58 protein-coding genes and 3 pseudogenes (1 of these 61 running past the window's edge) are annotated in these 56,930 nt (G+C 68.8%); 25 read left to right on the plus strand and 36 right to left on the minus strand.

Annotated elements, in window-relative coordinates; all coding sequences use genetic code 11:
* The 21 genes and pseudogenes from AB0D32_RS03465 to AB0D32_RS03565 all read right to left on the minus strand — a co-directional run.
* Positions 1-341: pseudogene (locus AB0D32_RS03465) on the minus strand (M23 family peptidase); the annotation flags it as partial.
* A complete protein-coding gene (locus AB0D32_RS03470) occupies positions 338-877 on the minus strand; it encodes a hypothetical protein (protein WP_357084240.1) in 540 nt (179 codons plus the stop codon). The gene AB0D32_RS03470 and the pseudogene AB0D32_RS03465, both read right to left, overlap by 4 nt.
* A 103-nt stretch (positions 878-980) precedes the next feature.
* Positions 981-1,949, minus strand: coding sequence for a hypothetical protein (locus AB0D32_RS03475; RefSeq protein ID WP_357084243.1), 969 nt, complete (start codon positions 1,947-1,949; stop codon positions 981-983).
* A gap of 56 nt (positions 1,950-2,005) precedes the next feature.
* Positions 2,006-2,416 (minus strand): hypothetical protein, encoded by a 411-nt coding sequence (locus AB0D32_RS03480; RefSeq protein WP_357084247.1) that lies wholly within the window; start codon positions 2,414-2,416, stop codon positions 2,006-2,008.
* Between the two features lie 213 nt (positions 2,417-2,629).
* Positions 2,630-3,202 (minus strand): hypothetical protein, encoded by a 573-nt coding sequence (locus AB0D32_RS03485; RefSeq protein ID WP_357084250.1) that lies wholly within the window; start codon positions 3,200-3,202, stop codon positions 2,630-2,632.
* Positions 3,203-3,311: 109 nt separating this feature from the next.
* Entirely contained in the window at positions 3,312-3,989 is a 678-nt protein-coding gene (locus tag AB0D32_RS03490) for a GGDEF domain-containing protein (protein WP_357084253.1), read from the minus strand.
* An 88-nt stretch (positions 3,990-4,077) separates the two neighbouring features.
* Positions 4,078-4,992 carry a hypothetical protein gene (locus tag AB0D32_RS03495; protein WP_357084256.1) on the minus strand — a complete coding sequence of 305 codons (915 nt, stop codon included), beginning with the start codon at positions 4,990-4,992 and terminating at the stop codon, positions 4,078-4,080.
* 155 nt (positions 4,993-5,147) lie between these two features.
* Complete coding sequence (locus AB0D32_RS03500) at positions 5,148-5,540, minus strand: hypothetical protein (protein ID WP_357084259.1); 393 nt, start codon at positions 5,538-5,540, stop codon at positions 5,148-5,150.
* A gap of 242 nt (positions 5,541-5,782) precedes the next feature.
* On the minus strand, positions 5,783-6,052 hold the full coding sequence (locus tag AB0D32_RS03505; protein WP_357084262.1) for a hypothetical protein: 270 nt from the start codon (positions 6,050-6,052) through the stop codon (positions 5,783-5,785).
* 291 nt (positions 6,053-6,343) lie between these two features.
* On the minus strand, positions 6,344-6,703 hold the full coding sequence (locus tag AB0D32_RS03510; RefSeq protein WP_357084265.1) for a hypothetical protein: 360 nt from the start codon (positions 6,701-6,703) through the stop codon (positions 6,344-6,346).
* A 200-nt stretch (positions 6,704-6,903) separates the two neighbouring features.
* Positions 6,904-7,251 (minus strand): hypothetical protein, encoded by a 348-nt coding sequence (locus AB0D32_RS03515; protein ID WP_357084268.1) that lies wholly within the window; start codon positions 7,249-7,251, stop codon positions 6,904-6,906.
* Positions 7,248-8,444: a hypothetical protein gene (locus AB0D32_RS03520; RefSeq protein WP_357084271.1), complete on the minus strand. Its 1,197-nt coding sequence runs from the start codon at positions 8,442-8,444 to the stop codon at positions 7,248-7,250. Before AB0D32_RS03520 ends, AB0D32_RS03515 begins: the two co-directional genes overlap by 4 nt.
* A 547-nt stretch (positions 8,445-8,991) precedes the next feature.
* Positions 8,992-9,432: a hypothetical protein gene (locus AB0D32_RS03525; RefSeq protein WP_357084274.1), complete on the minus strand. Its 441-nt coding sequence runs from the start codon at positions 9,430-9,432 to the stop codon at positions 8,992-8,994.
* 29 nt (positions 9,433-9,461) lie between these two features.
* Positions 9,462-10,178, minus strand: coding sequence for a hypothetical protein (locus AB0D32_RS03530; RefSeq protein WP_357084277.1), 717 nt, complete (start codon positions 10,176-10,178; stop codon positions 9,462-9,464).
* Between the two features lie 472 nt (positions 10,179-10,650).
* Positions 10,651-11,526, minus strand: a complete 876-nt coding sequence (locus AB0D32_RS03535; protein ID WP_357084280.1) for a replication-relaxation family protein — start codon at positions 11,524-11,526, stop codon at positions 10,651-10,653.
* Positions 11,527-11,736: 210 nt separating this feature from the next.
* A complete protein-coding gene (locus AB0D32_RS03540; protein WP_357084283.1) occupies positions 11,737-14,256 on the minus strand; it encodes a DUF87 domain-containing protein in 2,520 nt (839 codons plus the stop codon).
* Complete coding sequence (locus AB0D32_RS03545) at positions 14,253-16,034, minus strand: DUF87 domain-containing protein (RefSeq protein WP_357084286.1); 1,782 nt, start codon at positions 16,032-16,034, stop codon at positions 14,253-14,255. Before AB0D32_RS03545 ends, AB0D32_RS03540 begins: the two co-directional genes overlap by 4 nt.
* The gene (locus AB0D32_RS03550) at positions 16,031-17,002 is read right to left on the minus strand and encodes a PrgI family protein (RefSeq protein ID WP_357084289.1); all 972 of its coding nucleotides are present in this window, start codon (positions 17,000-17,002) and stop codon (positions 16,031-16,033) included. Before AB0D32_RS03550 ends, AB0D32_RS03545 begins: the two co-directional genes overlap by 4 nt.
* Positions 16,999-17,910, minus strand: a complete 912-nt coding sequence (locus tag AB0D32_RS03555; RefSeq protein ID WP_357084292.1) for a hypothetical protein — start codon at positions 17,908-17,910, stop codon at positions 16,999-17,001. Before AB0D32_RS03555 ends, AB0D32_RS03550 begins: the two co-directional genes overlap by 4 nt.
* A 1-nt stretch (position 17,911) precedes the next feature.
* The gene (locus tag AB0D32_RS03560) at positions 17,912-18,295 is read right to left on the minus strand and encodes a pilin (protein WP_357084295.1); all 384 of its coding nucleotides are present in this window, start codon (positions 18,293-18,295) and stop codon (positions 17,912-17,914) included.
* A gap of 579 nt (positions 18,296-18,874) precedes the next feature.
* Complete coding sequence (locus AB0D32_RS03565; protein ID WP_357084298.1) at positions 18,875-19,753, minus strand: hypothetical protein; 879 nt, start codon at positions 19,751-19,753, stop codon at positions 18,875-18,877.
* A gap of 836 nt (positions 19,754-20,589) precedes the next feature.
* Here AB0D32_RS03565 and AB0D32_RS03570 point away from each other — a divergent pair.
* The 6 genes and pseudogenes from AB0D32_RS03570 to AB0D32_RS03595 all read left to right on the plus strand — a co-directional run bounded on the left by AB0D32_RS03570 (position 20,590) and on the right by AB0D32_RS03595 (position 25,008).
* Complete coding sequence (locus AB0D32_RS03570; RefSeq protein ID WP_357084301.1) at positions 20,590-21,546, plus strand: hypothetical protein; 957 nt, start codon at positions 20,590-20,592, stop codon at positions 21,544-21,546.
* The gene (locus tag AB0D32_RS03575) at positions 21,530-22,510 is read left to right on the plus strand and encodes a DNA methyltransferase (protein WP_357084304.1); all 981 of its coding nucleotides are present in this window, start codon (positions 21,530-21,532) and stop codon (positions 22,508-22,510) included. The genes AB0D32_RS03570 and AB0D32_RS03575 overlap by 17 nt, the downstream gene beginning before the upstream one ends.
* Positions 22,507-22,824 carry a hypothetical protein gene (locus tag AB0D32_RS03580; protein WP_357084307.1) on the plus strand — a complete coding sequence of 106 codons (318 nt, stop codon included), beginning with the start codon at positions 22,507-22,509 and terminating at the stop codon, positions 22,822-22,824. The genes AB0D32_RS03575 and AB0D32_RS03580 overlap by 4 nt, the downstream gene beginning before the upstream one ends.
* Before the next feature lie 27 nt (positions 22,825-22,851).
* The gene (locus AB0D32_RS03585) at positions 22,852-24,084 is read left to right on the plus strand and encodes a site-specific integrase (RefSeq protein ID WP_334609926.1); all 1,233 of its coding nucleotides are present in this window, start codon (positions 22,852-22,854) and stop codon (positions 24,082-24,084) included.
* Between the two features lie 396 nt (positions 24,085-24,480).
* A pseudogene (locus AB0D32_RS03590) lies at positions 24,481-24,528 on the plus strand (hypothetical protein); the annotation flags it as partial.
* 258 nt (positions 24,529-24,786) lie between these two features.
* Entirely contained in the window at positions 24,787-25,008 is a 222-nt protein-coding gene (locus AB0D32_RS03595; RefSeq protein WP_357084312.1) for a recombinase, read from the plus strand.
* Positions 25,009-25,210: 202 nt separating this feature from the next.
* Here the strand turns inward: AB0D32_RS03595 and AB0D32_RS03600 are convergent, their stop codons facing one another.
* Both AB0D32_RS03600 and AB0D32_RS03605 read right to left on the minus strand, forming a co-directional pair.
* Positions 25,211-26,227, minus strand: coding sequence for a hypothetical protein (locus AB0D32_RS03600; RefSeq protein WP_357084315.1), 1,017 nt, complete (start codon positions 26,225-26,227; stop codon positions 25,211-25,213).
* Positions 26,224-26,781: an RNA polymerase sigma factor gene (locus AB0D32_RS03605; protein ID WP_357084318.1), complete on the minus strand. Its 558-nt coding sequence runs from the start codon at positions 26,779-26,781 to the stop codon at positions 26,224-26,226. Before AB0D32_RS03605 ends, AB0D32_RS03600 begins: the two co-directional genes overlap by 4 nt.
* A 463-nt stretch (positions 26,782-27,244) precedes the next feature.
* Between AB0D32_RS03605 and AB0D32_RS03610 the strand changes: the two genes are divergently transcribed.
* The 9 genes from AB0D32_RS03610 to AB0D32_RS03650 all read left to right on the plus strand — a co-directional run bounded on the left by AB0D32_RS03610 (position 27,245) and on the right by AB0D32_RS03650 (position 33,687).
* On the plus strand, positions 27,245-27,808 hold the full coding sequence (locus AB0D32_RS03610) for a hypothetical protein (RefSeq protein WP_357084321.1): 564 nt from the start codon (positions 27,245-27,247) through the stop codon (positions 27,806-27,808).
* Positions 27,805-28,353 carry a DNA (cytosine-5-)-methyltransferase gene (dcm, locus tag AB0D32_RS03615; RefSeq protein ID WP_357084324.1) on the plus strand — a complete coding sequence of 183 codons (549 nt, stop codon included), beginning with the start codon at positions 27,805-27,807 and terminating at the stop codon, positions 28,351-28,353. The genes AB0D32_RS03610 and dcm overlap by 4 nt, the downstream gene beginning before the upstream one ends.
* A complete protein-coding gene (locus AB0D32_RS03620) occupies positions 28,331-29,203 on the plus strand; it encodes a hypothetical protein (protein WP_357084327.1) in 873 nt (290 codons plus the stop codon). Before dcm ends, AB0D32_RS03620 begins: the two co-directional genes overlap by 23 nt.
* A 121-nt stretch (positions 29,204-29,324) precedes the next feature.
* A complete protein-coding gene (locus AB0D32_RS03625; RefSeq protein WP_357084330.1) occupies positions 29,325-29,774 on the plus strand; it encodes an XF1762 family protein in 450 nt (149 codons plus the stop codon).
* Positions 29,775-29,882: 108 nt separating this feature from the next.
* Complete coding sequence (locus tag AB0D32_RS03630; RefSeq protein WP_357084333.1) at positions 29,883-30,458, plus strand: hypothetical protein; 576 nt, start codon at positions 29,883-29,885, stop codon at positions 30,456-30,458.
* 202 nt (positions 30,459-30,660) lie between these two features.
* On the plus strand, positions 30,661-31,068 hold the full coding sequence (locus AB0D32_RS03635) for a hypothetical protein (protein WP_357084336.1): 408 nt from the start codon (positions 30,661-30,663) through the stop codon (positions 31,066-31,068).
* Positions 31,065-32,540, plus strand: a complete 1,476-nt coding sequence (locus AB0D32_RS03640) for a tyrosine-type recombinase/integrase (protein WP_357084339.1) — start codon at positions 31,065-31,067, stop codon at positions 32,538-32,540. Before AB0D32_RS03635 ends, AB0D32_RS03640 begins: the two co-directional genes overlap by 4 nt.
* A 140-nt stretch (positions 32,541-32,680) precedes the next feature.
* Entirely contained in the window at positions 32,681-32,980 is a 300-nt protein-coding gene (locus AB0D32_RS03645) for a transposase (protein WP_357084342.1), read from the plus strand.
* A gap of 2 nt (positions 32,981-32,982) precedes the next feature.
* Positions 32,983-33,687 (plus strand): IS3 family transposase, encoded by a 705-nt coding sequence (locus AB0D32_RS03650; RefSeq protein WP_357084345.1) that lies wholly within the window; start codon positions 32,983-32,985, stop codon positions 33,685-33,687.
* Here AB0D32_RS03650 and AB0D32_RS03655 read toward each other — a convergent pair.
* Positions 33,584-34,417 (minus strand): annotated as a pseudogene (locus AB0D32_RS03655) (IS30 family transposase); the annotation flags it as partial. The gene AB0D32_RS03650 and the pseudogene AB0D32_RS03655 sit on opposite strands and share 104 nt — an antisense overlap.
* Before the next feature lie 319 nt (positions 34,418-34,736).
* Between AB0D32_RS03655 and AB0D32_RS03660 the strand changes: the two are divergent.
* From AB0D32_RS03660 to AB0D32_RS03695, 8 genes are all read left to right on the plus strand, one after another.
* Complete coding sequence (locus AB0D32_RS03660) at positions 34,737-36,536, plus strand: RICIN domain-containing protein (protein WP_357084348.1); 1,800 nt, start codon at positions 34,737-34,739, stop codon at positions 36,534-36,536.
* Positions 36,533-37,822 carry a hypothetical protein gene (locus AB0D32_RS03665; protein ID WP_357084351.1) on the plus strand — a complete coding sequence of 430 codons (1,290 nt, stop codon included), beginning with the start codon at positions 36,533-36,535 and terminating at the stop codon, positions 37,820-37,822. Before AB0D32_RS03660 ends, AB0D32_RS03665 begins: the two co-directional genes overlap by 4 nt.
* Before the next feature lie 70 nt (positions 37,823-37,892).
* Entirely contained in the window at positions 37,893-38,423 is a 531-nt protein-coding gene (locus AB0D32_RS03670; RefSeq protein WP_357084354.1) for a hypothetical protein, read from the plus strand.
* A 688-nt stretch (positions 38,424-39,111) separates the two neighbouring features.
* Positions 39,112-39,873 carry a hypothetical protein gene (locus AB0D32_RS03675; protein ID WP_357084357.1) on the plus strand — a complete coding sequence of 254 codons (762 nt, stop codon included), beginning with the start codon at positions 39,112-39,114 and terminating at the stop codon, positions 39,871-39,873.
* A gap of 10 nt (positions 39,874-39,883) precedes the next feature.
* Positions 39,884-41,137 (plus strand): peptidoglycan-binding protein, encoded by a 1,254-nt coding sequence (locus tag AB0D32_RS03680; RefSeq protein ID WP_357084360.1) that lies wholly within the window; start codon positions 39,884-39,886, stop codon positions 41,135-41,137.
* Positions 41,134-41,793, plus strand: coding sequence for an ABC transporter ATP-binding protein (locus AB0D32_RS03685; protein ID WP_357084363.1), 660 nt, complete (start codon positions 41,134-41,136; stop codon positions 41,791-41,793). Before AB0D32_RS03680 ends, AB0D32_RS03685 begins: the two co-directional genes overlap by 4 nt.
* Positions 41,790-43,007 (plus strand): ABC transporter permease, encoded by a 1,218-nt coding sequence (locus tag AB0D32_RS03690; RefSeq protein WP_357084367.1) that lies wholly within the window; start codon positions 41,790-41,792, stop codon positions 43,005-43,007. Before AB0D32_RS03685 ends, AB0D32_RS03690 begins: the two co-directional genes overlap by 4 nt.
* An 87-nt stretch (positions 43,008-43,094) precedes the next feature.
* On the plus strand, positions 43,095-43,718 hold the full coding sequence (locus tag AB0D32_RS03695) for a hypothetical protein (protein WP_357084370.1): 624 nt from the start codon (positions 43,095-43,097) through the stop codon (positions 43,716-43,718).
* Between the two features lie 76 nt (positions 43,719-43,794).
* Here AB0D32_RS03695 and AB0D32_RS03700 read toward each other — a convergent pair whose 3' ends face one another.
* The 12 genes from AB0D32_RS03700 to AB0D32_RS03755 all read right to left on the minus strand — a co-directional run bounded on the left by AB0D32_RS03700 (position 43,795) and on the right by AB0D32_RS03755 (position 54,987).
* Positions 43,795-44,145: an Lsr2 family protein gene (locus AB0D32_RS03700; RefSeq protein WP_357084373.1), complete on the minus strand. Its 351-nt coding sequence runs from the start codon at positions 44,143-44,145 to the stop codon at positions 43,795-43,797.
* 736 nt (positions 44,146-44,881) lie between these two features.
* Complete coding sequence (locus AB0D32_RS03705) at positions 44,882-45,640, minus strand: transposase family protein (RefSeq protein WP_357084376.1); 759 nt, start codon at positions 45,638-45,640, stop codon at positions 44,882-44,884.
* Between the two features lie 38 nt (positions 45,641-45,678).
* Positions 45,679-45,936: a hypothetical protein gene (locus tag AB0D32_RS03710; protein ID WP_357084379.1), complete on the minus strand. Its 258-nt coding sequence runs from the start codon at positions 45,934-45,936 to the stop codon at positions 45,679-45,681.
* Positions 45,937-46,172: 236 nt separating this feature from the next.
* On the minus strand, positions 46,173-46,895 hold the full coding sequence (locus AB0D32_RS03715) for a GNAT family N-acetyltransferase (RefSeq protein ID WP_357084382.1): 723 nt from the start codon (positions 46,893-46,895) through the stop codon (positions 46,173-46,175).
* Positions 46,896-47,037: 142 nt separating this feature from the next.
* Positions 47,038-47,940 (minus strand): hypothetical protein, encoded by a 903-nt coding sequence (locus tag AB0D32_RS03720; RefSeq protein WP_357084385.1) that lies wholly within the window; start codon positions 47,938-47,940, stop codon positions 47,038-47,040.
* Positions 47,941-47,953: 13 nt separating this feature from the next.
* Positions 47,954-48,709, minus strand: a complete 756-nt coding sequence (locus AB0D32_RS03725; RefSeq protein WP_357084388.1) for a class I SAM-dependent methyltransferase — start codon at positions 48,707-48,709, stop codon at positions 47,954-47,956.
* Positions 48,710-48,790: 81 nt separating this feature from the next.
* Positions 48,791-49,933, minus strand: coding sequence for a class II histone deacetylase (locus AB0D32_RS03730; protein ID WP_357084391.1), 1,143 nt, complete (start codon positions 49,931-49,933; stop codon positions 48,791-48,793).
* Positions 49,934-49,974: 41 nt separating this feature from the next.
* Positions 49,975-51,222: a histidine decarboxylase gene (locus tag AB0D32_RS03735; protein WP_357084394.1), complete on the minus strand. Its 1,248-nt coding sequence runs from the start codon at positions 51,220-51,222 to the stop codon at positions 49,975-49,977.
* A complete protein-coding gene (locus AB0D32_RS03740; RefSeq protein ID WP_357084397.1) occupies positions 51,219-51,851 on the minus strand; it encodes a hypothetical protein in 633 nt (210 codons plus the stop codon). The genes AB0D32_RS03735 and AB0D32_RS03740 overlap by 4 nt, the downstream gene beginning before the upstream one ends.
* 472 nt (positions 51,852-52,323) lie before the next feature.
* Positions 52,324-53,787 carry an APC family permease gene (locus AB0D32_RS03745; RefSeq protein ID WP_357084400.1) on the minus strand — a complete coding sequence of 488 codons (1,464 nt, stop codon included), beginning with the start codon at positions 53,785-53,787 and terminating at the stop codon, positions 52,324-52,326.
* Positions 53,784-54,164 carry a hypothetical protein gene (locus tag AB0D32_RS03750; RefSeq protein WP_357084403.1) on the minus strand — a complete coding sequence of 127 codons (381 nt, stop codon included), beginning with the start codon at positions 54,162-54,164 and terminating at the stop codon, positions 53,784-53,786. The genes AB0D32_RS03745 and AB0D32_RS03750 overlap by 4 nt, the downstream gene beginning before the upstream one ends.
* Positions 54,165-54,225: 61 nt before the next feature.
* Positions 54,226-54,987, minus strand: a complete 762-nt coding sequence (locus AB0D32_RS03755; RefSeq protein ID WP_357084406.1) for a GNAT family N-acetyltransferase — start codon at positions 54,985-54,987, stop codon at positions 54,226-54,228.
* Positions 54,988-55,873: 886 nt separating this feature from the next.
* Between AB0D32_RS03755 and AB0D32_RS03760 the strand changes: the two genes are divergently transcribed.
* Complete coding sequence (locus AB0D32_RS03760) at positions 55,874-56,008, plus strand: FxLD family lanthipeptide (protein WP_357084409.1); 135 nt, start codon at positions 55,874-55,876, stop codon at positions 56,006-56,008.
* A gap of 121 nt (positions 56,009-56,129) precedes the next feature.
* On the plus strand, positions 56,130-56,930 hold the start of the coding sequence (locus AB0D32_RS03765) for a lantibiotic dehydratase (protein WP_357085635.1). 2,226 nt of this gene lie beyond the right edge of the window; the window shows 801 of its 3,027 coding nt (coding positions 1-801); the start codon lies at positions 56,130-56,132; its stop codon lies beyond the right edge, outside the window.

Genomic DNA, 56,930 nt, shown 5'->3' on the forward strand with positions numbered 1-56,930 from the left:
AACAGCCCCACCGAGTCCCGGTCGCCACCGGCCAGGTTCCGCAGGGTGCTCTCCTGCATGGCGGTGGCGACCGCGATCACCCAGCCGCGGGCTGGCAGCCTGAGGCGGGCGCCGGCGGTGACGATCGCGACGGCGTTGCCGACCTGGTCGCTGTCCCAGTCACCGACCGGCGGCCACACGATCGGCGACACCGTCGGGGATCTCGACGTGGCGGGCGAGGCGGCCTGGGGGATGCATCCGGCGGTGGCGTTGCCGCCGAGGAATCCGCCGAGCCCGCCGGCGCAGAGGATGATCACAGCGATGAGCGCCACCGCCAGTGACAGCAGGCTTCGCAGCTTCATGCCGGCCTCTTGGTCTCGGCTGTGGGCGGGTGGGTGTGGCGTGCCCGCCTGGCAGTGGCGGTGGCGTGGGCGGGTGGTTGGCCGCAGTGGGGCGAGGCGGTTTCGTTCTTCTGGTGGTGCGGCCAGTCGAGGGGGTGGACACCGACTGGTTCGCCGTCGCCGCTGTGCACGATGACGGTGTTGTCGGCGGGGTTGATCAGGTAAATCCACGAGGCGGTGAGGTCACCGGCGCGGCTGAGCGGGAAGACGGTGGCCGGTTCGGGGTCGCTGTCGTCGAGCGTCATGCCGACGCCCGCGACCGGATGCTGGTCGGGCATGGAGGGTGTGCTGGTGGTGGTGTCGGGTCCGAGGTGGTCCCAGTCGTGGGCGAGGACCGCGTCGATGAGGAGGCTGGTGTCGCGGCGCGCGGCGTGGGCCCAGATGCCGCGCAGTTGCGGGATGAGCGATGAGGGGTAGCCGTCGAAGTGGACGTAGCGGGCGCGGACGATGCCCGGCTGGGTCGGGTCGGTCGTGCCGACGTAGCAGGGGGTTCCCACGGTCGTGTCTCCTTCGTCATTTCGGTTGATCGAGGTGTGGGGACGCGATGGCCGCGCGGTCGTGGTGGACTGCGCGGCCATCGGTGGTGGTTCGGTGTTGGGGTTAGCGGGTGGGGACGGCGACCTTCTCGCCGTGCAGCAACGGCGCGTCTTCTGGTCCCCCGAGGTGGACAGGGACCCAGTTCCTCTGCGCCTGCCCGTGCTTGTCGATGAGGCGGCGCCAGTGGCGGCGTACGACGAACCGGACGCGGGTGTGATGCACGATGCTGGCGCGTGCGGCGCGGCGACGGGTGGGCCTGTCTACGAATGCTGGGGCGGCGACGCTGATGGGTTGGGCCTGGATGCGCCAGAACCCGTAGGCGATCGCCGCGCAGACGCGGATGCGGGCGGTGGCGTCGGCGATCACGTACCGGCCGTCGGGTGCGGTCTCCCAGTCGCGGTCGGGCTCGTTGATGTCCGGGTGTGCGACGGCAGGCACGGGTGCCGCGATCGGTAGCAAGTTCATGTCCGTCATCACGTATGGGCCGAGGCGCGACAGCAGGATCGGGTCCTGGCGGGCGTAGCCCTGGATGCGGGTGGCGTGGGGATCCTCGGGGTCGTCCCGGTTGGCCCAGCCGCAGATCAGCCATGACCATCCGCGGGGGGAGGCGATGGTGGCCCAGGTGATCGCCGCGATGGCGCTGACCTGTCCGGCCAAGTTGCGGTCGTAGATCGGTTCGGGCAGGAAGAGCACGCCGCCGTCGGTGGGGGCGGCGTCGGCGGTGAGCAGGTCGCCGGTGAGGTCGAGGACTTCGGCAGCTGCGGCGACGACGGCGGTCATGGCGGGGGCGAGGACGTATGCCTCGCCCTGCGCCCACACCGCGCTGCTGGCGCGGTTGATGACGACGGTGAGCTTCTGGTGGGGATGCGCCTCGTCGCTGTGGTCTTCGGGACGGCTGGCGAGGAGGGTCTCGACGAACGCCTGGGTGTACTCGCCGCCTGCGGTGCTCGTGCAGTACTCGTGTATGCGGGTCTTCATCTCGACGACGGCTCGGGCGTAGCCGACGAGAGTGGTTTCGGTGCGGAAGCTCATGCTCTCTCCTGATGGGTCGGATGGCGTGGGATCGTTGTGGCCTGGGATGGGCCGCCCTATGCGGCGTACGCGGCGGTGAGGGTCGCGCCGGGGATCCGGCGGGGCAACCGCTGCGGGATCCGCGATCGCAGGCGCGTGGCGGTGGCGGCGAGACCGGCGGTGAACCAGCCGACGAACCCACCAGCATCGCGCACCGGCCGCTGAGGTACGCGCTCGCGGTTGACCACCTGCTGCGGTCGGTGTGCCGGTGGCGTGGCTCGCGCGGCACGCATCGCCCGCTGTGCCTTTCTGGCGGGCTCGCATGGCCCGGCCTGGTCGGGACACTGCAGGTTGGCGCACCGGTCGCCGGGTCCGGGCTGGTGGGCGGTGAGGACATCGACGGCGAGCCGCCACAGCAGGGGGTCGGTGACATCGCGGGGCAGCAGGGCCCGGTGCGATGGGCGGATTCGGCGGCGCGCAGATGACATCGGGGGTGACCTTTCGTCGGGTTCCGGGCAGGGGTCACTGACCGGCTCGGCGCGGTGATGCCCCTGGTGGCCGGCGCGGACAATGACCGGCTTGATCGACGCTCTTCTCTCGATGAAGGTCAAGTCGTCTGCCACGGGGTGTGGCCGTAAGCACGGGCTCGACCGGCGGGGCGAGGTCAGGTGGGTGCGCTCGGGTCGACGCGAGGTCGACGTTCAGGAGGTCGTTGGTGTGGATTGGTCGGGCCGGTGGGTGGATGCGACGAGGTACGCCAGCCCGGGGCGGGTAGCCTGCGCGTCGTCGGTGTCGTACTGCTCGTCGATGAAGACCACGGGCTGCTGTTCGCCGCGTACTCTTGTGATCTGGTAGCCGCGGCGGTCGACGTCGACCGCGTCGATGCGGCGAATCTCGTACAGTCCGTCGGCCTCGACGAGGACGTCCTCGTAGCAGACGGCCCAGGCCACCAGCCGCAGTCCCGGTGTGGGATCGGCGAGGAGGTCCGCTATCCGGCTGATGTCGACGCAGGCGGCCAGCGTGGGCCTAGCGACCGGCCGGTCGGGTTCCAGCGCGGCGGCGAGGTCCGGCAGGAATTCGGCGAGCCCGGCGCGGTAGCGGCCCATACGGCGGTCGTTGACCGGTAGATGCGTGACGCGCATGTGGCGTCGTGCGCGCTGGGATGCGGTGGGGGCCGGCTGATCCTGCACGAGCAGCAGCAGAGGTGAGCGGCCCCAGTCGGCGAGGCCGACGCTGGCCTCGATGTCCAGCAGGCACCCGGTCAGGGTGCGCATGGCGTTGAACGACATCACGGTGTCGGCTCCTTGGAGGTACGCGAAGCCCCGCAGGCCGGGCGGCCTGCGGGGCTTCAGGTCACGTGTGAAGGGATTAGTGCTGGGCGTGTTACCGCAGGTCCCGGTAGCGGGTGACAGGTCCCGGGGGTGTGGCGTGGCCCGGGTCGTGAGCCCGTACGCCGCAGCGCTTGCGTTTGGCCACGTACATGGCCTGGTCGGCGGCGTGCAGGAGCTCGCGGGCCAGCATGCCCGGTGCGGCGATGGCGTAGCCGACGCTGGCGGTGACGAACACCTGCTGGCCGGCGATCTCGTAGGGCAGCTTCGAGATGCGCCGGTGGGCCGCCTGGGCGGCGGTCTCGACCTCGGTGTCGTCGCCGTGCACGACGAGGGCGAACTCGTCGCCGGCCAGGTGCGCGGCCAGGGCTACCGACGGCCCGAGGGCGCTCAGACGCAGTCCGACCTCGTGCAGCAGGTCGTTGCCGTTCTCGTGGCCGTGGGTGTCATTGACCTGCTTGAACCGGTCGAGGTCGATGAGGACGAGCCCGAGCGGTTCCCCGAGGGAGAACGTGGCCTCGAGATGGGTCCGCAGGGCCCGCCGGTTCGGCAGGCCGGTCGTGTCGTTGTGCGTGGCCAGGTGGTGCCAGTGGGACCGGTCGCGGTCGCGGGCGGCCAGCGCCTGTCGCTGGTGGTAGATGACCTGCCGCTGCCGCACGAGTAGTGCCGCCGCGGCGGCGAGACCGGCGAGGACTCCGCCGGCCGCGGTGAGGTAGGAGTTCAGGTGAGACACTGGATGTCGCTCCTTTGCGTGAAGGAGCACCGGGGTGGGCGTGGTTCCGCCAAGTTCGACGCCCGCCCCGGGCTACCGGATGAACGGGTCAGTTGGTTTCCGGGGCGAGTTGGAAGGCGGCCGGCTTCTCTACGACCTGGACGGCGACACCGTCGGCGATGAGCTTGTGCACGGCGTTGACGACGGCGCCCGCGCTGGCCTTGGCCGAGCCGCTGCCTTCGTTGGCCTGGTCGATGGCCTTGCACAACTGGCTGGTCTTGAACGGCTGCTCGGGGTGGGCTTCGAGGACGTCGCGGATGGCCCCGCGCAGGCTGCCCTTGGGCCGGCGTGGCTTTTCACCACGGGATGCGCTCGGATCCTCGGCGGGGTTGCTGGGCACAGTGGAGTGGTCGCTGCCTGCCGGGTCCGGGCGGAGTGCGGGCGCTGCCTCACCAGTCGTGTCCACGGCGACCGGGGCTTCGGCGTCGGCCGGGGTGGACGCGTCACCCTCGGCTTCGGTGGCGGTCGGTTCGCTGGTGGTGCTCACCGCCTGGGGTGGCGGGTTCTGTGAGGGTGACTCGGCCGCGTCGCTGTCCGGCGTTGGCCGGCGAGCGTCGGGCGGGACGCTGGTTGACTTGTCGTCCGGTCCCGCCGCCACGGCGCCCATCTCCTCTGCGGGTGCGGGTGCCTCGCCCGACCGTTGGGCCTCGTTCGCGTCGGGGGTCGGTGTGGGTGCGGGGGGCGGGTCGCTGCTGGCGTCGGTCGTGGTGGCCGGCGGGTTGTCGCTGTCGGTGCTGGTCGCCGCGTTCGTGAGGTGCCGCCAGAGCGTGCGGCCGTCGTCGGCGCGGAAGGGTTCGGCCTGGCCGGTTTCCTCCAGGGTGCGAAGTCGCTTGGTGGCCGTCGAGTAGCCGACGCCGGCGCGCTGCGCGATGGCGGCGGCCGTTTCCTGGCCGAGTTCCGCCAGAGCGGCGGCGACCTTGTCGAGAGCGCTGGGCGCCGCGGTCTGGTCGGTGGTGTTGTCCATCTGTCCTCCTGTGGCTGCTGTTGGATCTGCCTGGATGTGGCGTGCACTGATGAACGCTTCGACGGCGCCTCGTGATCAAGTGCGGTGACCGGATCTCGCCGACGCCGTCGACGCTCGCGGGGTCTTTCGGACCCCCGTGCTGGTGGGCGGGGCGGCTACGGCCGGCCGAAGACGCGGTCGCAGCGGCTCGGGTCGACCGGTAGCCAGGGCAGGCCCCAGCCGATCCGGTACCGCCCACCGGTGGGCTCTACGAGGTGGACGCCGCCGCCGAGAGACACCGGGCGGGCGACGGTGAGGGTGTGCCCATCGAAGTCGACGGTGCGCCAGTCACCGCCGACGTAGGTGGCCATCGCGGCGAACGTCTGGGCGAGGGCGGTCACGGCCTCGTGGTCGAGGGCGAGCTCGACGCTGCCGTTCCACCAACCGATCACTGTCGCGAGGTAGCCCTCGTAGTAGCGGCGGAAGCCGGGAACAGGTTCGTAGCGCAGCCACCGGCCGGAGAACACGGCCGTGCTGCCCCGAGGCGGCGCGTAGTCAGCAGTGGACATCGACCACCGCCACCGACCACCCGGCCAGGTTGAACCGGACATTCTGCGGTTGGGATCGGCCGGGGTACCGCAGGTCTTCAGCGTCGATTGCCACTGGGATTGTCGTCGTTGCCATCAGGAGGGGTCCCTTCATGAGGTAAGGACGCATGCCCCGACTCGGGCATGGCGCGGGGCAGCGGTGCAGTGCGGCGGGGAGGAAGCGCAGGACCGGAAGCAGCTGTGTGCTGGCGCTCCTGTCGTGGTCAGGGAAAGTCACCGCCGATGACGACTGCGAAGTGCACGCCCTCATCGGGGGCGTCCTCGGGCGGGTCCTCTTGGCCGTAGGCGCAGCGGCAATTCCTCCGCTCGCACTCTTCGGTGATGTCCCACAGGTCGACGAAGTCGATGGGGACACGCTCGCCGCCGATGTCGATCAGGACGCGGTCGTGCACGGCAGGGTTGCCGCTGTGGCGGCGGATGATGTCGCTGAGCAACTCGACGAGCTGTTCGGCGTTGGGTGCGGGGTAGACCATCAGCGGGTCCTTTCGATGATCGCCCCGGGCACGGCCGCTCGGCTGTGCCCGGGTGCGGGGTGGTCACGGGTGTTCGGCCGGGCACACCGGCAGCGGCGGTGGAGCCTCGGTCGTGGCACCCCGGGCAGCGCCTGCGGGATCTGACCGTTCGCTCGTTGCGGCTTGGTCCGCGGCAAGTGGCAGGGTCAGTGCGCCGCAGTGGTGTAGGGAAAGAGGCGGCGCGTGACGCGGCAGGCCCACCCGTCCGGGCTGGCCCACATCGGTGATCCGCAGCAGGACGGTGGCTGCCGGTCAGGTGTGGCGCTCAGCGTCGTCACCGGGTGGTGGTAGTGCCGCCAGGGGCTGAAACCGAGGCTCTCCGCGGCGGTCACGCTGCTGTAGATCTGGGCCGCGCATGTCGCCGCCGGCCATGCGACGACGCAGCTCATCCCACCAGCGGGCCGGGTCGTCGCGCAGTAACGGCGGCCGATCGTCGCGGTAGCGCTGCCCGGACAAGGTCTCGTGGGCCCAGTCGTTGAGTGCCAGACCCATTCGCACCTTCCGCAGTTCCTCACCGCAGCGGCAGGCGTAGCGCTGCTCGCGCCAGGCAGTCAGGTCACCCTCGGGACGGCAGGCGGGCCGGGGCAACGACCGGGTACGGGCTCTGGACATTGATATCGCTCCTCTCTCTGGGACGACCCGGGCACGGCCATACGGCCTTGCCCGGGTGCGCGGTGATCGCGCGTGTTCGGCCGGGCGTCGGCCGGATGGCGTGGTGCGGGATGTCCGCGAGCGGATTGGAGCGCTCAGCGGCACCGATCGACGCGGGAGCGTGGGCGCCTTGGGGCGGGTGCTCCTGCTGTGGGGCCGACCTACTCGGCGTGCAGAATCACGACGGCCCGGTGGAAGAGCCGCTCGGCGAGGCTTTCCAGCGGCGTCGGGGTGGTGCTGCGGGACGGCGTGGCCGGGTGCCAGGTCGAGGCTGGCTCGTCTGCGAGATTCGTCCAGGTCAGCCCGGGGGTGAGCACTTCGACGAGGGCGTAGCTCTGGCGTTGGTAGGAGTCGCGGTGGATGCGTGCCCGCAGTCGGTGGCCGTCGTCGGTTCGGCGGATCTCGCTGAGGTCGTAGCCTGCGTTGTGCGCTGCGAAGCTGCGGTCGACCAGCGTCGTCGCGTGAGGTGTGGCGTCGCCTCCGCCGGGGTGGGCGCTGCCGCTGGTCACTGTTGGTTCTCCTGGTGGTCGGTGCCGGCGGCGGTGTAGGAGACGGCGGCGAGGTGGCTCGCGGCTACGCGCAGGGCGTCGATCGCGTCCCGCAGCGATGACCTCGTCAGGGCCACGTCGATCTCGTCGAGGCCGTCGCTCTCGCTGCCGCGTGGACTGTCGACGAGGTGTCGCAGTCCGCTGATCAGGGTGTGGGTGAGGTACGTCAGGGAGATGGCGAGGTCGGCGAGGTCCTGCGGGGCGGGGATGGCGACGGAGCGGGCCGGGCCGAGGCAGTTCGACAGGTAGGTGGCGAGGGTCGCGGTGATCCGCGCGGCGGTGTGGGTCAGCTCTGGGCTGAAGGCGGCCTCGTCGTCGAAGGCCGACCCGATCAGCTCGGCCAGGTGCGCGGGAGACAGTTCGAGCTGCTCCTGCGTAACGTCCGGGCTCGTCGGCCCGCGACGCTCGGTCTTCGCGGGTATCGCCCACAGCCGCAGCCGGCGGGCAAGGCCGCGCAGTAACGCCACGATTCTGGGCCTGCCGGTGGCGTGGACCTCGGGGGATTCCGCCAGGTCAGTCGGCCCGGTCGACGTGGCTATGGTCAGGGCGGCGACCTTACGGGCGCTGGACCAGGCGGCGCCTGACGCCTGTGCCGACTGGGCAGACCAGTCGGCGGCGTCCTGCAACCAGGTGTGGATGTCGTCGACGGCGTCGATGACCTCGCTGCGCATCTCGCTGTCGTCGAGGCTGGTGAGGTGTGCCTGGCGGGCCTGGTCGAGGAAATGGGACCCGGTCTGTACGTGCACCCGGGCGAGCAGCCGGGTGGTGCGGTGTAAGTGTCCGATCAGGGACGCGGCGTCGGAGGACGTCGGTAGGGCCAGCTGTGCGCTGAACGGCCCGGTGGTCGTGTGCAGCCATCGGCTGAGGTGCTCGGCTGCGGTGATGGCGCTGCCCAGCCGGGCGGGGTCGCAGGGACCGTCGATCGCGAACAGGCGGCTCATCGTGTCGAGCCAGCTGCTGGTCTCGCTATCGACCGGGAGCCAGTCCTCGATGAAGGCGACCTGGGAGCTGCCGTCGGCAGCCGCGCAGATGGGGCTGTTGTCCGCCAGATGCCACCACGGGGCGCCGCCGCTGCGGTAGGCGCTGGTCCAGTCCGTGGCGGGCTGGTCTGCCACCGGCTCGTTGCAGACGGGGCAGATCGGAAGTTGGATCATGGTGCGGGGTCCCTTCAGGCAGGGTGATGACGGCGACCAGGGGTTGGTCGCCGACAGCTTTGTGAGGTGCGACAGGGTTGGGTGATCGGCGCTCGCCGGATTCGGGGCCGTGCTGGTCGCGGAAGAGGGAAAGGGCGGCCGTCTCGCCGGCCGGTAGCGCAGTCGGCGCCCCCGCCTGGGGCGGCCGGCAGGCTGAGGCAAGATGCGGCGCCTCGGCCAGGTGAGTGGCTGGCACATGAGGCGGTCGCGAGGATGATGATCAGGGCGTTGCGGCCAGTGCGCGCTGCGGCGCGGAGCTGCGCGATGAGGTGCGCGCCTGGCCGGGTAACGGGAGAGCGGTCAGCAGGTCGGCGCCGGCTCACTGCGGCCGAGGTGCCCGGCGAGCTGCAGGAGATCGGTGCGCTCGCACCGCAAGACCGAGTTCATGCTGGGCGATCCCTGCCGGGGGTGGGCAGGCGTGGGGTGGTTGGCGGAGCCGACCGGGCAGCAGCGCGCATCCTTCGGGTACAGGGATGGCGGCTGCTGGCCCGATCGATTCCGGAAGGTGTCAGTACGGGGCGTGCAAGCGCCCGCGGCCGACACCGGGGATGACGGTGTCGTCAATGTAGTCGACGACGAAGGTGCTCCAGCCGGCGTCCACGCCGGACTGGATTAGGTGCAGCAGGTTGTGCTCCGGCCCGTGCAGCGGAATGTCGCCGAGACGGCCCGGGCGCAGCCGTCGGTATCGCTTGCCGGTGAGCTCGCCGGCGAGCACCGGTGTCTCCTGCCAACCCAGAAGGCTGGAGGTGACGGGCCGCAGGCGGTGGTTCTCGCCCGCGTAAGTGCTGGTGCCGGTCAGGTAGATCTGGTGGAACTCGTCGTGCATCACCCGCAACGCGGGTGGTGCCGGGTGGGATGCCTCGCGGCTCGCCGCGCTGTGACGCTGGGCGCGGACGCAGGCGTCGGCGAGTTGCTCGACCTCGTCGAGCAGGAACATGACGCGGCCCATCGGGGGTGCCTCCTTCCTGTCCGGCGGGGTCAGAGCGCGACCGCGAGCAGTCGCTGGTCGGGGTCGATGGCGGCGAACAGGCGGTTGGCCTGTTCGAGGTAGGTCACCCGGTCGGCCATGGCGTCGCTGGCCGGGGCCAGCTTCGCCCCCTCGGCGGTGATCAGCGCGTCGCCCGCGACCGCGGTCAGGGCGCTGTGGTGCTGGTAGGCCATGCAGCCGGCCTGGTACATCTCCAGTTCGTTGAGGCCGATCTGCCCGGCGCCGTAGGTGGCGGCGTTGTGCATCCGGATCGCGTTGACCCGGGGCTGGTTGTTGAAGTCCGCGACGGCCTTGTCCCACGGGTACTGTTGCGGGTCCGCCAGGTGGCGGGCCTCGTAGACGTGCCACGCGGTGGCGTTGCGGGTGCCGTGCACGACCCGGCTGAACAGTTGGTGGCGGATGCCCGCCCCCAGGCCAGCGGCGTGGCGCATGCCGTCGAGGTCGAGCAGTTTCGCTGGTCCGCCGGCGCAGGAGGCCGGGCGGCCCTTGCGCAGGCTGATGATCTGCCGGTGCTGCCAGAGGCGCAGGGCGGGCGTGGCCCAGAACTGGGCCGACAGGGTGCCCTGGACACCGAAGTTGCGGTCGAGCTGGTGCGCGGTGAGCGCCTCGCGGGGCAGCTCGTCCGGGATGCAGAGGATCATGGTGCGGATGGTGGCCTTCGGCGTGACGGCCGGAGTGTGGGTGGCCTTGCGGGGGCTCTTGCCCATGGGTGTCCTCCTTCGGGTGGGCGCGTCAGGGCGCGCGGAAATGACCGGCCCACTGAGTGCGTGGGTCGGTTGCGGAAGAGGTGTGGTGCGGGTTGGTGCGGTGCGACCTGGGGCCGCCGCGCGGCGCGGCGCCGACCGGCCCGGGGTGGGGCGGGTGGGCGTGGCGCACCGGGTAGGTGCGGCGGTGGTTCCGAGGTGGGACCAGACCGGGGTGGAGATATATGAGGTGGTGTTAGTGCCGTGAACGGTAGCGACCTGTTCTGTCAGGCCGATCCGACGAGTTGATCGCCGAAAAGTGGGGTTGACCTGCGCTGTGAGACATTCCGGCTCACGGCGGCCCGGCGCCGGCGCCGACGCTGTGAGATTTCACGACTCTCACAGATGATCTTGTTTGCTGACAGACGCCGACAGTGGTCGGCCTGCCGGAGGTGCGCGCTCTGGCAGGTCAGCGCGCTGACCTGCGGTGTGATTTCTACAGGTGGTCGAAGCGCTGCGGGTTGGTCACGGTGTCGGGGCCGTGATCGCAAGGCAGCTCGTGCAGGTACCGCCGGTGGGTGGGATCCGACACGAGAGTCCAGACCCGACCTGCCGGGTCCGGGCCGTGGACCGCAGTCGCGATCGGGCTGGCGCTGCGCAGTCCGGCGAGTACCCCGAGCAGGCTGGCCTCGCGGCGCCGGCTGGGGACCCAGAACAGCACGGGGTAGCGGGGGCCGAAGGTGGTGAGGCGCTCGTAACCGCGCAGCTTGGCCACAACCCGGGCGAGGTTCTCGGTGTCGTTGTCGTGCTCAAGGAAGAAGCCGGTCGAGGTGTCGCCGACGGTCCACACGCCGTGCCCGTCGGGGCGGATGCCCGCCTGGGCGTAGACGGTGGTGGCGTGCTGCTCGGACCACCAGCGCGACAGCAGGGCGTCGGGTGTGTGGCGGGCGGTGGCGATGAGGTCGGTGAAGAACTGGTTGACGCCGAGCAGGTGGTTGACCTGGCCGCTGGCGGCGATCCGCTTGGCCCGCTCCAGCGAGCTGCGCGGCGCCTTGCCGCCGGTGCCGTTCGGGTCGTGGTAGACGGTCGGGTGCAGTTGCAGTCCGACGGGGCCGAGGGTGTAGAGCAGGGACCCGAACCGGCCGTGGGCGCCGCTGCGGCCGAAGCGGTGCAGCACATCGAGGCGGTGCAGGATCGTCAGCCGCCGCTGGGCGGTGCGCCGGGCGTCGAAGAAGGCGTTGGTGATCTGGTCGGTGGACAGCAGGTAGTGCTCGGCGAGCAGGGCGAGCAGGGCGTGGTCGCGGGGGACGATGCGACCGAAGACCGCGAGCGGATCCGCGTTGCTGGAGGCGGGGGGAACACGGGAGTACACGACGTTTGCTCCTGGGCAGGATGGGGTCCCCTCCCGATCGGGAGGGGTGTCTGGGATAGGGGAGGTCGGTGCGGAGGGCCTGTCAGGGGCGTGTGCGGCACTGACAGCCCAGGTCAGCACTGCGCTGCGGATACCCGGCGGTCACCGGTCACGATCCCGGCGACGAGCCGGTGCGCGACCCGGGCGACGCCACCGGCTGACAGAGACTCCTCAGGTCCGGTCGCTCTTCGGACGGGACCGACGTTCGGCGGGCTTGCGGCTGAGCCGTTCGACGAGGTCGTCGACGGCGCTGGTGTTCTGGCTCGGTACCGCTGCGGCGGCGGCCTGGCGGATGGCGATCGCCTCGTCGACGACCGGCTTCGGCGGCCGGGTCTTCATGGTGAACGCGGGCGTCTGCCGTCCGTTGACGACTAGCCGCGCGGCGGCGGTGTACGCGTCGAGGTGGGTGAGATCATGCTCGCCCAGTTCGGGAACCGTGTGCCGGGACAGCACCTTCGCGTCCTCCGGCGCCACGGTGAAGTAGATCTTGTTGCGGGCGTTGGCCGACGCCGCGGCTAGGAGGTCGCGTGGGAACTGGGCCAGGTCCTGGTGGGCGAGCACGAGCGACAGCCGGTACTTGCGCGCCTCGGCGAGCATCGTGTCCAGCGAGTTGGCCAAGGTCAGGAAGTTCTGGGCCTCGTCGATGATCAGGGTCGCGTCGCGGCGCCGGTCGGGCTCGACGCTGGCACGGGCGGTGGCGGCCTGCCACACCTGCGCGAGGACGAGGGAGCCGAGCAGCCGACTGGTGTCCTCGCCGAGCACACCCTTCGGGATCCGGACGAGCAGCACACCGCCGTCGAGCACACGGCCCATGTCGAAGCTCGACTTGGGGTAGCGCATGGTGCGTTTGACGAAGTCGCGCAGCAGGAAGGCCCGCAACCTGGCCAGAACCGGTCCGATGACCTGCGAGCGCAGGCTGTCGTTGAGGCTGTCGTACCACTGCCAGAAGCCGCTGAGCCCGGCTGGGTCGTCCAGGTCCACCGTCATCGCCGACCGGAACTGGGGGCTGTTGAGCAGCGGGGGGATGTGCTGCAGGGTCACGTTGTGGTGGCGCAGCAGGGTCAGGCACGCCACCCGCATGACGTCGTCCATCCGCGGTCCCCACGCCTTGGCGAAGATGTTGCCGAAGATCGACACCAGGTTGTCGACCACCAGGTCGGGGTCGTCGCCTTCGAGAGGGTTCAGCGTCGGCGGGTTTTCCTGGTCCGGGTCGAAGAGCACGACGCGGTCGGCGACGGTGGCGGGGATCCGGTCGAGGATGTCCAGGACGAGGTCGCCGTGCGGGTCGATGACGACCGTTCCCCGGCCGGCCTTGATGTCATCGAGGGCCATGTTGACCAGCAGGGTGGTCTTGCCGGAGCCCGTCGAACCGATCACATGCATGTGATACCTCGCATCGGGCACCGACAGCCCCACGCTGTGCCCGCCGATTTCGGCGTCGCCGAGCATCTTCACCCCACGGCCGCCGCCGGGGACGGCGACCGGTGCCGGCATGGACGCGGCCCGTGCCCGGTCGAGGCCGGGCACGGCGAGGTCGCGCGGCAGGGCCGCGAGGGCGGCGAGTTCCGGGGCGGAGGTGAGGAATCCGGGGCCGAGCCGGCGGGCGGCGAGGACGGCCACCGGGGCGGGCATGCGGGCGCGGTGGGTGAGCCGGTTGCGGCCGGTGTGGATGGCGAACGCCGAGGCGATGGTGTCGGCGATACCGCGTAGCCGGCCCTGCGGGTCGGCGCCGGTCCGCCGGCTGGTGGTGGCGACCGCATACCGGATGCCGGTCTGCCACAGCGGGTGCGCCGTCTTGTCCAGGATCGCCCGCACGTCCCGCTCGACGGTGGGATCCCGACGGGCGGCGGGCGCCGCAGTGCGGCCGGTGCTGCCGCTGCCGGGCAGGAACGCGTCCAGCAGCCACAGCACCGGCGCAACCGGGTTGATCGCCGGTACGGCGCTCTTGCCGGCCCGCAGCCGGCCTGCGGCGCGGCGGGCCTTTGCTACCCGCCGTGGGCCGGCGGGGCGGGCGAGGACCTGCACGCAGGCGTACTCGCCGGGTTTGAGTTGGGCGCCGGCCGCCATCAGCGGGCGCAGCGGGTCGGTGTCGTGGTCGGTGGCCAGTGGCAGCCACTCCGCGTACACGGGCAGCAGGTGCCCACCGGCCGCAGGGTGCGCGTCCAGCGGGATCGGCGGCGGGGGGTTCTCGTCCGTGGTCGTGGCCGAGCTGGGCCACGCCGCCCGCACCGCGGCCTCGACCGCCCCCGGGGGAACGGTGCCGGGCACCCAGATCGAGATGAGCAGCTGCCGGCCGGACCACGTGTACTGCCACACCACGTGCGGGGCACCGTGGAGCAGGCGCCGCCGCCGCGACGGGGTCAGCACGCCGGCCAGGTTCGCCCACAACGCTGCCGCGCTGTGCGGGTCGACCTCCGGCGGCGGCGCGATCGTCACGAGGCGCGCGCCGCGGGCGTGGCGGCGGTGCCGCCAGATCTCGACCAGGTTGTGGGCCGCGATCCACACGATCAGCAGGCCGGCGGCGACAGCCGCCAACCACGGTCGCTGTGACACCCACGCAGCGCCGTCGAGCAGAGCAGCCCCGGGGCCGGTAGGAGGCGCGATGGGACCGGCGCCCGGCCCGAATGTGGGGCTGGGCGCCGGCGACGGTGATACGAGTGCTGGGCTGACGGCTTCGTTCGGTGGTGTCACAGGTCCTCTTCCTCCTCATCGAGGTCGGCCGGGTCAGTGGTGCACAGCGCGTGTTCGGTGTCTGAGGAGATCGATTCGAAGCTGGTCCTGTTCACCCCGGAGATCAACAGGCCCTGGCCGCGGCGGGCCGATAACAGCAGCCGGCGTTCGCCGCCGGTGAGCCCGAACGCCTCGCCGACGGCGTCGATGGCCTGCGGCGCCTGCCGCAGCAGCACCTGGGTGGAGGCGTTGGACACCACGGCCTGGCCGAGGTCGGTGCTCAGCACGTCGGCGGCGTCCTGGGTGACGACGGTCAGTCCGGCGTTGCGTTTGCGTGCCGCCTTGCTCATGCGGAACAGGAAGCGGGCGCCTTCGCCGTCGCGCATCAACAGCCAGGCCTCGTCGACGACCACGAGCCGCCGCCGCGAGGGGTGTTGCGGGGCGTCGACCGTGCGCCAGATCGAGTCGAGCGCGAGCAGGGTGCCGACGGTGCGCAGTTCGTCGGGCAGGTGCCGCAGCGACCACACGACCAGGTGCCCGACCGGGGCCTGGGTGGTGGGTGCGTCGAACAGGTCGGCGAAGCTGCCCCGCACCCATGGTGCGAGCCGGGCGGCCAGGTTCGCGGCGGCGGGGTCGTCGTCGGCGTGCAGCGTTTCGGCCAGGTCGCGTAGCAGCGGCGCGGGGCGGTGGTGCGTGGCCGGGTCGGCGGTGATTCCGGCGGCCCGGTAGACGGCGAGGATCGCCCGGTCGAGGGCGGCCCGCTCCGCCGGTGGTGGTTGCTGTCCGAGCAGCACGCTGACGAGCGTGTGCAGGAACAGGCCGCGGCGGGTGAGGACGTCGGGACGCCGGTCGCCGACCGGCAGGTCCAGGGGGTTGATCTTCACGCCGGGTAGGCCCAACCGGACGATGCTGCCGCCGACAGCGTCGGCCAGGCGCGGGTACTCGTCCTCGGGGTCCACCACCGCGACCCGCACGTCCTGGTAGAGGTTACGCAGGATCTCCAGCTTCACGAAGTACGACTTCCCCGCCCCACTTCGGGCCAGGACGATCGAGTTGTGGTTCTCCTGCGCCCAGCGGTCCCACCAAACGATGCCGGCGCTGGCCGGGTTGACGCCGTAGAGGACACCGCCGGTGGCCGGCGGGTCGCCGGGCAGCGGAGCGGGCAGGTCCGGGCTCGACAGGGGAAAGGCAGCAGCGAGGGCCTGGGTGTCCATGGTGCGCAGCATCCGCAGCCCGTCGGTGGCGAGGGGCAGGGTGGTGGTCCAGCCGGGAAGCTGCCGCCATGTCGCGGGCTGCACCTCCAGCAGGGTGGACGCGGCGGCGGCGCGCACCTGGGCGCACGCCTCCAGTAGTTCGGCTTCGGTGCGGGCGTGCACGGTCAGGTACAGGCCCACGCGGAACAGTTTCGCCGCGCCGCGCGCGAGTCGCTCGGCGAGGTCACCGGCGTCGTGGGCGGCGGCGTCGACGTAGGGGTCGGCCAGCTTGCCGCGCTCGGAGTCGGCCCGCCGGGACGACTCCAGCCGTGCCCGCTGTTTGCGCAGCCGGGCCGCGGCGATCGGCGCTGGCAGCGGCTCGATGTGCAACGCGAGGTCGAGCCGACCTGGCCAGGACAGCAACGGTTCCAGCCACGCCGGGCCGACCTCGGCCGGGTAGCCGGTCACCACGAGGGTGGCGGCGAAGCCGTCGCCGACGCGCAGCCACCGGGGCGTGACCTCGACGGTGGCCGGCGCGACCGCCGACGCCAGCGCCGCCGGCTGCGGCTGCCCGCCGCCACCACCGGACCGCCTTCTCCTGATCATGGTTTTCTCCTCTTCGTTCGGGTACCTGAGGGGGTGACGGCGGTGATGACGGCGTCCGGTGCGGCCAGGCCGCCCGGGCGTGGCGGCCGGTAGGGGTCGGCCGCGCAGGTCAGGGCGGCGGTGACCGCCGAGGCGTCCAGCACGCGTGGGCTGACGCCGAGGCCGGACAGCGCCCGGGCGGTGTCGTCGGCACGACGCAGGGCCGCATGGTGGGTGTGCTCGCCGGTCGCCGTGCGGTTGACGACCAGGACCTGCCGACGCAGCGGATCCCGCCGGGCGGCGAGGTCGCCGAGGAACTCGGCGTGGTCGGCGCACGCCGCCCGCAGCCGCGGATGCGGCTGGGCGTCCGCGGCGTCGGCCAGGGCCCGGCTGTGGGAGGCCAGGTCGACCGGTTGTGCGGAGACGACGATCTGCGTCGGCGTCGACAGGCTGTTGAGCCACCGGCCCCACCCCTCGATGAGGGCCGCCTGCTCGTCGGGGGTACGCAACGCGAGGTTCACCGTGGTGGTGCCGACGATCGCCGCCCGGGCCTCACCGAGGCTGATCTCGCCGTCGTCGTCGATGGCGTCGGCGGGCAGCCGCAACGGCGCCGGCAGCGCCATCCTCGCCGCCTTGGGCGACTCGATCCACTCCGGCAGCGCGGCGTCCGCCGCGACGGTCGCGGCGGACAGCGACCGAGGGGTACGCGTGTGGCGTACGGCGTGCAGCAGCCACACGTCGATGGACAGGCCGTCGCGGCGGCCGAGCGCCAGGCCGATGACCAGCCCGCCGAGCACGACACCAGCCCCGGCGAGGACAGGTGCCGGCACGACGTGGTGCAGGGTGCGCCACGCGCCGTAGAAGACAAGCGCGCCGACGGCGACGATCGCCAGCTGGTGGAACGTCAGGCCGTAGGCGACCTTGTCGGGTGTGTCGACGTCGGAGGGCATCCGCGCTCTGGTCGGCGCCTCGGACTCGGGTCGGGTCATGTGATGGTCCTCCGAAGGGTGCTCAGGCCGGGCACGGTGCGGGTGAGTTGCTGCATCACGACGACGCGCACGGCCGCGCCGAGCATGTTGGTCGTGCCTCGTGCGCCCTGGCCCGCCCAGCGGGCCATCAGGCTGGGGATCTTGACGGTGGTCCACAGCAGCACCACGACGACCAGGAGATTCAGGGTGCCGCCCGGGTCGACGGGCAGGCCGAACACGGGCAGCATGGTCGCCGGGTCGAGCAGCGTCTGCTCCCCCGCGGTGAGGAAGAACGCCTGGGCGACGGGTACCGCCAGGCATCCGGTGTAGGCGCGCCACCACAGCCGGGCAAGGCCGTCGGTCTGCGGCAGGGCGTGGCAGGCCAACGCCAACGGCGCGATGCTTGTCATCACCAGCAGCGCCACGAACCGGCCGATCACCTGGACCGCAGTCATCACGACCAGGACGGTGATGATGAGGATCAGGACCAGGAACAGCAGCGGCACGGTGTGATCTTTTGCCGCCCTGAGGTGGGTCTGGATCGCGGCGAAGGCGCCGTCGTCGTAGCCACCCTCGCTGACCGCCCCGGTCAGGGCGTTGGCGAGATCGATGAGCTGGGCGCAGGCCAACTGGGAGAAGTGCGCGGCGGTGAATCCGACAACCAGCCGCGGCAGGAGGTCCTTGACCGTGTACCGGGACTGCTCGCCGCCGCCAGCGACCATGACAAGCACACCGGCGGCGACGAACGCCAACACGAAGACGGTGTCCACGATCCACACCGACCGGCCGGTGAGTACCCGCACCTGCGGCAGCGCGGTCACGTTCGGTGTAGTGAGCAGGACGCCGGTGATGAGGTCGAAGATCGTGGTGAGACAGGCCAGGATCGCGGTGGTGAGCCAGACGAGGACCTGGTCGAGGAACAAACCCATGTCAGGGAGCCCCGACGATGCCCTGGACGATCGCCAGCAGGATCGGCGCGAGAACAGCCAAGCCGTAGCCGACCAGCGCGTTGCGCAGGGCGAGCTTTGCCTTCTCCACCTGCGACGGGTCACCACCGGCGGTGACCCAGTACACGCCGGCCAAGATCAGGAAGAGGGTGGCGATCGCGGCGAGGATCCCCATGACCCAGGCCCGCAGGTTGGCGATCACCACCGGCAGCGTGTTCGCCGCCAGGTAGGCGGTGCCGCCGGCATCGGCGTGAGCAGCGGCCGGGAACACGAGGGGCAGGCCGACACCGGCCAGCGGCACGGCCACACGGAGTACGAGACGAACGACTCGCGGGATTCGGAAAGTGTGATGTGGGGTGCGGGACATTGCGGTTCACCTCCCGCCGCGCCCCGGCCACCAAGAGGCATGACCGGGGCGCGGCGATTACTCGAAGCGGTCCGATGGGACCGCCGCCGGGCGCAGGTGAAGAAGACACGAACCGCGTGAGCCCCGGGAGGAGCTCGTCCTCCCTCATGGGTGGGTTGCGGTCATCAATGTGGTGTCAGCGCATCAACTGGCGCGGCACCCGAGGCGCGGATCGCGGTCCCTCGTCTCGCCCGGCGGCGGGCGGGACCAGCCAAGCGCTACGGCTTGGAAAGTCCCGCACCCCCAAACCGGGTTTTGTGAGCCCTGGCGAACACTTACGCTGCTCACAACAACCTGACAGGCGAGACCGGAAGGCTGACAGCGCAGGTCAGGGCCTATCTGACCGCCAGCAGTGCACTCACGGACGGCAGCGCGGGAACATCGACCGGACGGTGAGGGCGTGCGAGTGTCGCAGACAGCTCACCGCCCATGACGAAAACCGGGGCAGCGCATCGGTCCGGCAATCCAGAAGCAGGAACGGCTGTGGCCCGACGTGGTGCACGTCGGGCCACAGCCGCTAATCGTCGGGGGCGGAAGGTGTCAGGCAGCCGCCGCGACCGACGCGTGGGTCGCTTCGCGGCGGGCGGCTGCGGCACGGCCTGCCCGGCACCGGGCACGCTGCTGCGCCCGCGCGCGCAGGTGCGCCAGGGTTTCTGGCGACGCGGCGCCGCTGAGCAGGCCGTCGGTGAGGGCCTCGGCGATGCGGTCATCGATGCGTGACAGCCGCATGCGCAGCGCGTCGACACTGATGCCGTTCGCGGCGGCGATGGGCTCGATCGCCCGGTTACCGAGCCGGACGTCGATGTAGGCCTGCTCGTCTTCGGCGTCGAGGATCCCCAGCGTCACCGCACGGCGGACCAGGAGGTCCGGGTGCCCGTAGGGCACCCGGGGAGTGCGGGGCCCGGGGGCGAGGTGCTCGACGTCCTCCACCGGCAGATACTCGTGCTGCTGCAGCCGCAGGTCCCGCCCGGCCCGCCACGCCGCCTTGCACAGGCTCGCGTACGGGGCGTCCTTCGCCAAGTCCACCTGGTCGCGCAGGGCGGTGAGGAAGCCGGTCAGGATCTCGGCGTCCACGTCCGCCGGGTCGCCGTCATATCCCTCGCACAATCGGGCCGCGTGCTGCTGCAGCGCCGGCATCGCCATGCCGACCGCGGCGATAACCCAGTGCGGCCCGTCAAGTCGGGCACGACGGATTAGTTCCCGCCACACCTCGTCACGCGCGGTGTAGGCGCGGGGGCGGCGCAACAGCCAGTCGCGCAGCAAGGGCAGCGACATCACCTGCTGCGGCAGGCCGGTGCCGGCGCCGAGCGCCGCACAGTCGAGAGCCAACGGCGCGGGCTCGCACGTCAGCGCGGCGAAGGCGGTCGCCGCCGCGTCAAGGGCGGAGGATGGCCATTCCTTAGCGTCGGACACGCTCATGTCACAACTCCTATGACAGGGAAGAGGTTCGGTGCCGCCGCCGGTGGTGTCGCGGCGAGCGGTGGCATCGATTGCGTCACAGGGACCTCACACCGCCCTGACAGAGCTGCTCAGGCCACCGATCGCCCTCTGCCGCCCCGTCTCTGACAGAAGCTTGCCCGACGGCCAGTCCATTGACTGTGACGGTTGTCCGAGAGTCTGACAAAGCCGCCTTGACCGGCCCTGTGACACTTTGACAGAGCCCGGGAGGACGCGTTTCGGCGGCGATGGCACGCCCTCGGCGCCGCGCCTTGTGACAGGACCCCGCCGGCACTGACAGCGCCCATGTGAGAGCACCTGTGACATCCCGGTCGTCTCACAGCGCCGCTGTCACAGTCCTCTGCCGACAGATGCACGCCGGTTCGCCGCGCACCTATGACGGTCAGGGACGCTCTGTCACCGCTGACATGCGTCGCCTGTGACATGCCGCGCCGTGGCCGATGACATCGTCGTGGACACAGTGGCCCCGGACAGGTCTCACAGTGCTGGCGCGAGCACCGATCTCTACCGGCACCCCAGCGCCGCCCGTCACCGACTCCGGCACCTGACGGCACCTTCTGTCAGTGACGCGACGTGACTGACAGAGGCGGCTGGATGACGCGTCTCGCGTGGTGTCACGTCGCGGCAGCTGACCGGTGTCACCTCCAGAGAGCCGGAAAAAGCGTCACCGATCGGGTTGATTCGCGCCCCGGTCTGGCGCTGTGAGCGGCTGTTGGTTCGGTGAGTGTTCGTCAGGGCTCACAAAACCCGGTTTGGGGGTGTCAGCGCTTCACGGCGCGGCGCGGAGCCGACCACACATGAGCGAGCACACGCCGCACCCGCACCAGCAGGCCGAGCCCATCGAGCCGGCCGACCCCGCACTCATCGACCTGATCGCCGGCGACCCGCCGGTGCCGATCACGGTCTGGCGCACGGCCCGTACCGGCGCCGACCCGCACACCAGCCTGCCCACCCGTCTGGCCTACCGCCTCGTCGCCGCCTACAGCCGGCCCGGGGAGGCGGTCGTCGACCTCACCACCGACCACACCCTGGCGCCGATCTGCGCCCAGGGCGGGCGTCAGCACCACCGCGCCTGGTTCACCGACAGCTCCAGTCTGCTCATCGGACCCGCCACGACCGGCCTGCCGGCGCCTGCGGCCGAGACCAACTCGCCCAACGCGTCCGGCGAGGTCGAGGCCGGCGACGTGGAGGATCCGCCCGAGCTGATCGACTGGTTCGGCAACGACCTCACCGACCCCGACCTGCCCGACACCGACACCGACACCGACACCGACACCGCGATCATCCGACCGCCCCACGACGGTCCACTGGACGCGGCCACCAGCCTGGTGGTCGCCTGCTGGCCGCTGCACGAGGCCGACACGACCGCACGGATCCGCCTCGCCTGGCTCCTCGCCGCCTGCGCGCGGCTCCTGCGCCCCGGCGGCTGCCTCGTCCTCGTTGTCGGCGTGCCCGCTGGCACGCAGCCCATGCCGGAGGACTTCGGCCCGCTTGTGGCCGCCGCGGCCGGGGCGGGACTGGGCTACCTGCAGCACATCGTCGCCGTCGAGGCCGACACCGACGGCGACCAGTTCGTCTACCACGTCGTCACCGACGAGGAACTGCTCACCCTGGCGCACGCCAGCGGCGAGCAGTGGTCGGTCGCCCACCTGCGGGTGCACGCCGACCTGATGGTCTTCACCTCACACCCGGCCAGCCCAGCGCCCGCGTCGAGGCGGCGCGGCAACCGTGCGGGCGGTGAGCGCCGTGGCTGAGCACGCCACCCCCGCACACCCCGACCCGAACGAGCCGGACGCCAACGGCCTCGCCGCTAGCGAGGACTACCAGGGCCGGCACTGCGGGTACGAAGGCCGCCACCGCAGCGAGGCCGACGGCCTGTCCGTCTGGGCCACCGCCCAGTCGACCGGCCCCGTCCAGCGACGCGGCCGGTACGTGCCGGAATCGGTGAAGCATCCCGCCCGGATGCTGCCCGCGATCGCCGCCCACGCCATCGGCGCCTACACCCAGCCCGGTGACCTGGTCCTGGACCCGATGTGCGGCATCGGCACCACCCTGGTCGAGGCCGTCCACGCCGGCCGCGACGCCTTCGGCATCGAGTACGAGCCGCAATGGTCGAACATCGCCGACGCCAACATCCGCCACGCCCACGACCAGGGCGCCACCGGACGCGCATCGGTCATCCGCGGCGACGCCACCCGACTGATGTCGCTGGTCCCGAAGGCTCTCACCGGGCAGGTGGCCCTCGTGGTCACCTCACCGCCGTACGGGCCCACCGTCCACGGCCTCGTCCGCCCCGGCGAACACGGGGTCGTCAAGTACGACGACCGGTACGGCGAGGACAAGGGCAACCTCGCCTACCGCGACCTGACCGGCCTCGCCGACGGCTTCGCCCAGATCCTGCGCGGCTGCGCCACCCTGCTACGACCCGGCGGCGTCGTCGTGGTCACCGCCAGGCCGTGGCGCAAGCGCGGCGAACTGGTCGACCTACCCAGCGCCGTCATCGCCGCCGGCCTGCGCGCCGGACTCGTCCCGACCGAGCGGTGCGTGGCCCTGCTCGCCGCTGTCCGTGACGGGCAGCTCGTCGCCCGCCCGTCGTTCTTCCAACTCCAGCAGGTCCGCAAGGCAAGGGCCGGCGGGGTGCCGATGCACCTCATCGCGCACGAGGACGTCCTCATTTTCGCCCTGTCGCCGCAGGACGAAGCCGGAGTGGTCGCGTGAGCGCACCCACCCACCGCTACCTCTCGCTGGGTGCCGGCGTGCAGAGTTCCACGCTCCTGCTGCTCGCCGTGCAGGGCAAGATCCCTGGGTTCGACGCGGCGATCTTCGCCGACACCTCCTGGGAGCCGGCCGCGGTCTACCGGCATCTGGACCGTCTGAGTGGCATCGCGCAGCGGGCCGGCATCGAGGTCGTGCGCGTCGGTACCGGTGACATCCGGGCTGACGCGCTCGACCCGGACCACCGCTTCGCCTCCATGCCCCTGTTCACCCTTGGCCCGAACGGTGAGCGGGGCATAGCACGGCGGCAATGCTGAGTTATCTGCACCGTCTCTTCCTCGTTGATGGCGGTGTTCAGGGCCGCGATCAAGGAGCTGGGTGTGGATCTACGGAGTCTGTTAATGGAGGGCCGATGTGGGCTTCCGCAGGTCGGTTCGGTGGTACCGAGCGGCCGGGTGCATCCGCCGGTCGTCGTCTTGGACGCCGCCGGTATCGAGGTCGAGCCCGTGGGCGCGTATCTGCGAGATTTGGCGATCGGTGATTGCAGTCGGCTGACGTGCCGTAGCTACGGTTTTGGTTTGCTGCGCTGGTTTCGGCTGCTGTGGGCGCTGGAGGTGGCGTGGGAGCGCGCGACGGAGGCTGAGGTCGCCGTCATGACGGCCTGGCTCCGGTCGTCAGCGAATCCGCAACGTCGGCGTCGTGCGCCGGGAGCGTCGGAGCCGGGCGCGGTGAACGTGCGCACCGGCAAGCAGAGTCTCCGGAGCGGCTACGCGCCGCGGACGATCAATCATGCGCTCAGTGTTGTTAGCGGCTTCTACAGCTACCACGCGCACTTCGGTCGGGGGCCGGTCGTCAATCCAGTTCCGGTCGCGTCGCAGCGACGGCAGGCGTTGGCGCACCGAAGCCCGCTGGAGCCTGTCCGGCAGCATGGTCGGGCTCGGCTGCGGCAGCGCGTCGCCGAGCAGCCGCCACGCTCGATCCCGGACCCGTTGTGGGATGAACTGTTCGCGGCGATGAGCTGTGACCGGGATCGGGCGTTGCTGGAGTTCTTCGTCTCTAGCGGTGCCCGGGCTGCCGAGTTGCTCGGCGTGACGGTTGATGACGTCGACTGGGCGGGTCAGCGGATCTGGGTGGTGTCCAAGGGCACCCGGTTGCGGCAGGTCGTGCCGGCATCTCCCCAGGCGTTCGTTTACCTGGCGAGGTACTTCGAGCAGTACGGCACGCCTGCCGCTGGCGAAGCGGTCTGGCGGACCCGGCGAGGCCCCGATCGGCCGCTGGCGTACTCGGCGTTGCGGCGGATCGTGCAGCGCGCCAATCAGCGGCTGGGCGCCAACTGGACGCTGCACGATCTGCGCCATACGGCGGCGACGCGGATGGCCAACGGGGGCACGCTCACTCTCGCCGAGGTCCAGGCCATCTTGCGGCACGCCGACATCCGGGTCACGGGACGCTATCTAGTTACCCGGGTCGAGGAGTTGTTCGACAAGCTCGCCGAGCACTACCAGCGGCCACGCCCGGCAGCCGTCTACAGCGCGGGCTACGACCCCGCCGACGTTCAGGCGGTGTTCGGTGCCTGAGACCAAGGTGACCACCGCCCACAGCCACCGCCATCACCGCCACGGCCCGCTCGTCGAAGGGCTTGGCTTCGCCAGCCGATTCGTCTCCGGCACCATGCGGGCCTCGCCAGCGGTTGCCAGCACGCCGCCTCGGCCGTTCGGTGACCTCTCCCGCGCCGCCTCCACTCACATCGCCCGTCTCGCCGGCACGTTCGGTCCGGGCGAGCAGGAGAGCCGCAAGCAGCGGCTGGCAGGAGCGCTCCGCTGCCCTTCCTGTTTCAACGCAGCAACGGCAGCACTCCCGCCGTCATCAGTGGCGGTACGATCCTGCTGCGACTACGCCGGGTCTGCGCGGCCATCGCCGCCTACAACCCGGCGTTCACCAATCTCCGGATCACTCCGCACGACTTTCGCCGCATCTTCGCCACGGAACTGGTCAACAGCGGCCTCCCGATCCACATCGGCGCCGCCCTGCTCGGCCACCTCAACATCCAGACCACCCGCGGTTACGTCGCTGTCTTCGACGAAGACGTCGTCCGCCACTACCAGGCCCACCTCCAGCAGCGGCGCCAAACCCGTCCCGACGACGAGTACACGCCGGTCACGGACCAGGAATGGGCCGAGTTCGAGGAGCACTTCGAGAAACGCAAGGTCGAACTCGGCTCCTGCTCACGCCCCTACGGCACACCCTGCCAGCACGAACACGCCTGCATCCGTTGCCCGATGCTTCACGTCAACCCCAAAATGGTCGACCGTCTCAACGAACTCGAACAAGACCTGATCACCCGCCGCCAGCACGCCCAACGAGAGCACTGGCTCGGTGAGATCGAAGGAATCGACTTGACCCTCACCTTCCTGCGCGCCAAGCGCGAAGAAGCCGAACGACTCAGCCGTCGACCAGTCATTCAGCTGGGCACCCCCAGGTCGAGAGGCGACAGCGGTTGACGCACCAACATCACCGCTCGGATCTTCTCGAGACCCCTGCCGCGAGCACCCTGGCCCGGCCCTAGATTCCAGCCCGCGTCGATCCCATATCGTCACCACCCCCGATGCGCCTGTCTGCGACAGCAGGGGCTGCCGCGACTCAGCGGCGATCAGGTCAGGTGCAGATAGGCGGGGCCATGGCCTCGGCCACGGCCCCGCCGCTTCAACGAGCGTGCGGTGTGACCATGACTTGGGCGCCAACGGCCACGACCTGTTCGCCAGTCAACATCGCTGGTGCCTGAAGGTGGAAGGCGGTCCCGTCGGGCAGCGGAACCTGCAGGAACCACCCGTTGAGCGTCTGCACCAGTTCGCTTTCCCTGCCGTTGACCTGCACCGTACTCACCCGCTTCGCGCCACTTACCAAGCCCATCAGATTCCTCTTGGGAGCCTTGACGAGAATGACACTGAGCTCTTCGCCGGAGTCGGGGGCGCGCAGGGTCACGATCTTGTTGTCCTTGAAGGCCGCCAACCGCCACCCCGCTGGAGCGAGACGCACCTGCAACGGCACCGGCTGGGCATCGTCCGCCACGGTCGCGGCCAGCGCCCGCACCGCCGCTTCGCTGCCGAAGCGACCATGGCCGGTGAGCGTGACCCATTGGCCAGGCCGGCGCTGCCAACTCAGCACCACCGACGTGCCGGACTGCTCATGATGTTCGACCACGAAGCCGGGCACGCCCTGCAACGAGACGGACCGGACCCGCTCAGGTGCGTCCTGGGGCACATACCGATCGCCGACGCCGAGGTAGACATCGCTGACGCCATCAGTCGCCTGGAAGACCGCCGTCATCACCGGCCGGTCGTTGCCCTGCTCGTCGCGGGCAACACCGCCACTGAAGGTCGGCGCCGCCAGGCCAGCGGGGCGAGGCCGTATCCCGATGGGATACACCGGCTCGTCGAACGCCACGAGTTGCACGCCCGGCGGCCGGCCGGCCGGCGCGCGATGCTCCGACAACACGACTGAACCGCCAGCCGCCGCGGCGACCACGACAGCAACGGCGAAGCCGAGGCCCACCCGCCGATGATGAAGCGCCCAGCTCGCGCGTCTCCAGCCCCACCGACGGCGGACCGGCGCGGCCCGGGCCATCTCGGCCATCAGTCGGTGACGAGCACTGGACAGGGCCGCCGAAGACACCGGCGGCGCGTCCGGACCATGCTCGCGCAGCAATTCGAGATCGTTCATAGCAACTCCTCGTTGATCATCGCCGAGCTGAGAGATTCACGAGTCAGCCGTCGGGCTCGGTTCAGCCGGGACCGGACCGTGCCAACAGGTATGGCGAGCACCGCAGCGATCTCGGCGTAAGACAACCCGGCCCACGCCGTCAGCAACAACACGTCCCGGTCCCCGCGCCTCAACCGCGCCAGAGCCACCGCCAACTGCTGGCGCAGGGCCTGCGCGTCCGCCCGCTCGACAGCTTCATCGTCGCTCGACATCACATCGCTGGTGGTGGCGGCCAACCGGCCCAACATGCGGTAGCGACGCTCCTCCTGCCGCGCCTGCCGGTGCAGCACGTTCGTGGCGATGCCGTACAGCCAGGCCCGCGGATCAACGCCCTGCGATCGATACGTCGACCTCCGCCTAAACGCAATCAGAAACGTCTCAGCCAGCAAGTCGTCAGCCGCGCTACCGACCCGGCGCGCCAGATACCGGTGAATGGCCACAGCATGCCGGTCGAACAGCGTCGCGAACCGCTCCGGACACTCGACCGACTCGCGCAACAACACGTCATCGCCCACCAACTGCGACGGTGCCACGAGCTGCGCCGGTGGAGGCCGCTCCGATCGAGGGCCGGCCGGCTCACCCAAAGAAACATCCCTCGCTCCGTACGTTGCGCTCACACCTGCTTATGCCCGCAGAGCGCGACCGGGTTCACGACGCCTACCGGAACTCCCTCGCCCGCACCGGTGCCGGCCCGGGACGCCGCAGCCGCCGCGTCGACCGTCCGTGCCTCACCAGCAGTGCCAGGCCCACGGTCACCCTCCCGCCGGCATCCGGCGAAGCACCGAACACCACCCGCTCACGACGCCGCGCACTCACACGAGAGCGCGGCGTCTCCACGTCTGAGGAAGCCTGATGCATCGCACTCCACACATCCCAACCAACCTGCCAGCTCGAAACTCCAACCCCTCTGGCTTGATCATGGGGGCCGGAATCGACCACGAAAGAAGTAGCTCTACCGGTACTTCCCAATCCGCGCTGGTGCAGATAAGCACTGGTGAGTACAAGATCAAACCCATCAAGGCCGAGGTGCGGCGCCGGCTGGGCTACCCGCATCCGACACGGGTACCGGCCGGGGTCTGGGCGCAGATGGCGATCGGGATCAGCATGGATGAGATCGGTCGGGCACGGGACTCCGACGTCGGCTACATGCGCAACGTGCACCCGCTGCTGGACCTGGGCTGGCGGCGCACCGACTGCCTACGTTTCCTGGCCGAGCACAATCTCGCAGACACCCCGAAGTCGTCGTGCGTGGGCTGCCCGTTCCACGACGACGGCTTCTGGCTCGCCCTACGCGAGCACAGCCCACAGGAGTGGACCGACGCGGTCGCCTTCGACCGCGCCATCCGCCACGGCTCGGCCCGGGCCAACGCCGACGGTCACCCGCTGCGCGGGCAGTTCTTCCTGCACCGCCAGCGGGTTCCGCTCGACGAGGTGGTCCTGCGCCCCCGCCCCCGGGCGGAGGATGCGCCTGGTTGTGGGCCGTGGACCTGCCCTCACGACGAGCCGGTGACAGCCGGCGCCGGGCGCGGGGAGGTGGCGTGAGCATTGCGCACACCACCTCCCCCCGCATCGGGTCACTCTGCAGCGGGTACGGAGGGCTCGACATGGCCGTCGAGCTGGTGCTCGGCGGCCAGGTCGCCTGGTACGCCGAGACCGACCGGCACGCCGCCACCGTCTGCGCCCACCACTGGCCACATGTCGCCAACCTCGGCGACATCCGCACCGTCGACTGGACGAAGGTCGCGCCCGTCGACATCGTCACCGCAGGCTTCCCCTGCCAGGACATCTCCAACGCCGGACGACGCGTCGGCATCACCGGTGAGCACTCCAGCGTCTGGAACCACGTTGCCGAAGCCGTTCGCGTCCTTCGACCGCAGCTGCTCTTCGTGGAGAACGTCGCAGCTCTCCTTCGACGAGGACTCGACGTCGTCCACCGTGATCTGGCCGCGATCGGGTACGACACGAGCTGGCTATGCCTACGCGCATCCGACATCGGCGCCGCCCACCGCAGAGACCGGCTGTTCCTGCTGGCCACTCCCACCATCACCGGAGGGGGTGCGGACGTTGCCGACACCATGCGCCCGTGACGGCAAGGGCCCCGGCCACCAGTACGGGCTGCCCGACCTCATCGAGCCGACCGGAACCCGCCACGGCCTGCTACCGACCCCGACCGCCGTGGCATACGGGTCGAACATGTCCCCGTCAGCCGGCGCGGCCCGCCGGCCGAGCCTGGCCGGCATCGCCACCCGGCTGCTGCCGACACCGACAGTGGCCGACAGCCGCTCCTCGGCGAACGTCACCGCCGCACGCACCACACCCACCGGACATGCGGGCCGCACCCTGACCGACGCGGCCCGACTGCTGCCGACACCGCGAGCCAGCGACACCGGCACCCCAGGCCGGCGAGCCGGCGCCGGGTGGCGACCGCCACTGTCGCAGGTGCTGCTGCCCACCCCGAGAGCCAGCGACGGCACGAAAGGCTGCCCCGGGCAACGCGGGTCACACGGAGACCTCACCCTGCCGTCGGCGGCCGTGCGGGTACCGATCCAGACACTGCCCACCCCCCGCGCCTCCGACGCCCGTGGCCCCGGCCACCACGGCGACGGTGGCGCGGACCTACGCACCACGGTGGCCGGGCTTGGCCAACCCGACGCCGACCGGTGGGGCGTGTACGCCGCAGCGGTGGCACGTTGGGAACTGCTGCTCGGCCGTCCGGTGCCGGAGCCGACCCAACCGGGGCGACACGGCAAACCGGTCCTCGCGCCGCCATTCGTGGAATGGCTCATGGGCCTGGACACCGGCCACGTCACCGACCCGACGCCCGCGTTGCCGCGCACCGGCGCGCTGCGGGTCCTCGGCAACGGCGTCGTCCCCCAACAGGCAGCCGTCGCGTTGCGGCTACTGCTGTGCCCACACCGATGGGCGGTGCCGACATGACCGATCCCACCCCGCTCGACGCCTACCGCTACCGACAGGTCTGGCTGGTCGAGCTGTATCTCGGCGACGCCCGCTAGGTGCTCGCCGCGATGCCCGACGACACGTCGAGCGAGGAAGGCGGGTGAGCCTGCGGACCGTGCCCGTCACGTTCGCGCAGGCATGCGCGTTCGTGCAGGACTGGCACCGGCATCACCGCCCGCCACGCGGACACAAGTTCAGCGTCGGAGCCGCTGACCACAACAACGTCCTGGTGGGCGTCGCCGTTGTCGGCCGTCCGGTCTCCCGGATGCTCGACGACGGCCTGACCCTCGAGGTGACGAGGGTAGCCACCGACGGCACGCGCAACGCCAACTCGCTGCTCTACGCCGCGGCGTGGCAGGCCACGCGGGCGCTCGGCTACCGACGCCTGGTCTACACCCAGGACGGGGAATCCGGCGCCAGCCTGCAGGCGGCCGGGTGGCGCATCGTCACCATCCGGCCGCCCGCACCCGATTGGTCACGCCCCAGCCGCCCCCGCGCCGATCACGGTACCGCGCACATCGGCCGACAACGGTGGCACGCCCCGACCTGAACACCTTTCCCGGCGCCCAGGTGCCGGACCACCCCCACCCTCGGGGCGGGCGGCAGCCAAAGGCATGCCGCCTGCCCCGGCTCATCTCACGCTCATGAAGGGAAACCCATGTCCAGCAACCATTCCCACGACCCGGCTGCGAGCTCGACATCGGCGCAGCAGGCACGCTCAGGCCGGCGCCGCCGCACGCGGCGGACCTTCCCGGTGACCATCGTGCGGCCAGCGACGATTACCACTCCGCCGTTGACAGCCGGTCAACGTGAGCGGCGCCAGGCGGCCTACCGCCTCGGCCGCGAGTTGACCGAAGCCGCCCGACAGGCCCGGCACCCGCTCGTCGACGAGACGATCCTTTCCACACCGCTGAATGTCATCCCTGAAGCGCTCGACATCCTCGCCACTGCACCGCGGATAGCTGCCGCGCCACCGCCCGCCGACCTGCGGGTAGGCCGGAACTTGCGCGGCGAGCCCGTTGCGGTCGTGCTGCACAGCGATCGCTGGAGCCTGGTCGTGCGACCTCCCGTCGCGGTGGCGGGGCACCGGCCACCAGAGAGCTGCGTGTTCCTGCAGGGCTACGGCAAGTACTTTGGGATGTCCTACGCCGTCTTCTGCTTCGACGACGATCCCAGCGCCCTCGGCATGTCCTGGACCGAGATGATCAACCGCGTCGTGGCGCGGACCGCCTGATCCGACCGAGCAGCGCGCAGGCTCCTCTTCCCTGGCCGCCCGTCACTGCCCCGAACGGCAGTGGCGGGCAGGCGCGTGGGGGCGTGACAAGCCACCATCACCGATCGGCATGCCCCCTAGGCCAAACGTCGCCTAGCCCCCAGTCGAGCCATGCCGATCTCGCCGAAAGCCCTTCATCTGAACAGTCAGGAGTACCCGTTCCGTGAACGACCACAACACCAACCACAACGACACGTCCGACGCCCGCGACGCCCGCGACGCCCGCGACGCCCGCGACGGTCGCGACGGTCGCGACGGTCGTGGCGAAGTGTGGAGCGCTGAGCGCATCCGCGCGCTCGGCGCGATCACCGACCTGCCCACCGCCGGCCGTGTCTTCGGCCTCGGCCGTGCCCTGTCCTACGAACTCGTCCGCACCGGCGGCTTCCCGGTGCCTGTCCTGCGCGTCGGCGCCCGCTACAAGGTGCCCGTCGCCGGCATCCTCACCGCCCTCGGCCTGCAGCCCTCGCCCGGCGACTTGACCCCGGGCGGCATCCGAAGCGTCGATCACCACCGGGAAATCAGCAGCATCGACCCGCTGCACACCGGCGACGACGGAAAGGCCGAACCGTGACCCGCGCCCGCAACCCCGAAGGGGCCATCACCAAACGCTGCACCTGCACCGACCCGGACACCGACAAACGCCTCAACAGCCGGTGCCCGAAGTTACGCCGCCCCGGCGGCGGCTGGCACCCCACCCACGGCACGTGGGGCTACCAGATCGAGCTACCCATCCGGCCCACGCAGCCGCGCCGGCAACTGCGCCGGTCCGGCTTCGACAGTCGCGACACCGCCACCGCCGAACTACGCCACGCCCACACGCTGCTCGACCTCGCCGACGGCGACGCCGACCTCGCCATCGAGGTCGCCGACCTGCTACACGCCTGCCGTCCCGGCACCCCGCTACCCGACCGCGACACGGTCGCCGCCCGCATCCGCGCCGGCGTGCCCGCATCCGTGCCCACCACCACCGGCGAATACCTCACCGCCTGGCTCGAAGGACGACGCGGCCTGGCGGAGAAAACCGTCCGCGGCTACTCCGACCACATCCGCCTGTACCTCATCCCCCACCTCGGGAAGATCCCCATCCAGAATCTGCGTATCGGCCACATCGAGGCCATGTTCACCGCGATCGGCCACCAGCAGGACGCCATCCGCGCCGCCCGCGCCAGCACCGACCCCGCCATACGCGCGACGGTCAAAGGCATACGGCCAATGGAAGCTTCCAGCATCCAGCGGCTCTACGCCACCCTGCGCAAAGCCCTCAACGACGCCGTCATCCGAGCCAAACTGATCCCCACCAACCCCGCCCTCGGCGTCGAACTCCCCAAAGCGAAACGCCCCAAGGCACGAGTCTGGACCGCCAAAGCCGTCGAACGCTGGCAGGCCACCGGGAAACGCCCCAGCCCCGTCATGGTGTGGATGCCCGCCCAGGCCGGACGGTTCCTCGACCACGCCGAACGCCACGACATCATCCTCTATGCCATGTTCCTGCTCATCCTGCACCGCGGCCTACGCCGCGGCGAGGCATGCGGACTACGCGAGCACGACGTCGACCTCGACGCCGGCTACATCACCGTCGTCGAACAGATCACCACCGTCGGCTACACACCCATCACCCGCCCCGTCAAAAGCGACGCCGGTGACCGGATAGTCCCCCTCGGCCCAAAAACCATCGCTGTCCTGCGCGCCTACCTCGACATGCGCCGCCGCTGGCAAACCGTCAACGGCACCGACTGGCCCGACACCGGCCTGTTCTTCGTCCGCCCCGACGGCAAGCCGTGGCACCCCCAAACCATCAGCGACCGCTTCGACCACCTCATCGCCAAAGCCGGGCTACCACCCGTACGGCTGCACGACCTACGCCACTGCGCCGCCACCTACCTACGCCACGGCGGCGCCGACATGAAAGAAGTCCAGGAAACCCTCGGCCACTCCACCATCGGCCTCACCTCCGACACCTACACCAGCGTCATCCTCGAACTCGAACGCGGCAGCGCCGACGCCGCCGCCGACCTCATCCCCCGCAACGACAACACCGCATAAGAAAACGACGACGGGTTCGTGGGCCGCACACCCATCAGCCCGCGAACCCGCGACCAGTCAGTCCAGGTCAGCCTCAGCCGCTACATCAGCATGCTCTTCCCCTCGTAGCGTGGAGGCCAGAGCTTGAGGGATAGAGGTTCATGGCTGAGACGAGACGGCAGTTCGATCCGGAGTTCCGGGCGGGTGCGGTGCGGATCGTGCGTGAGACGGGTAAGTCGATCGCTCAGGCCGCCCGTGACCTGGGGATCAACAGCGGGACCCTGGCCAACTGGGTGAAGAGGGACCGCGAGACTCGCGGTGAGGCCGCTGCCGGGCACCTGGCCGAGGACGAGCGGGCGGAGCTGGCCCGGTTGCGGCGGGAGAACGCGGAGCTGGCGATGGAGCGTGATGTCCTCAAGCGATCCGTGGTCCTGTGGGTCAAGGAAGCGACGGGCCGGTAAGCGTGGCCGCCTTCATCGCTGCCCAGAGGACCGAGCACAACGTGCCGCACGCGCTGGCCTGCCGGGCGTTGGGGGTGTCCGAGTCATGGTTCTACAAATGGCGCGACCGGCCACCGACCCGCCGCGATGACCGGCGTGCCCGGCTGGCGGCCGCGGTCCAGAAGGTGTTCGACGACTCGGGCGGCACCTACGGCAGTCCCCGTATCGGTATCGAGCTGCGCGAGCAGGGTTGGCAGGTCTCGGACAACACGATCGCGCAGCTCATGGCCGGTTCCGGCCTGACCGCCCGTGTCAGGCGTCGCCGCCGGAGCCTGACCCGCCAGGGCACACGTCCAGCCGCGCCGGACCTCATCAAGCGGGCGTTCACCGCGCCGGCGCCGGATGTCGCCTGGTGCGGCGACATGACCGAGATCCGCACCGACGAGGGCAAGCTCTACCTGGCCACCGTCATCGACCTGTACTCCCGTCGCATCCTCGGCTACGCGATGGGCGCCCACCACGACGCCGGCCTGGTCGTGGCGGCGCTGAACATGGCCGCCGTCACCCGAGGCGGCAACGTCGAAGGGGTGATCTTCCACAGCGACAGGGGCAGCGAGGGTGGATTCAACCGGTGGTCGCAACACGGGGTTGTTGGAACGATCGTAGGTGTTCGTCGAGGGCTTCGGCTGGTGTCTTCCAGCCGAGAGTTTTCCGCGGTCGGCTGTTGAGCGCATGGGCGACGGCGTTGATCTCGTCGGCGCTCCATCGGGACAGGTCGGTGCCTTTCGGGAAGTACTGCCGCAGCAGCCCGTTGGTGTTCTCGTTGGTGCCGCGTTGCCAAGGGCTGTGGGGGTCGGCGAAGAACACCGGGACGCCGGTCTCGACCGTGAAGCGTGCGTGCGCGGACAGCTCTTTGCCACGGTCCCACGTCAGTGACCGGCGCAGTTGCTGGGGTAGCTGAGTGATCGTCTCGGCGAGGGCTTTGCTCATCGTGATCGCTCCATAGCCGGCGAGGGCGGGGCCGTTCTTCGTCCGCGGGATCACGCCCCAGCCGGCCTCACGAGGCAGGTGGATCAGCATCGTGAACCTCGTCGTCCGCTCGACCAGTGTCCCGATCGCGGAGCGCTGCAACCCGATGATCAGATCCCCTTCCCAGTGCCCAGGGACGGCACGGTCGGCGACCTCGGCAGGCCGTTCACTGATCAGGGTGTCGCTGGTGACGTGCGCCCACACGCGTTGCTTCGCGCGGGCTCGGGGAACACGAAGCGCCCGGCCGGTCCGCAAGCAGGTGACGAGTTCGCGCTTGAGGGCGCCGCGGCTCTGGACATAGAGCGCCTGGTAGATCGCCTCGTGCCTGATGCGCATGGACTCATCCTCCGGGAACTCCGCCCTGAGCCTGCGAGAGATCTGCTCCGGGCTCCACCCGGTCGTCCATGCCCGATCGGCCCGGTGGGGCTTGGGCGGATTCAACCGGTCGTCGCACCAGCTACGGGGCAGGGCAGGGCCCGTTGAGTCGGCATTCGGTGCCGAACGGGGTGTCCAAGGCCGGGGCGTGGTTGGACGGCCGCTACTGCCGTCCTGAAGCCCACCGGGGCGAGAGCAGGCTCGACCAAAGCCCCCACAGTCACTCTTGGTACAGTGAAGCTCATCACAGTGTTACCTGTGGATGCGTGCCAGACTTCTTTGCAGCCACGATCGTCGATGCGGCACGGGGGAACGTTCTGTGGCTTGGCGTCAGCGTGCCCCCATGCCTGTGGCATCAAGGGAAGGAGCACGTATGCACGAGTTCAGACGCCGGTGCGCGGCTGCGTTTGTCACCGTCATGGCGGTGACTGGAGGCGTACTCGGCCCGGTAGGGGTGGCCGATGCCGCCGTACCCGCCCCGGATCCGGTGGCGATCGGTCAGGCCAGCACGGGCGATACCCACGTCCTGTCCACCGACTCCGACACGGCGGGCACCCAGGTAAAGATTCGCCCCTACCAGAGCGGACTGCCCGCCACGGTGAAAAGCCAGCGCTGGAAGTTCGAGGTTGTCACGCCGGGCACCGTACCGGTGTACCGGATCCGGCACCTCTCATCGAACCGCTGCCTGCAGTCGTCGGCTGCCGCCGACGGGGCGAATGTGGTCCTCGCCGACTGCGCGACGACGAATCCGCAGTTGTGGACCAACGACACTGCCCAGACGTTTCCGTTCCGGGGCTTCAACCTGCGCAGCAAGCGCGACGGCCGATGCCTCGACCTCTACTACAGCGATGACGGCCAACCGGCCACCATGTGGACCTGCAGCAGCTACGACACGCAGTTGTGGCGGATTCGGGTTGGTGGTTTCGACTGCTCAGAACGTGCGGTGGCTGGCCTCTGCGTGGAGCCTGCACAGCCTGTGTTCGGGGTGATGGGAGCCTGGCGCCAGCAGCCCATGTCACTTGCTGAACCCGGCTCCTACGATCCGGACGCGAACACCATGTCAAACTTCGTCACCTGGGATCCGCTGAACAGCAGCGGTGCCAATCCTGGCTACGACTACGCCGAGCTGGGCTGGCGAGGCACCTGGACCTCTGACGGCAACACCACCATCCACGGCGCCTACTGGCTCGAAGGCGGTATCGAGAACGACGAGATCGTGGAGGAGTTACACGCGATCAACGAATCCGACTCCACGCTCGCGGACGGTTCAACCCACACCTGGATGAGCCTCGGCAATTCCAACGGACAGTGGGACATGTTCTACGACTTCAATCCCGTCGGAACTACCCGCCTCGCCGCTGGCAACCGCACTCGTGCTCTGGAGTACGGGCTCCTGCCCCAGTACGCGGAGAACACCGCACTCGCCACGGGCTTCGAAAACCGAGTGCAGATCCTCGACGGCAACAGCGTGTGGCGCCGTCCACGCCTCGGCGAGGTCGCCCAGTTCCAGGCCAACATCTGCGGCCAGCCGGACCCCTTTGCCATCGAGTACGGCGAAACGAACACGCCACCCTACTGCTTCACCACATCGCTCGTCCCACGAGCAGCCGCCACCGCCGGCGACCCCGCTGAGGTCGACCGGTTCGCAATGGGTAAGCCGGCGGTCGGTACGCTCGCCTCAGGACCGGGCGTGGCCGCTGACCGGTCCGGACCCGCCTCGGTTGGGACGCATAACGGCGTGGACCAACGACGACTTGCCGCCTGCATGGCAACCGACGCCACCCGGTGCCTGGCCACCGTGCCGGGCTTGGCCGAATGCGTCCAAGCCCGCAAGGTGTGTAACACCACCCGCCGTGCGCCCGACGTCCGGGGTGTGCCGCTGAGCGCTGACAAGGCCCGGCAGATCGCCCAACAGACGGTCATGGATGACAGCGCGGGCGTCGCCACCACCAGCATGAGCATCGCGCAACTTCTCGATCGGTCGAAAGTGTCCCTTCGAGGGGTAGACCCGTCGGAACAGGTTCACGTAGTGACCGGTACCGGCACGGTAAAGAGCCTGAGCGGCCGCCCGGACCGCGAGTTCCGCGGCTACGCCATGGTCTACCAGGCGCGAACCGGGAGGCTGCTCTACGCCTGCCTGGGCCAGACCTGCGCTCTGAAGGAGACGCCGTGACCAGCACGACGAGCCGAATCGCACTCCTGATCGCCACTACGGTCGTGGTCCTCGGCATCACCGCCCCAGCCACTGCCGCCCCCGTCCAGCCGCAGCGAGGATGGGAGGTCACCGAGTCCTTCGGTGGCGAACCGGTCCCGGCGGACGCGCCACCGCAGACCAACAGCAACCCCCCGCGCGATACCGGCCAGGTCGGCCTCACCTCCACGCCTGCTGACCTCAAGCAGGAGTGCCGAAGCCAGCACGCAGGACAGGCATCCACCCAGCTGGGCTGGATGGCTGACCGCTACAACCGTTGCTGGATCGGTCACCGCAAGGTCGAGCTGAAGTGCAGCGGTTGCTCGACCTACATCGCCAGTGTCGAGTTCGACTACACCCTCGTAGGCATTGCTCAGAACGGCAGCCGGCAAGTCGACTTCACGCTGACCTTCGATGACTGGGAGGCACTCGGCGGGCAGGAACGGGAGACGACCCCGATGCGGGTTAGCCTCAGCGGCTGCGGTTCCTTTGTGTCCTGCAACCCGAGCCTTGGCGAGTTCAGCCAGCCGCTCGGTTCATGGCGAACCAGCCCCCAGTTTCACGTCACGATGACCTCAGCGAACCAGACCGGTATCGGAGTCGAATACCTGGCCAGCGCCCTGGTGAACACGAGCATGGCGATCACGCCAGTGTCGCCGACCATCGACCCATGGATCGACAACAACATGACCACCGGAGTAGTGCGGTTCGACTCGGCCGGGCAGAGAGCCGGGATGCATAACGGTACGGTCTTCTCCGACTTCATCCCCACCTTCGACCTGCTCGCACTGGCCAGGGCGGACAACGAACACGAGACGGATTACAAGGAATCTATCCAACACATCGACGATGCCCTGCACAACTTGAACCGCACCTTCCCGTCGTTCGTGGGTAAGAGTCCGCCCGGGGAGTACAACGCCTCGCTGGGGGCTAATCAGCGACCACTGCATCGGCTCGTCAATGAGACCTTGAGGATCAAGAATCGGGAGTATGCCGGTAAGGTCTGCACGGACGTCTGGGGCGAGGGTGCCGTCACTCCCAACCTCAACTGCGACGAGTATCCGTTCGCGTCTACGATGGAGGGTGCCTACACGGGCAGTACAGCCTCTACCAACAATCCAGACGGCTGGCGCACCTGGCACGGCTCGTCCCGGATCATCGGTGAAGTCGACAACCAGGAATCCGGCAACCTGTACCTGAATATCGCCTTCTACCAAGGCAACCGTATCCTCGACGGCGACCCGTTCTTCGTCGCTATCGAGCGCTGACAACGCTCAGGGGTTTCCGCGCCGTTGCGGCGCGGAAACCCCTGAGCGTCCTTCCCAAAGGAGCTGATTCATGCCGACGGTCATCGACACTGTCATTCGCAGTGACAACGGACTGTTCCTGGTTCGAGACGTCAGCGCCGACAGCTTCGAGGCCCGAAAGGCGGCCTTCAAGGCAGCCCGCATCCCCGGCACCCGCCGAGGACATCTCTGCGCCGCCGCCGGTGGCATCCTCCTAGTGCGTGGCGCCCACCAAATGACCTGGCCCCGGGTCCGCATCGAGATCCTCGACACCGCACCCACTGACGATCGACCATGGCACTGGGAGCCCCGCGCCACGATGGAACTCGCCACCGGCCGGCTCATGGTGGAATCTGATCCGAGCTTTCCGCTCGATCTGCCGGTAATCGACCTCCCCGGCGGGCCGGACCGCTACGCAGTCGCACTCGGGCACACCGGCCGGACCGAGGTACAGCAGGAGTCCGTACGGGTGAGCGCGGCAAACCAATCCAATTCCTCCGACGACTCCCTCGCCGGCTGGCGCAGCCTCGACGGCATCGAGCAGTACCTGATTCGACTCTGGCCCGACCGCCTTAACGATTAGTTACAAACCCGCCCCCATCTGCACGACGCACTGAGCGCTCGCCAGGCTACGTGGGATCCGCATGGAACGATCAACTTTCCTCTCACCAGTTCATCAACTGCTGACTGTAAGCTAAATGGCACTGCTCATCCAGGCAGTACTTAGCCCTCCGAATCCGCCCATTTCGCGATGCTACGAACAGACTCGCGCTTAGCGGGGTATGGACGTTTGCGGGGCGAACCCCATGGCCTGCGACCGAGCAGTCCAACCCATGCTGGAGTAAGTGAAGTGCCCACTGGGCGGGTGAGACTCCCGGCCACGCCTGCACATCGCGAGAACCCCCGCTCTCACCCGAGCAGCATGGGTAGGCGGCAGCTAAATCTGGGGAGTCGGCGCTACGCGGCACTGGGGTGGGGCGAGGGTATGATGTGCCGACCCTGATAGGTGCTCCAGGGTTGGGAGTGACGAGATTTTCTCGCACGGCGCGGCCAGGCGTCGCGAAACACTGGTAACGCTCGGGTGCGTCACTTTTCAGGGGCGCACCCGAGCGGCGTGGAGATTCAGAGGATGAGGCGAAGCAGCAATGCGGCTAAGACATTCAACGGTTATCCTTTCACTCTTGGCATTTTTCCCCCTCGCAGGGTGTGCTCTGGATCAGTCGTACCGTAGCAACGACGGTGAGAATGGCGGAGAACCGCCTATCCGACAGATGCTGAGCGTGGATGATTTGCGGACGTTCAGTCTTCCCCTCGATCCGTATCGACTTTCGGACCTAAATCTGGTCAACAGTTCGAAGGCCAAGAAGGGCCTTGTTGAGCAGTGCATGAGCCGATTCGGCTTCCAGTATAGGGTTCCTCAGGAGCCCCAGCCCGTGGTCGTAGGCTACGAGCGGCGATATGGGATGGCTGATAGAAAGTCGGCCAGCGAACGCGGCTATCATGTCCCCCCCGAAGCTGAGTTGGAGCACCCCGAGTTGGCGCCAGCGGCGCTTGCTGTTCTCCTTGGGAATGGGCAGAGCGTCCACGGCGGGCAGGAGGTGCCGGAGGGCGGGTGCACTCAAGAGGCTGAAAAACGGATTTCCGTCGGTGCTCCGCAGATTCCCAATGAGCGGCTGGGAATTGACCTCTCCATGGAGAGCTACGATAAGACCCTTAGCGACAGCCGGGTGCAGAAGGCATTCGCTGACTGGAGCGCGTGCATGAAGCGGGACGGCCGCAACTATACAGATCCGTTCAAGGCGGTCAACGATCCGCAGTTCACCACGCCCACCGCGACGCCGCAGGAGATTCTGGTAGCCACGGCTGACGTCCGCTGCAAACATGAAACTAACCTGATTAATGTGATGGCCTCGGTGGAGACTGCATACCAGCAGCAGGCGCTCGAAAAGCACGCTGAAGCTCTCTCCGTTATCAAGCAGAACTTCACCGAGCGCGAAAAGAATGCCGCCGCCATCCTGGCCACGGATTCCTGAGGAGATTGTAGTGCTGTTGGGCAATCGACGCCGTATCCTCGTGGGCGTCGTTGTCGCTTCGGTGTTGTGCGCTGCAGTCGGCATGAGCGCCTCGGTCTGGGTAAAATCACCGCAGCAAGTTGCAGCCGAGGCGGTGCCGCCACCGAAGACGGAACTTACCGTGCCAGTAGAACGGCGAGTGCTGCGCCAGACCGTGATCCTTCGCGGTGATGTGGCAGCCGCACAATCACTGGAGGTTAGCCCCGCGCCCAAGGCTGGAAGTCTGGCCGTCGTGACTGGAGTTAAATCCAAGGCAGGTGACGAAATCGACTCCGGCGAGCTCCTGTTGGAGGTCAGCGGCCGTCCACTGTTCGTCCTGCGCGGCACCAAGCCGGCCTACCGTGATCTGCGGCCGGGATACGAAGGCCCTGATGTCCGACAATTGCAAGCCGCCCTCAAGGTCCTCGGCTTCGGCCCCAAGGAGACGGACGGATACTTCGGTGAAGGAACTAAGCGGGCCGTAGAAAGGTTCTACGACTCCATCGGTTACCCGGTTATCCCAACCGGACCGGAGGACACCCAGCAACTGGGTGCCGCTTGGCGTCACGTCGTCACTGCGCAGCGCGCTGTCCAAGACGCGGCTGACAGGGTCACCCGGGAGCGTGCCGCGGAAGATCTTCAGACCGCCAAGGACGACTATAAGGCGCTGCTCGATCGCACCGGCCCAACCGTACCTGTCTCGGAGTACGTCTTCCTGCCTAGCTTTCCGTCCCGGGTCGAGTCGCTGAACGCCGTCGTTGGAGGAGAAGTTAAAGGCCCGCTCATCAAGCTTTCCAGCGGGCGACTCCTGGTTAAAGCACAACTTAACCCCGCAAACTACGGCACCGTTAAGCCGGGAATGGCTGTGGAAATCGTGTCGGAGGCGCTGGGCATCACGGCTAAAGGCAAGGTGAAGTCGCTCGGCGACCTAGAGATTAACAACAAGAACGGAATATCCGCACACCCGATGGTGATCGTTCCAAACGAACCGCTCAGCGGCAAGCTTGCGGGCCAAGACGTGAGACTCACGGTGTCCGCTGCGGCCACCCCCGGACCGGTCCTCGTAGTTCCGGTCTCCGCAATTTTCGCAAGAACGGACGGCACTTCGAAAGTTATCCGCGTGGAAGGGGAGGGCCGCAAAGAGGAATTGACAGTAAGTCCGGGAATGATGGGTGACGGCTATGTGGAGATAAAGGGTTCGTTGGCCGCAGGGGATCTTGTCATAGTCGGAGCGTTGCCACAGTGATAAGGCTGGAGCGAGCCGCTTTGACCTACCCAGGCCCGCCACCCGTTCCGGCCCTGCGGCCCACCAATCTCACCGTACATCGCGGCGAGTACGTAAGCATTGTGGGCCCGTCCGGTTCTGGCAAGTCCACCCTGCTCAATATCCTCGGCCTTCTAGACCGCCCTACTGAGGGCAAGTTCCTTCTAGACGGGGTTGACACCGGGGCACTTGGTGACCGCGAACGGACCGCTTTGCGAGGGCTTCGCATAGGTTTCGTGTTCCAGGCGTTCCACTTGCTTGCTCGGCGTACCGCAGTGGAGAACGTGGCTCTGGCTCAGCTATACCGGGCAACGCCGGCTCAGCAGAGGCGCCACGACGCGCGCGAGGCGCTCGAACGGGTGGGACTGGCCCACCGACTGAACACCGAACCGGCCCGGCTGTCCGGTGGTGAGCGCCAACGCGTGGCAATCGCGCGGGCTCTCGCCGCGCAGCCCGCCCTATTGCTCTGCGACGAGCCGACGGGCAACCTCGACAGCGCCAACGCCGCTACGGTTCTGCAGTTGCTCGACGATTTGTGGCATGCCGGCATGACGGTTCTGGTCATCACCCACGATCCGACCGTGGCGGACCAGGCGCCACGGCGAATCATCATCCGGGACGGCGTGGTTACCGGATGAGATCCAGGATTCGATTCTCGGACCTGCTCAGCGAGTCGCTTTCGGGAGTTCTTCAGCGCCCCGGCCGGGCGGTACTCACGGCACTCGGTACGCTTCTGGGTGTTGGGGCTTTCGTCGCCGTGCTCGGGCTAACGGCCAGCGCGACCGGCCAAATCAGTAAACGTTTCACTGCCTTAGCCGCTACCGAGATCACCGTCGAGACGGTCACGGAGGGCGGTGGGGCACGGTCGGTTCAGTCTTCCGCCTTTCCCAGCGATGCCGTTTCCCGTGTGTTACGAATCGATGGAACTGTGCACGCTGGGGTCTTCTGGACGCTGCCGAATTCCCGTACCGGCGGTGCCACTGGCTTGTCTTTACCTGGTCAGGCGCAAAGCCAGCAGCAGGTGGTCGCTGCAGACCCGGGCATGTTATTGGCGGCGAATTGCCGGATCGCCGCAGGCAGATTGTTCGACGACTTCCACGATCGCAATGAACAGCGGGTCGTCGTTCTCGGACGGGCGGTCGCCGGCCGGCTGGGGATCACCAACCTGAGCTACCAGCCCGCCATATTAATAGGCGATCAACCGTTTACGGTAATGGGAATTGTCGATAATGTTGATCGCCGCCCTGAGTTGCTTCTATCGGTAATTGTTCCACGCCGGACAGCTGAAGCGCTTTGGCCAGCGTTACCCAATGAGCCCACTTCGCAGCAAATGCTGATCGAGACCAGACTCGGGGCCGCCCAGATGGTCGCTGAGCAGCTACCTGTAGCTTTCGACCCGGCTGGGCAGAGCCAGTTCAAGATAATTCCACCCCCGGACCCGCGTGAACTACGGGACGGTGTCAACTCAGACCTCAGCTCCCTGTTTCTCGTGCTGGCCATGGTCTGTCTCGCCATAGGAGCAGTCGGAATCGCCAACACGACGCTCGTCGCGGTGCTGGAACGGGTCTCCGAAATCGGACTGCGGCGCGCGCTCGGCGCTCGGCCGAGGCATATCGCCGCGCAATTCCTGGCCGAAAGCGCCACCCTCGGCGCCTTGGGTGGTCTGGTAGGGACGAGCATCGGCGTGGTGATCGTTGTAGCGGTATCCGTAGTGCGCCACTGGACACCCCTCCTAGAACCGTGGACCGTGGTTTCAGCCCCTCTAATTGGCACTGCCGTTGGTTTGCTCGCCGGGGTCTACCCCGCCGTGCGGGCATCAAGAATCGAACCAGTAGCAGCGCTACAACGATAGAAAGCCGTCGACCATTAATGGTTATCGGCGGTCGATAAAGTCGGTTGGCCGGAGGTTCGTGCGTCGGGTGGCGCAGGGCGAAGTCGGGTGTACGACCTCGACGAGATCGCCACACGCCTCCCGGCCACCGCCGACTACAACACCCTGACCACCCTGCTCGCTGCGGACCTGGCCCCAGAACGCATCATCACCGCCAACAATGCCGGTCGCCACCGTCGCTGGCGTAAACGAAGAGGCCACGCCGAGACGCCACGGGCAGCCGAGCCCGCCCCGTCGCTGCCCCCGGCGGGCACCACCTCCGCAGCGGACACACCCGGCAGTGGCCGGCACGAGCCGCATCCAAAGCCCGAGCGGGACCCCCGACCCGCTCCCGCCGACGATCAACACCTGCCTACCCAGAGCCAGGACGGTGTTCCGCCACAAGCCGTGCCGCCGCTAGATGAACCAGCCGCCGCACACCTGGTAGACGGCGAGGACGTCGCTGGCGATGACCGGGAGTCCGAAGTTCCTCGGGGAACCGCAGAAGCAGTGGCTTACTGGCTGCGCAAAGAACCGAACATGGACCCTGAACTACTTGCCGAGAGAATCGGCAGGTCGTTGCGTTCGGTCTACCGGCACCTGCCACCGGACTATCCCCGCAGACCGGGCATCGCGAGGAAACGGACCCAACGACCTTCGGCCCCCACATGGCGAATCGGTCAGAGCGAGTGATGCCACCAGAAGGCAACGACGGCCATGCAGCGATCTACGCAAGGATCGTCGGACCGCCCGGGTCACGTGTGGTGGGTCAACGTCCTGCCTTCGAGTGGTATTCGTCGACGATCTCCTGCGGGATCCGGCCTCGGTCGGAGATGTCCTTGCCGGCCTTCTTGGCCCATGCCCGGATCGCCTTGTTCTGCTCACGGTCGGCGGTCGCCCCGCCCCGGCCACGAGCCGCCCGGCCGCCCACGACCACACCTCCCCGGCCCACCTTCGCGCCGTGGCTGATGTATGGCGCAAACATGTCACGCAGTTTCTCGGCGTGCGCGTTGGACAGGTCGATCTCGTACTGAACGCCGTCGAGGGCGAACCTGACGGTCTCGTCAGCGTCACCGCCGTCCAGGTCATCGACCAGCTTGTGAATGATCTGCTTGGCCACGTCCGATATTCCTTTCGAGCAGGGTGTCTATGAACGCATGAACAATAACCCGAAAGGCACTTGCCATGTCAACAGTAGGAGACAGTGGCCAGGCAGCCTACTTCCGATTGGCCTGCGGGTGCAGGATTTCTCGATTCCACGGCAAGGACTGCGGCTGCAGCGTAAGCACACGAACACCTTGAGTGGCGCAACCGGTGAAAGGTGCGGTGATGGCTGGCCTCTCGCCGACCACACCCCGGCCACCCCCGCTAGGCCATAACGGCCGGCGAGGGTGTCCGTGAAGTGTGCACCGCCATGAGCTGGGTGCTCTACAGATGCACGCGAAAAATGGAGTGAGTGGCTGCGAAACGCCGCGTGGAGAGCAAGACGGGCGGACCGCCGCGAGGCCCGAGAGCGAGTGTCGGCCGTCGACCGCGCCCGCCGAAGGGTCTCGGTGCGGACCATGACATGCAGCGCATAGTTAGGCTGCCGTCAACGGCATGCGGGGAACATCAAAATCCGCGCTATCGGGGGAACTTCACCTACAACGCCACTCCCGTCTCAGGAGTCGGTCAACGTCGACTGCGACCGCCGGCCGTTCCTGGCCGACGGCAAGGTCAGCAGCGGTTCGCGTCGGATTCATCCGGCCTCGATTCCGGCGGCTCGGTCCAGGGCAACGCCTTCACCGAGTTACGAGACATCCTTTACGACCTCGTGCACGGTTGGGCGAGACATCGCCTGCGGCGAAGAACTGCTTTCACCGGCTGTGGGGTCTGGCTGGTAGGGCCTTGAGCGGCCGGGCGGTGTGCTCGGTGCGGTCGTTGTGCTGGTGGTCGGACAGCAGGCCGGCGATGGCGCGGATGGTGGCGTCGAAGTTCTCGCGTCGCCCGTGGTGACGGCCCAGGATCCGCCAGTTCTTGAGGTGTCCGATGACGTGCTCGACGCGGATGCGCTGCGAGGAGTGCCGCTTGCGGGCTGCGTCGTGCGCGGCGATGACGCTCGCAGGCAGCGTTGTCTGGCGTTTACGCGGCTTGGGCCTCGGGGTCATCACGGCTCCGCGGGTTTCGGTGCCCAGTCCTTGGTAGCCGGCGTCGGCGAGAACCTGGACCTGGAGCGGCGCATGCAGGAGGAGGTCGACGAGCCCGGCGGTCCGGGCCTGGGTGAGGTCGTGCATCGAGCCCGGACGGGTCTCGCCGCAGAACAACAGCCGGCCGACCGGGTCGCAGATCACGAGAGCTTTCATCGTGTTCAGCCGGGCCTTTCCAGGCAGCTGGGCTGCGCCCCAGACCAGGACCATCGGGTGGCCGGTCGCGAGCGGCGCGGACCGCGAACGCATCACGCACGTCGAGAAGGATCCAGTCGACGGCGTCGGTGGATGGTGCGGCCGGCGGGTACCGGCACGGCGGGCGAACATCCGGTTGGCGAGGGCGAAGGTGGCGCGCAGCCCGTGGTAATGCCAGGACTGCCCGTCGGGCCAGTCGAGCCGCAGCCGCCTGCGGCGGATGAGGTCGGTCATGGCGTCGGTGCCCAGGGCGCGCAGGATGGCCAGGCCGGTCAGATCGTCCAGGACGGGCGCCGCAGCTCCTCGCGCTGGGACACCCAGCCGAACGTCGTCGTCATCCGCCGCTGTTCAAGTTCCCGCGGTGCCTCCTGGGCGGCGAGGATCGCCTGCTCGACGCCGGTCGGCGCGTCAACGGCCGGGTCGTGTGCGGTGCCCTCCAGGTGTACGACGAACCCGCGCTGCTCGTAGGCGTCGACGGTCGCGAGGATCTGCTCGAAATAGCGGCGCTCACCGAAGTGGGCGGTCGACACCACGACGACCTACCGGCCGGGGCCCGTGTGGGTGAACGTGGTGACGGGCGTCTGAACGACGACCGGACGTATCCGGTCGACCTTTTGGATCCTGAGGGGCTGCATGTGTTCTTCCTTGCGGTGAGGCTTCCGGGGTCGTGCAGGCATGGGTGCTTCACAGCGGATCTGCTCAGGTGGTGCAGGAGGTCGCACCGCGGCGGGTCCGCCTCGACTGGCGTGGTGCCGCGAGTGCGCGGTCAGGTCGAGGCGGTGGTGGCTGCCGTGTTGGCGGTAGGGGCAGGCGGTCTCGTGGCCGGTGGTGGGGCGACAGGGCGCGCGGGCGGCGAGGTTGTGGAGTCCGCCGGCCGGGCGGGTGGTGGGGATGGCGTCTCGCCGTGTTGGTGTGGGCTGCGACTCATCGGGTGCATGGTCGCGCTGTCGATGACTCGCACGACCGCGTGGTCGGTTTCGTAGCCGATCTGGGCGAGGAGGTGTTGCCCTGCCGGAAGGGTGACAGTCCACGACGGTAGGTCGATGCGGTCGATCCGGCTGCGCAGGTAGGCCAATAGTGCCCTGCCCCGGCCGGCCCTCTGGTGTGTGGGGCGCACGGCGAGGCACGCGAGGTGGTAGTGGGCGTGGGTCGGCTGCCTGCTGGCAATGATGTCGTCCAGGGCGATAAAACGCTCGGCGTGCGGGCCGGCGGCGATGGCGAGGCGAGCGGTGTATTTGACCGGTGGCGGAAGGGGCCGGAACCGGTGGAAGCAGACCGCGGCGGCGGCGAGGTCGGTGGTGACGTAGACGTCGCCGAAGAACATGGCGTGCTCGACCCAGATGCTGGCGACATCGGTCAGGACACGTCCACGCTGCTCCTCGTCGGATACCAGCCAGGCGGCGAGAGGGGTGGGTTGTAGTGCCTCGGCGATCACCGCGGCGACAACGTCCTTCTCCACCCACCGGGCGGCCCGGATGTGATGCGTCACCTCGTACTCCTTGCTGCTTTTGGTTTCGGTGGTGGGGTGGCCGGCGGCAGGGGACGGGGAACCCTGCCGTCGGCCACGCAGGACCGGCCACCGCCCTACCCCCAAGGGCTCGGCGGCCGGTCGGCTTGTCACCGCGCGTATGTCACGACGGCGGCGATGGTGGTGCCGTGAAGGTGTCGGTACCAGCACGGCCGCGCTCCAGCAGGAGGATGTGGGAGAACAGCCCTGGCCGGCGCCCGCCATCAAGCCATTCCTGCGCGGCGAGCAGTTCGCCGGTGGCCGGGTCGATCACCAACGTCGAGGTTGATCCATCGGCGACGACTCGGAAGACCAGTCCGGGTCGGCCAGCGAGGTCACTCGTCGCGCCCCGGAACGTGATACCGGGAACCGTCGCCAAGGCGCGCAGGGCCGTGGCCCGCTGCCGCTGGTCGAGGTACTGGCTGGCGGCTAGTCCGACGACGCCGCCGGCCAGCAGCCTCGGGTAGGCAGGCTCGTCGACCAGCTCGGGCGGCGCCAGCAGGTTGGCCAGCTCGCCCGGGTCGACCGGGACCGCACCGGCAAGGTAGGGATGCAGCTGACCGGCCCGGTATCGGGTCGAGGTCTGCGCGGCCCGGCTGAATTGGTGGCGTTCCTCGGGCGTGGGCTGGTGGTCCACGCCACGCAGGTCCGGTGCCCGGCGGCTGATCTCCCGGCCCGAGCCGTCCGTATCGTGCCGCCAGCGTCGTAGGTCGGTGCGGACGATCGTGTTGGTCGCGCGTGCCCACGTCTGGAGATGCAGGTACTCGTACGGCAGCCCGGCGGTGGTGTCAGCGGGCGTGGCGCTGATGGTGCTGGCGAGCAGCTCCAAGCGCTGCCGCGTGGTGAGCCCGGCGGCGGTTGCTGTCGTAGCGGGCGAGGCGGACGGCTGTTCTGCCGCCAGCGGGGTCACGTTTGGTCCTGCAGTGGGTGTGCCGTCGTTCTGGCACGCGGTGAGCAGAGCGAGTACGAGGCTGCCGCCGAGTAGTGCGCCAAGGAGGCGGCGTGCCGGTAGGGCCAGGTGAGTCATGGTTCACGCGTCCTCAGGTGCGCTCGCGGGCGTGGATGACCCGGCGTTCGTAGGAGCCCAGGAGTACCCGGGGGTCGGCCATGAGGCTGGCGAATCGGTCCGCGTCCGCGTGCGTGATGTCGGTCAGGCTGGGACGCAGGTGGGTGACGACTTCGGCGAGCAGCCCGCATCCGGGGCCGCCTCCGGTCCAGGTCTCGGTGCCCGAATGGCTGCAGTGCTGCACCATGCCGTGGTGTAGGAGCAGGGTTTCGGGTGCGGCGGTCCAGGTTCCGCTGTACGAGCCGGTGACGGCGCGGTGGACCTGGTGCATGACGGTGGAGATCAGGGTGCCCGACTCGTCGTCGGGGGCCTGGTAGACCCGGGGTGGGGTGGGTGTGATGTCGGCGAGGACGAGCCAGCCACCCGAACGCAGCCGGGTGATCATCTGCTCCACCACGTCCGCCGGGTCGCGCACGGCGCCGTGGGGCCAGCGGGCGACGATGTGGTCGTAGCTGTCGGCCTGGCCGGGCAGGAGGTCCCGGTTCGGGTCGCGCTGCTGGACGTCGATGACGTTGGTGCCGGTGAGGTGGCTGGTGTCGGTGTCGACGGCGGTGACGGACCCGTAGCGGCCGACGAGCTGCGCCAGGCGGGCGGTGATCTCGCCGGCACCGGCACCGATCTCCAGCACCCGCTGGTCGGTTCTGATGTCGAGTCGGTCCAGGACGTTGTGGATGCTCGGGTTAAGCAGTTGGTGTATCGGCCCAGGGTGGGCCGGCAGCGTGGCTGTCATGGCGTTCCTTCGGGTGTCGGCGTGGTTGGTGATGCCGGCGGCATCACCCCACACGTCGCGCATGGTTGAGGGGTGCGTGCGTTAGGCAGCGGTGGTGGCTGCCGCCGGAAGAGGCACGTTGGCGACTAACCAGGCGGCGGCGTCGATGACCTTGCGTTGGTGGTCGAGCAGCGGTTGGTCGAGCCATCCGGCGACGATGTCTGCCAGGGGGTCGAGAATCCCGGTGCGGATGCCGGAGAGGGTTTCCAGGGCAGCGAGCCCGCAGAACGGTACGTAGGACGCGGCGTAGCCGCCCTCGTGTGCCATGGCGAGCCGGCCGCCACACAGCCGGTCGGCGGCGTCCATGAGGGTGGCGGTGAGTGTGGCGTAGGTGCTGGCGCCGAGCATCTGTCGTCCCAGGGGGTCGAGGACGTTGGCGTCGTAGCCGCTGGCGACGAGGATCATGTCGGGGCTGTAGCGGTTGAGGGCGGGGATGACGACCTCGTCCATCGCGTACTGGTAGCCGGCTGAGCCCGTTCCGGGTGGTAGTGGCACGTTGATCGCGCATCCCGCGCCGTCGCCTTCCCCGTTCTCCGCCAGCAGCCCGGAGTTCGGTGGGAAGCAGTTGTCCTGGTGCAGGGAGATGGTGAGCACGCTCGGGTCGTTGTAGAAGATCGCCTGGGTGCCGTTGCCGTGGTGGACGTCCCAGTCCACGACCGCGATCCGTTCGACACCGAGTTCCGCCTGCGCGTGCCGGATGGCGATGGCGAGGTTGTTGAACAGGCAGAAACCCATGCCGGTGTCGGCGGTGGCGTGGTGGCCCGGTGGACGGATCAGCGCGTATCCGTTGGTGATCTCGCCTCGGGCGACGGCGGTGACCAGCTCGATCATGCCGCCGGCGGCGAGCAGGGCGATGTCGTAGCTGCCCTGGCCGACTGGTGAGTAGCCGTCGCCGGCGTCGCCGCCGCGCGGGTGCGCGCTGCTGCTCTTGATGTGCTCGACGTGCCCGAGAGTGTGTACCCGCAGGATTTCCTCGTCGGTGGCCGGGCGGGGGCGGATCTGCGCGAGATTGTCGAGCAGACCCGAGACGTGGACCAGTTCGTGGATGCGGCGTTTGGTGTCCGGGCTCTCGAAGTGGGCTAGGGGCTGGATTCCCGCCGGGGGGTTGGCTGGTGCCAGCCCGGCTGCGGTGCCGGTGTCGTGCCAGAAGAAGAGGGGGTGGTACACGTAGCCTGTGCGGGGCATGCGGCGAGCCCTCCCTTGAGCGGTAGGCGGTGAAGGTGGCGTCAGCGGACGGCGTCGGCGGTAGCGACCGAGTTCTGGTGTTGGCCACTGGTGGGTTCGGCGGCGCTGCGGGGACGGGGTATCGCGGCAGGTGGGCTCCAGCGGACCGCTGCGGCGATGTCAGCGACGAAGGCGTCGATTTGCGCTCTGCTGATGCCGGGCATGCAGATGGTGTGACTCCAGTCGCCGTCAGTGGCTAGCAGCCATTTCTGGCGTACCAGCTCCGGTGGTGTGCGCAGGACGACAGTGAAGGCGTGTGGATGCCGCCAGGCAGGCCAGCCGACCGCGGTGAGCTTGTCGACGGCGTCGGCGGCGAGTTGGCGGGCGGCGGTGGCCCGCCAGCGGTGGCCCTCGCGTCCGTGGCTGGCGATGGCGTACCACAGCATCGCGGCGGCCTGTCCGCAGCGGGAGCCGGCCACGGTGGTGTCGAGTGTGCCGGTGTAGGCGATGTGTGTGCCGTGCCGGCGGATGCTGTCGCGCATCAGAACCACCCCGCAGGGCGTCGGCGTGCCGAAGAACTTGTGTCCGCTGATGGCGACGCTGTCGACGCCGCTGGCGTCGTCGAGGCGCAGCGCACCGTCGAGGGCGAGCGGGATCCCGGCCAGCGCCGCGTCGACGTGCACATGGCGGCGGTCGATACCGATGTCGCTGAGCACGGCGTGGATGCGGCTGGTGTTGTCGATGGCCTCGGTCATCGTGGTGCCGGCGGTCGCCACGACGATCGCCGGCCGCTGCCGATTGCGTCGGGCGCGCGAGGCGAGGTGCGGGTAGCTCATCTCGCCGGTGTCCGTGGCGTCGACAACGACGCTACGGACACCGACAATCTCGATGATCTTGCGGATGGAGTAGTGGGCGGCGGCCGAGTAGTAGACCACGCCCGTCGGGTAGCGGACGTGGGCTGCGTGCAGCGCGGCGAGGTTGCCCTCGGTGCCCCCTGCCGTGACGTAGCCCCACCGGTTGTCGGCGGGCAGCGCCACCGCGTCGGCGCACCACGCGATGACGGCCCGTTCGAGGGCCTTCGTGTGCGCGGCCCCGCCCGGCTCGGTGGCCGGATCACCGATGTTGTTCCACAGGCGCCCGTGCAGCGGCGCCACCGCCCGGTAGTCGATGTCGACGGCACCGGGGAAGCCGATGCTCATGGCCTGCCCCTGCGCGGCTTGGTCGGCCAGCGTCTGGATCACCGCGGCGACGTCGATCGGTGACTGGCCCAGATCGGCTGCGGCCTCCAGGTCGACACGCGGGCCGCTCACCCGGGCCGCCCCGGAAGAAGCTGGTGGGGCCGCCCGGGAACCAGGTAGTCCGCCAGGACCCGGTGCAGATTGCCGAGGTGGCCCCACGCCGGCAGGATGGTGCCGTCACCGGTCTGGACGAGGTTCGCGTGCGGGTTGTGAAGGTACGACGGCCGGTCCGGGTCCAGGGTCTTGGTGCACTTGATGCCGTCGCTGCCCAGCGGCCGGTTGATGTCGCGCTCGACGTAGAGGGCGGTGCCGTCGGCGAGCAGCGCGATGCACTGCCCCTTGGCGTCAAAGATCGACAGCGATCGTCCGCCAGTCACGGGCTGGTTGCGGATCGCCTGCGCCACCGTCTGCCACGTCCCCTGACTGGAGTTGAGCGTGGACACCCCGACGCCGACGAAGGTCGCCAAGGGCGACATGTTCATGTCTCCGCCATTGACCATCGAGTCCTCGGGCCCACACGGATCCCATCGCTGTCCCCGCCTGATAGCGCGGGCGATGTTGTCCTGGGCAACTCGCGTCAGCTCCCCGAGCAGCTGCTCCAGGTTGGCGGCCTCGGGCCCGGCCAGCCACAGCCTCGTAGCCACCCACAGGCGGTAGCCGTGCGGCTGGCTGGCATCTGGGGCGGCGTAGAGCAGCACCACGCCATGCGGTCCGATCGCGTTGCGCCTGCCGAGACGGTCGAACGCCTCATGGCAGTGAGTGGTGTTGATGTTCTGGAGTCGCTGCGCGACCTGCCTACGCAGGTCGGCCCAGGCTCGATCCTCCGCCGATGGTCCCTCGTCATCAGCCCAATGAGGTGAGGCCGACGACGGCTTCTCGACGACTACCGGCCGCTGTTCGGCAGTCGGGTCGGCTCGCCACGGATACGGCTCGCCGTCGGTGACCGGCTCGCGAGTTGACTGGGGAGGTAGGGACTCGTGCGGGTGAGGGCCCCGCTGCGCGGGGGGTGCAGGCGGAGAAGCCTCGTAGCTGGGCTGGGCGCCGCCGTACGTCGCCGAATACCCGACCGGACGGGCCGGCGCGGGCACAGGCTGCGGCCACCGCGGCTCAGGGGCGCTGTGATGCCGGCCCGGCGTCTCGGCTGCTGAGGATGCTCGCATGTCGTCCACCGCCTTAGAAAGTGACGCCGACGTCATCGGGAATCGCGTGCGTGTCGGGCCGGCCCAAACCGATGCCCAGGTAAATCTCCAAGCGTGCGCGCCGCAGGAACCGCGCCCACAGCCCTCCACCGACCGCTGCGACCACGATGATCAGAGGCAGGACGTACGGCTTCAGCGATCCGGGCGCGGCGCCGAGCAGAGTGCCGACGTTGACCACCATCGCGGTGAGGACCACCAGGCCCAGCGCCAGGCCGAAGGCCGGCGCGATCAGAGACGACCACACCCCGGCACGGCTCCCGCGTAGTCGGGCCAGCGACATCATCGCCGCGAGGGAAGCGGCAAGCAGCAGACACAGCAGCCCCAGCGCGCCGAGCGTCGACAACCAGGTGAACATGCCAGCGACCGGATCAGCGCCCGCGACAACGAACCCTGCCAACACCACGGCGGCGGTGACGGTCTGGAACAGCGACCCACCCACCGGGGCGCTGATGCGGGTGCCGCTGCCCGCGCGGGCCAGCGCCACCGGCAGAACCCCCTCCCGGGCCATCGCAAAGACGTAACGCGCCACCACGGAGTGGAAAGCCAGCAGCGACGTGATGATCGCGCAGATCAGCATCGCCTCGGCCAGCACCGTCACGACGCTGCCAAGACGCTGCTCGAACAGCGACCACGGCAGGGCGGCATTCGGGTCCGCAGCGACCTGCGCGACCTGGTCAGGACCGACCGCGACACCCATGGCCCACGCCGTCAGGGCATACACGCCCGTCAGGAAGAACACTCCACCGAATACCGCACGGGTCACCGCCCTGCCCGAGTGCGCCTCCTCAGCGAACGATCCGGGCACATCGACGCCCATCAGCGCCGCCAAACACAGGGCGACCGCACCACCGACACCACCGACCGCCAGCCCCGACACCGAGAACCCCTGCCAGGACACAGCACCGCCACTCGGGCTCGCCAACGCGCTCAACCCGAACGCCAGCACGATCACCAGCGAGCAGACAAGGACAGTCGCCAACAGCCGCGTCGACAGCGCGATCGCCCGGACACCCAGCACCGCCACGAGCACGACCGTGATACCCGACCACACCCACCAGGTGCCGCCCACCAGACCCGCGAGCGTCGCACCGAGCAGACCGTAGAGGCTGATCTGAATCGAGTTGTAGCCGACGAGCGCGACCAAACCACCGGCCACCCCCCAACCATTGCCCAGGCCCCGCGCGAGGATCGCGTAGTAGGCCGCAGCGTGCGGCACCTGCCGAGACATCGCGGTGTAGCCGACCGCCAGCAACGCGACCACGCCACCCACCAGCAGGAACACCAGCGGCAGACTCATCACCTGCGTCGTGGCGTAGGTCGCGACGATGCCCCCCGCGAGCACCACCATCGGCGCGGACGCCGCCGCCCCGAACACCGCCATCCCCCACTCACCCAGCGTCTTGCGCGCAAGGCCAACACGGACTTGGGTTCCCCTCATCGCTGCCCCTCCCCGACCAACTTGCCTGCGACGTTGGGGCACGATCCCTGCCAGCAACCGCCTAGGACGTGACGACGGACATCGGCCAGGTTGACCGGCACGACCACCCACGACGTCGGCCGCACCGAACCCGGCAGCCAGTACCCCGCGTCACGGCACGCCTGCCACCGCACCCGCTCCCGATCCGCGTCGAAACCGAACAGGTCATGACTGCCATCCGGCCACTCCCGCCGCACGACATACCCCCACGTCAACTCGTCCGACGTCGCGCCTGCGGCAACAACGGCGTCGCTGCCCTGCGGCCGGAAAAGCGACGTCAGCCGGCCCAACAGCATCGACCGCAGGCCGGGCGGAGCAGCAGGTCTGATCGAAATCACGATGGTCCTCCGAGGAATGAGATGAAACGCGCGATCCCCACCGCAGCTTCGGTACGAACTGTTAGCGGGCGGCCACGGCCGAAGCCGGCGTGCGCCACCCAGCGAGAGGTAATGCCGCCGGCATCACCGGCCAGGCGGCAGAGTCCGTGCCGACAGGACGCCGGTGCGCGCGAACCCGGCGCGGCAGCAGCGCATCGAGGCCCGTCGCGCCTGCTCGCGTCGCCGGCTGCCGCCACATCCGCCACAACGCCAGGCCCGCCAGTGGCAGCAGAACCGGACACCGCGGCGTGTAACCCAGCCGCGCGTAAAGGCCCGTGCGGTGCCGTTCAATTGTGGATTCGGTGTAGGCCGGCAACCCGACCTCGTCAAGCACCCGTTGATGGCTCATCAACAGCCGACTACCGAGCCCCCGGCCACGGTGCCGAGACCCCACCGCGAGATGCGCCAGGCAATGATGCGGCACGAACGGGTGCACCGACGCAGTGCTGACATGTAGCAGCTCAAACCGCTCGACGTAAGCACCGACCAAACGCCGCAGGTCGCTGTTGAGCAGCCGCGACAACTGCGGCATCGGCTTGATGCGGGGGTACCAGATCGCGACGGCAGCCACGTCGTCTGTCGTGTCGACGCTGCCGTACTCCAGACCATGCTCCACCGCAAACCGGCAGTAACGTTCGAGGACCGGTCGGCGCTCGGCCTTGTCGGGCACCAGCCAGGCACCGACCGATGCGTCCATGAGCGCTTCGGCAAGAAGCGCCGCAAGCCGGTCCGAGTCGCCGATGGTGGCGCGACGAACGCTCACGCCGCACTGAACGAGCTGCATAATCACTCCCATAGAGCGCCAATAGGCAAATCGATACCGCCGGTCGAAGCACGCCCCTGCCGGCATGGTCTAGTGGCGTCCCCGCTGGAATTCATGGATCGGCTGCTCGCTGCCATAGCCCCCGCTTCCTGATAATGCAGCCAGGCGAGCAGCCACACCGGACGCACCCCGCCTTAAGGTACGTCGATAAGTGAGCGCGCTGGCTGAGAAGCCAGAAGTAGCCCGATCAAGGCCCCAGTCGCCAGCAGCACTTGGTGCCCCCCATTTCGGCGGCCGCCGATAGCGATTGGCAACCCAATGCCAGGCCGCGCCGTTCTCGCACTCGTAAAGATCATGCAGGTAAACGTCTTCGCTGGGAACCAAAGGATGCACCAGTCTTGTACCAGTCTTGTGTCAATGACACTGGAAAGCGCTAAGACCCGAGAACGCTAGGCCGACCCGCCCTGCGCAATCATCAAGAAAGCCCGATCTTATAGCGGATGCTCGTTCCAGAAGTGGACGATACGCTCCTCACGGCTCATGCCAGGCCTCGACGCGACCCCTTGAGGAATCGACATCGCCGGCGAGCCGACGGCTTGAATTCATTTGACGTGGGCGGCGCCCGGCAGGATTCCCATCAGCCATCGACAGGGATGTCACCGACGTATCGGTCCCGGAATCAATGCCATCGCGCCACTTCCGCACTCCGCCCGTTAGGGCAGTGGCCGTTCGAATCTCCGTCCTGGAACAGGACGCTGACAAGACCGGTACAAGACTAGGACACGTCCGTCTTTCGCCAGCGCTCCCGTTACTCGACGCTGGTGAGAGGAACGTGAGGTAGTCGATGTGCCGGTGGCTGCGGGGGCTACCTGCCCACCGATCGCGAGTCTCGTTGGAGGGACCAAGAATGGACAACCTGCTCACCGTCAGCGGCGACCCGTTCCAGCTCGACGTGGAGATCGTCACGGAGGGTCCGGTCGCCGCCGCGCTGATGGCGGACACGGACGACGGCTGCGACACCGTGAAGGGCAGCGACTGCTAGCCAGCGCTCCTGTCGGTTCCGGTGGGTGTCCCTCCGTACTCCTGCCGGAACCGATGCCCTCATCGGGCGGCTTCTCGCATGGAAAGGGATCGTAAGGGGAGGTGGATCGGAGGTGGACGCCATGTTTCGTACGGTCGATGCCGCCACCATCCGTGTCGCAGCTCATTCATGGCGGGATTGCGCGGTGCCCTGGCCGCACCGGCATGACGCGGCCGGCGTTGAAGACTGGCTTCGAGCGGCGTGGCGGAAGGTCGGGTTGGCGGATGCGGTCTGGGTGGCGAGCCCTGGATTCGTTGACCGCGTGGAAGCTGCCCTCGGCGGCGGGACTTTCGACGCTGTCCGGGGTTGGCGGATGGCGTTGGCGTTGGCGCGGTACTTGGTGCGTGCTCAGCGACGGGCGACGCCGTTCGGATTGTTCTCGGGAGTTACGACGCTGCGCTTCGACACGCTGGCCGCGGTAACGCCGTCTCAGCGATCGGCGGTCCTCGTACGGCCCGATGCGAGCTGGCTGGCGTCGCTGGTCACGCGGCTTGAGGCCGATCCGGACGTTCGCCGTGGTCTGTATGTTCAGGCGAACAACCTGGCGCAGGTGTCTGGGCTTCGGATCGTCGTGAAGTGTCGGCCGCATGCCTCCGTGCCCGTCGGGAGCACGGCGTCGGTGAGACGCACCGAAGCCGTGCAACTGGCGGTGTCGCTTGCTTCCGGCCCAGTGCTCTGGGCTGAGCTGGTCGACAAGATCGCTGCCAGCTACCCGGGCTTCGCACTTACCTCCGCCGAGGCTCTGGTCGCCGACCTGGTCGATCACGGTGTGCTGATTTCCGCTCTCCGGCCGCCGTCTACCTGCACAGACTCGATCAAACATGTCCTAACGCAGCTTGACGCCCTCGCTCATGGCGCATCTGGAGGGCGGGCTGTTCGCGCT

This window comes from Micromonospora sp. NPDC048170 (assembly GCF_040652795.1).
Lineage (GTDB): Bacteria > Actinomycetota > Actinomycetes > Mycobacteriales > Micromonosporaceae > Micromonospora.

Bases quoted from the DNA above. Each gene is read 5' to 3' on its own strand.
- AB0D32_RS03585 (WP_334609926.1), top strand. From the start codon at position 22,852: ATGGCGGTGTTCAGGGCCGCGATCAAGGAGCTGGGTGTGGATCTACGG.
- AB0D32_RS03485 (WP_357084250.1), bottom strand. From the start codon at position 3,202: ATGCGCACCCTGACCGGGTGCCTGCTGGACATCGAGGCCAGCGTCGGC.
- AB0D32_RS03705 (WP_357084376.1), bottom strand. From the start codon at position 45,640: ATGACCGACCTCATCCGCCGCAGGCGGCTGCGGCTCGACTGGCCCGAC.
- AB0D32_RS03725 (WP_357084388.1), bottom strand. From the start codon at position 48,709: ATGACAGCCACGCTGCCGGCCCACCCTGGGCCGATACACCAACTGCTT.
- AB0D32_RS03525 (WP_357084274.1), bottom strand. From the start codon at position 9,432: ATGGGCCGCGTCATGTTCCTGCTCGACGAGGTCGAGCAACTCGCCGAC.
- AB0D32_RS03755 (WP_357084406.1), bottom strand. From the start codon at position 54,987: ATGCAGCTCGTTCAGTGCGGCGTGAGCGTTCGTCGCGCCACCATCGGC.
- AB0D32_RS03670 (WP_357084354.1), top strand. From the start codon at position 37,893: ATGCCGACGGTCATCGACACTGTCATTCGCAGTGACAACGGACTGTTC.
- AB0D32_RS03760 (WP_357084409.1), top strand. From the start codon at position 55,874: ATGGACAACCTGCTCACCGTCAGCGGCGACCCGTTCCAGCTCGACGTG.
- AB0D32_RS03595 (WP_357084312.1), top strand. From the start codon at position 24,787: ATGCTTCACGTCAACCCCAAAATGGTCGACCGTCTCAACGAACTCGAA.
- AB0D32_RS03600 (WP_357084315.1), bottom strand. From the start codon at position 26,227: ATGAACGATCTCGAATTGCTGCGCGAGCATGGTCCGGACGCGCCGCCG.
- AB0D32_RS03550 (WP_357084289.1), bottom strand. From the start codon at position 17,002: ATGACCCGACCCGAGTCCGAGGCGCCGACCAGAGCGCGGATGCCCTCC.
- AB0D32_RS03495 (WP_357084256.1), bottom strand. From the start codon at position 4,992: ATGGACAACACCACCGACCAGACCGCGGCGCCCAGCGCTCTCGACAAG.
- AB0D32_RS03530 (WP_357084277.1), bottom strand. From the start codon at position 10,178: ATGGGCAAGAGCCCCCGCAAGGCCACCCACACTCCGGCCGTCACGCCG.
- AB0D32_RS03660 (WP_357084348.1), top strand. From the start codon at position 34,737: ATGCACGAGTTCAGACGCCGGTGCGCGGCTGCGTTTGTCACCGTCATG.
- AB0D32_RS03555 (WP_357084292.1), bottom strand. From the start codon at position 17,910: ATGGGTTTGTTCCTCGACCAGGTCCTCGTCTGGCTCACCACCGCGATC.
- AB0D32_RS03565 (WP_357084298.1), bottom strand. From the start codon at position 19,753: ATGAGCGTGTCCGACGCTAAGGAATGGCCATCCTCCGCCCTTGACGCG.
- AB0D32_RS03630 (WP_357084333.1), top strand. From the start codon at position 29,883: ATGTCCAGCAACCATTCCCACGACCCGGCTGCGAGCTCGACATCGGCG.
- AB0D32_RS03480 (WP_357084247.1), bottom strand. From the start codon at position 2,416: ATGTCATCTGCGCGCCGCCGAATCCGCCCATCGCACCGGGCCCTGCTG.
- AB0D32_RS03690 (WP_357084367.1), top strand. From the start codon at position 41,790: ATGAGATCCAGGATTCGATTCTCGGACCTGCTCAGCGAGTCGCTTTCG.
- AB0D32_RS03645 (WP_357084342.1), top strand. From the start codon at position 32,681: ATGGCTGAGACGAGACGGCAGTTCGATCCGGAGTTCCGGGCGGGTGCG.
- AB0D32_RS03510 (WP_357084265.1), bottom strand. From the start codon at position 6,703: ATGTCCAGAGCCCGTACCCGGTCGTTGCCCCGGCCCGCCTGCCGTCCC.
- AB0D32_RS03500 (WP_357084259.1), bottom strand. From the start codon at position 5,540: ATGTCCACTGCTGACTACGCGCCGCCTCGGGGCAGCACGGCCGTGTTC.
- AB0D32_RS03520 (WP_357084271.1), bottom strand. From the start codon at position 8,444: ATGATCCAACTTCCGATCTGCCCCGTCTGCAACGAGCCGGTGGCAGAC.
- AB0D32_RS03720 (WP_357084385.1), bottom strand. From the start codon at position 47,940: ATGACTCACCTGGCCCTACCGGCACGCCGCCTCCTTGGCGCACTACTC.
- AB0D32_RS03745 (WP_357084400.1), bottom strand. From the start codon at position 53,787: ATGAGGGGAACCCAAGTCCGTGTTGGCCTTGCGCGCAAGACGCTGGGT.
- AB0D32_RS03505 (WP_357084262.1), bottom strand. From the start codon at position 6,052: ATGGTCTACCCCGCACCCAACGCCGAACAGCTCGTCGAGTTGCTCAGC.
- AB0D32_RS03475 (WP_357084243.1), bottom strand. From the start codon at position 1,949: ATGAGCTTCCGCACCGAAACCACTCTCGTCGGCTACGCCCGAGCCGTC.
- AB0D32_RS03570 (WP_357084301.1), top strand. From the start codon at position 20,590: ATGAGCGAGCACACGCCGCACCCGCACCAGCAGGCCGAGCCCATCGAG.
- AB0D32_RS03730 (WP_357084391.1), bottom strand. From the start codon at position 49,933: ATGCCCCGCACAGGCTACGTGTACCACCCCCTCTTCTTCTGGCACGAC.
- AB0D32_RS03675 (WP_357084357.1), top strand. From the start codon at position 39,112: ATGCTGAGCGTGGATGATTTGCGGACGTTCAGTCTTCCCCTCGATCCG.
- AB0D32_RS03545 (WP_357084286.1), bottom strand. From the start codon at position 16,034: ATGATCAGGAGAAGGCGGTCCGGTGGTGGCGGCGGGCAGCCGCAGCCG.
- AB0D32_RS03560 (WP_357084295.1), bottom strand. From the start codon at position 18,295: ATGTCCCGCACCCCACATCACACTTTCCGAATCCCGCGAGTCGTTCGT.